Source organism: Stappia sp. MMSF_3263 (genome assembly GCF_030733745.1).
Taxonomy (GTDB): domain Bacteria; phylum Pseudomonadota; class Alphaproteobacteria; order Rhizobiales; family Stappiaceae; genus Stappia.
This window is the reverse complement of sequence record NZ_JASHIK010000027.1, coordinates 1-44,770: the sequence shown is the minus strand read 5'-3', so window position 1 is coordinate 44,770 and position 44,770 is coordinate 1. Positions and strand designations below refer to the sequence as shown.

58 protein-coding genes and 1 tRNA gene are annotated in these 44,770 nt (G+C 65.5%); 45 read left to right on the top strand and 14 right to left on the bottom strand.

Going from position 1 to position 44,770, the window contains the following annotated elements:
• From RBB46_RS21180 to RBB46_RS21030, 31 genes are all read left to right on the top strand, one after another.
• Positions 1-567, top strand: a 567-nt coding sequence (locus RBB46_RS21180; protein WP_306031041.1) for an EF-Tu/IF-2/RF-3 family GTPase, incomplete at its 5' end; no start/stop codon positions are given.
• Between the two features lie 53 nt (positions 568-620).
• On the top strand, positions 621-929 hold the full coding sequence (gene rpsJ, locus RBB46_RS21175) for a 30S ribosomal protein S10 (RefSeq protein WP_067216522.1): 309 nt from the start codon (positions 621-623) through the stop codon (positions 927-929).
• A 23-nt stretch (positions 930-952) separates the two neighbouring features.
• Complete coding sequence (rplC, locus tag RBB46_RS21170) at positions 953-1,663, top strand: 50S ribosomal protein L3 (RefSeq protein WP_306031040.1); 711 nt, start codon at positions 953-955, stop codon at positions 1,661-1,663.
• Complete coding sequence (rplD, locus tag RBB46_RS21165; protein WP_306031039.1) at positions 1,663-2,283, top strand: 50S ribosomal protein L4; 621 nt, start codon at positions 1,663-1,665, stop codon at positions 2,281-2,283. Before rplC ends, rplD begins: the two co-directional genes overlap by 1 nt.
• Positions 2,280-2,573, top strand: coding sequence for a 50S ribosomal protein L23 (locus RBB46_RS21160; RefSeq protein ID WP_306031038.1), 294 nt, complete (start codon positions 2,280-2,282; stop codon positions 2,571-2,573). The genes rplD and RBB46_RS21160 overlap by 4 nt, the downstream gene beginning before the upstream one ends.
• A 16-nt stretch (positions 2,574-2,589) precedes the next feature.
• Complete coding sequence (gene rplB / locus RBB46_RS21155) at positions 2,590-3,423, top strand: 50S ribosomal protein L2 (protein ID WP_306031037.1); 834 nt, start codon at positions 2,590-2,592, stop codon at positions 3,421-3,423.
• Positions 3,424-3,435: 12 nt separating this feature from the next.
• Entirely contained in the window at positions 3,436-3,714 is a 279-nt protein-coding gene (gene rpsS, locus RBB46_RS21150) for a 30S ribosomal protein S19 (protein WP_306031036.1), read from the top strand.
• A 2-nt stretch (positions 3,715-3,716) separates the two neighbouring features.
• Entirely contained in the window at positions 3,717-4,097 is a 381-nt protein-coding gene (gene rplV, locus RBB46_RS21145) for a 50S ribosomal protein L22 (protein WP_306031035.1), read from the top strand.
• Positions 4,097-4,813, top strand: a complete 717-nt coding sequence (rpsC, locus tag RBB46_RS21140; RefSeq protein WP_306031034.1) for a 30S ribosomal protein S3 — start codon at positions 4,097-4,099, stop codon at positions 4,811-4,813. The genes rplV and rpsC overlap by 1 nt, the downstream gene beginning before the upstream one ends.
• 45 nt (positions 4,814-4,858) lie before the next feature.
• Positions 4,859-5,272 carry a 50S ribosomal protein L16 gene (rplP, locus tag RBB46_RS21135; RefSeq protein WP_306031033.1) on the top strand — a complete coding sequence of 138 codons (414 nt, stop codon included), beginning with the start codon at positions 4,859-4,861 and terminating at the stop codon, positions 5,270-5,272.
• Positions 5,273-5,296: 24 nt separating this feature from the next.
• Positions 5,297-5,497, top strand: a complete 201-nt coding sequence (gene rpmC, locus RBB46_RS21130; RefSeq protein ID WP_306031032.1) for a 50S ribosomal protein L29 — start codon at positions 5,297-5,299, stop codon at positions 5,495-5,497.
• 10 nt (positions 5,498-5,507) lie between these two features.
• Positions 5,508-5,750 (top strand): 30S ribosomal protein S17, encoded by a 243-nt coding sequence (gene rpsQ, locus RBB46_RS21125; RefSeq protein ID WP_306031031.1) that lies wholly within the window; start codon positions 5,508-5,510, stop codon positions 5,748-5,750.
• A gap of 55 nt (positions 5,751-5,805) precedes the next feature.
• Positions 5,806-6,174: a 50S ribosomal protein L14 gene (rplN, locus tag RBB46_RS21120; RefSeq protein WP_067216497.1), complete on the top strand. Its 369-nt coding sequence runs from the start codon at positions 5,806-5,808 to the stop codon at positions 6,172-6,174.
• Complete coding sequence (gene rplX, locus RBB46_RS21115; RefSeq protein ID WP_306031030.1) at positions 6,174-6,491, top strand: 50S ribosomal protein L24; 318 nt, start codon at positions 6,174-6,176, stop codon at positions 6,489-6,491. The genes rplN and rplX overlap by 1 nt, the downstream gene beginning before the upstream one ends.
• On the top strand, positions 6,484-7,041 hold the full coding sequence (rplE, locus tag RBB46_RS21110) for a 50S ribosomal protein L5 (protein ID WP_306031029.1): 558 nt from the start codon (positions 6,484-6,486) through the stop codon (positions 7,039-7,041). The genes rplX and rplE overlap by 8 nt, the downstream gene beginning before the upstream one ends.
• 23 nt (positions 7,042-7,064) lie before the next feature.
• Complete coding sequence (rpsN, locus tag RBB46_RS21105) at positions 7,065-7,370, top strand: 30S ribosomal protein S14 (protein WP_306031028.1); 306 nt, start codon at positions 7,065-7,067, stop codon at positions 7,368-7,370.
• Between the two features lie 12 nt (positions 7,371-7,382).
• The gene (gene rpsH / locus RBB46_RS21100) at positions 7,383-7,781 is read left to right on the top strand and encodes a 30S ribosomal protein S8 (RefSeq protein ID WP_306031025.1); all 399 of its coding nucleotides are present in this window, start codon (positions 7,383-7,385) and stop codon (positions 7,779-7,781) included.
• Between the two features lie 43 nt (positions 7,782-7,824).
• A complete protein-coding gene (rplF, locus tag RBB46_RS21095; RefSeq protein ID WP_306031043.1) occupies positions 7,825-8,358 on the top strand; it encodes a 50S ribosomal protein L6 in 534 nt (177 codons plus the stop codon).
• Positions 8,359-8,369: 11 nt separating this feature from the next.
• Positions 8,370-8,732: a 50S ribosomal protein L18 gene (gene rplR, locus RBB46_RS21090; RefSeq protein WP_306031023.1), complete on the top strand. Its 363-nt coding sequence runs from the start codon at positions 8,370-8,372 to the stop codon at positions 8,730-8,732.
• A gap of 42 nt (positions 8,733-8,774) precedes the next feature.
• Entirely contained in the window at positions 8,775-9,347 is a 573-nt protein-coding gene (gene rpsE, locus RBB46_RS21085) for a 30S ribosomal protein S5 (protein ID WP_306031022.1), read from the top strand.
• A 42-nt stretch (positions 9,348-9,389) separates the two neighbouring features.
• Positions 9,390-9,581, top strand: coding sequence for a 50S ribosomal protein L30 (gene rpmD, locus RBB46_RS21080; RefSeq protein WP_306031021.1), 192 nt, complete (start codon positions 9,390-9,392; stop codon positions 9,579-9,581).
• Positions 9,582-9,600: 19 nt separating this feature from the next.
• Complete coding sequence (gene rplO, locus RBB46_RS21075) at positions 9,601-10,071, top strand: 50S ribosomal protein L15 (protein ID WP_306031020.1); 471 nt, start codon at positions 9,601-9,603, stop codon at positions 10,069-10,071.
• Positions 10,072-10,119: 48 nt separating this feature from the next.
• Positions 10,120-11,454: a preprotein translocase subunit SecY gene (gene secY, locus RBB46_RS21070; RefSeq protein ID WP_306031019.1), complete on the top strand. Its 1,335-nt coding sequence runs from the start codon at positions 10,120-10,122 to the stop codon at positions 11,452-11,454.
• A complete protein-coding gene (locus RBB46_RS21065) occupies positions 11,451-12,047 on the top strand; it encodes an adenylate kinase (RefSeq protein ID WP_306031018.1) in 597 nt (198 codons plus the stop codon). The genes secY and RBB46_RS21065 overlap by 4 nt, the downstream gene beginning before the upstream one ends.
• Before the next feature lie 156 nt (positions 12,048-12,203).
• Complete coding sequence (gene rpsM, locus RBB46_RS21060) at positions 12,204-12,572, top strand: 30S ribosomal protein S13 (protein ID WP_306031017.1); 369 nt, start codon at positions 12,204-12,206, stop codon at positions 12,570-12,572.
• Positions 12,573-12,642: 70 nt separating this feature from the next.
• Positions 12,643-13,032 (top strand): 30S ribosomal protein S11, encoded by a 390-nt coding sequence (gene rpsK, locus RBB46_RS21055; RefSeq protein ID WP_306031016.1) that lies wholly within the window; start codon positions 12,643-12,645, stop codon positions 13,030-13,032.
• A gap of 26 nt (positions 13,033-13,058) precedes the next feature.
• On the top strand, positions 13,059-14,135 hold the full coding sequence (locus RBB46_RS21050; RefSeq protein ID WP_306031015.1) for a DNA-directed RNA polymerase subunit alpha: 1,077 nt from the start codon (positions 13,059-13,061) through the stop codon (positions 14,133-14,135).
• Between the two features lie 72 nt (positions 14,136-14,207).
• Positions 14,208-14,633: a 50S ribosomal protein L17 gene (rplQ, locus tag RBB46_RS21045; RefSeq protein WP_306031014.1), complete on the top strand. Its 426-nt coding sequence runs from the start codon at positions 14,208-14,210 to the stop codon at positions 14,631-14,633.
• A 152-nt stretch (positions 14,634-14,785) separates the two neighbouring features.
• Positions 14,786-16,231 (top strand): DegQ family serine endoprotease, encoded by a 1,446-nt coding sequence (locus tag RBB46_RS21040; protein ID WP_306031013.1) that lies wholly within the window; start codon positions 14,786-14,788, stop codon positions 16,229-16,231.
• Between the two features lie 40 nt (positions 16,232-16,271).
• Entirely contained in the window at positions 16,272-17,579 is a 1,308-nt protein-coding gene (locus tag RBB46_RS21035) for a replication-associated recombination protein A (RefSeq protein WP_306031012.1), read from the top strand.
• Between the two features lie 123 nt (positions 17,580-17,702).
• The gene (locus RBB46_RS21030) at positions 17,703-20,207 is read left to right on the top strand and encodes a patatin-like protein (RefSeq protein ID WP_306031011.1); all 2,505 of its coding nucleotides are present in this window, start codon (positions 17,703-17,705) and stop codon (positions 20,205-20,207) included.
• Here the strand turns inward: RBB46_RS21030 and folB are convergent.
• The 3 genes from folB to lipB form a co-directional block, all read right to left on the bottom strand.
• Positions 20,173-20,550, bottom strand: a complete 378-nt coding sequence (folB, locus tag RBB46_RS21025; protein WP_306031010.1) for a dihydroneopterin aldolase — start codon at positions 20,548-20,550, stop codon at positions 20,173-20,175. The two genes, RBB46_RS21030 and folB, sit on opposite strands and share 35 nt — an antisense overlap.
• Positions 20,551-20,724: 174 nt before the next feature.
• Positions 20,725-21,189, bottom strand: a complete 465-nt coding sequence (locus RBB46_RS21020; RefSeq protein ID WP_306031009.1) for a hypothetical protein — start codon at positions 21,187-21,189, stop codon at positions 20,725-20,727.
• A 131-nt stretch (positions 21,190-21,320) separates the two neighbouring features.
• Complete coding sequence (lipB, locus tag RBB46_RS21015; RefSeq protein WP_306031008.1) at positions 21,321-22,031, bottom strand: lipoyl(octanoyl) transferase LipB; 711 nt, start codon at positions 22,029-22,031, stop codon at positions 21,321-21,323.
• Between the two features lie 126 nt (positions 22,032-22,157).
• Here lipB and RBB46_RS21010 point away from each other — a divergent pair, with 126 nt between their 5' ends.
• From RBB46_RS21010 to crcB, 5 genes are all read left to right on the top strand, one after another.
• Entirely contained in the window at positions 22,158-22,424 is a 267-nt protein-coding gene (locus tag RBB46_RS21010; RefSeq protein WP_306031007.1) for a FliM/FliN family flagellar motor switch protein, read from the top strand.
• Between the two features lie 144 nt (positions 22,425-22,568).
• Positions 22,569-22,655 (top strand) — tRNA-Leu (locus RBB46_RS21005).
• A 266-nt stretch (positions 22,656-22,921) separates the two neighbouring features.
• Positions 22,922-24,337: a magnesium transporter gene (gene mgtE, locus RBB46_RS21000; RefSeq protein ID WP_306031006.1), complete on the top strand. Its 1,416-nt coding sequence runs from the start codon at positions 22,922-22,924 to the stop codon at positions 24,335-24,337.
• 31 nt (positions 24,338-24,368) lie between these two features.
• Entirely contained in the window at positions 24,369-24,797 is a 429-nt protein-coding gene (locus RBB46_RS20995; protein ID WP_306031005.1) for a VOC family protein, read from the top strand.
• Positions 24,798-24,805: 8 nt separating this feature from the next.
• The gene (crcB, locus tag RBB46_RS20990; RefSeq protein ID WP_306031004.1) at positions 24,806-25,192 is read left to right on the top strand and encodes a fluoride efflux transporter CrcB; all 387 of its coding nucleotides are present in this window, start codon (positions 24,806-24,808) and stop codon (positions 25,190-25,192) included.
• Between the two features lie 6 nt (positions 25,193-25,198).
• Here the strand turns inward: crcB and RBB46_RS20985 are convergent, their stop codons facing one another.
• On the bottom strand, positions 25,199-25,597 hold the full coding sequence (locus tag RBB46_RS20985; RefSeq protein ID WP_306031003.1) for a RidA family protein: 399 nt from the start codon (positions 25,595-25,597) through the stop codon (positions 25,199-25,201).
• Positions 25,598-25,754: 157 nt separating this feature from the next.
• On the opposite strand from RBB46_RS20985, the gene RBB46_RS20980 reads away from it, so the two are divergent.
• From RBB46_RS20980 to RBB46_RS20965, 4 genes are all read left to right on the top strand, one after another.
• Positions 25,755-26,351 (top strand): TetR/AcrR family transcriptional regulator, encoded by a 597-nt coding sequence (locus RBB46_RS20980; RefSeq protein ID WP_306031002.1) that lies wholly within the window; start codon positions 25,755-25,757, stop codon positions 26,349-26,351.
• Between the two features lie 126 nt (positions 26,352-26,477).
• Positions 26,478-27,488, top strand: a complete 1,011-nt coding sequence (locus RBB46_RS20975; protein WP_306031001.1) for an RluA family pseudouridine synthase — start codon at positions 26,478-26,480, stop codon at positions 27,486-27,488.
• Positions 27,489-27,491: 3 nt separating this feature from the next.
• Positions 27,492-28,187 (top strand): HAD-IA family hydrolase, encoded by a 696-nt coding sequence (locus tag RBB46_RS20970; RefSeq protein ID WP_306031042.1) that lies wholly within the window; start codon positions 27,492-27,494, stop codon positions 28,185-28,187.
• Positions 28,187-29,203, top strand: coding sequence for an ATP12 family chaperone protein (locus RBB46_RS20965; RefSeq protein WP_306030999.1), 1,017 nt, complete (start codon positions 28,187-28,189; stop codon positions 29,201-29,203). Before RBB46_RS20970 ends, RBB46_RS20965 begins: the two co-directional genes overlap by 1 nt.
• 229 nt (positions 29,204-29,432) lie before the next feature.
• Here the strand turns inward: RBB46_RS20965 and RBB46_RS20960 are convergent, their stop codons facing one another.
• Positions 29,433-30,323 carry a hypothetical protein gene (locus RBB46_RS20960; protein ID WP_306030998.1) on the bottom strand — a complete coding sequence of 297 codons (891 nt, stop codon included), beginning with the start codon at positions 30,321-30,323 and terminating at the stop codon, positions 29,433-29,435.
• 205 nt (positions 30,324-30,528) lie between these two features.
• On the opposite strand from RBB46_RS20960, the gene RBB46_RS20955 reads away from it, so the two are divergent.
• On the top strand, positions 30,529-31,383 hold the full coding sequence (locus RBB46_RS20955; protein WP_306030997.1) for an endonuclease/exonuclease/phosphatase family protein: 855 nt from the start codon (positions 30,529-30,531) through the stop codon (positions 31,381-31,383).
• A 27-nt stretch (positions 31,384-31,410) separates the two neighbouring features.
• Here the strand turns inward: RBB46_RS20955 and RBB46_RS20950 are convergent, their stop codons facing one another.
• Positions 31,411-32,070, bottom strand: a complete 660-nt coding sequence (locus tag RBB46_RS20950; RefSeq protein ID WP_306030996.1) for a TetR/AcrR family transcriptional regulator — start codon at positions 32,068-32,070, stop codon at positions 31,411-31,413.
• A gap of 61 nt (positions 32,071-32,131) precedes the next feature.
• On the opposite strand from RBB46_RS20950, the gene RBB46_RS20945 reads away from it, so the two are divergent.
• The 3 genes from RBB46_RS20945 to RBB46_RS20935 are packed head-to-tail and all read left to right on the top strand — an operon-like array spanning position 32,132 to position 35,297.
• Entirely contained in the window at positions 32,132-33,433 is a 1,302-nt protein-coding gene (locus tag RBB46_RS20945) for an HlyD family efflux transporter periplasmic adaptor subunit (protein ID WP_306030995.1), read from the top strand.
• Entirely contained in the window at positions 33,430-34,605 is a 1,176-nt protein-coding gene (gene devC / locus RBB46_RS20940) for an ABC transporter permease DevC (protein ID WP_306030994.1), read from the top strand. Before RBB46_RS20945 ends, devC begins: the two co-directional genes overlap by 4 nt.
• Before the next feature lie 2 nt (positions 34,606-34,607).
• Complete coding sequence (locus RBB46_RS20935) at positions 34,608-35,297, top strand: ATP-binding cassette domain-containing protein (protein WP_306030993.1); 690 nt, start codon at positions 34,608-34,610, stop codon at positions 35,295-35,297.
• Between the two features lie 12 nt (positions 35,298-35,309).
• Here RBB46_RS20935 and RBB46_RS20930 read toward each other — a convergent pair whose 3' ends face one another.
• The 6 genes from RBB46_RS20930 to RBB46_RS20905 all read right to left on the bottom strand — a co-directional run bounded on the left by RBB46_RS20930 (position 35,310) and on the right by RBB46_RS20905 (position 42,489).
• Positions 35,310-36,041, bottom strand: a complete 732-nt coding sequence (locus tag RBB46_RS20930) for a proteasome-type protease (protein ID WP_306030992.1) — start codon at positions 36,039-36,041, stop codon at positions 35,310-35,312.
• 115 nt (positions 36,042-36,156) lie between these two features.
• On the bottom strand, positions 36,157-36,975 hold the full coding sequence (locus tag RBB46_RS20925; RefSeq protein WP_306030991.1) for a transglutaminase family protein: 819 nt from the start codon (positions 36,973-36,975) through the stop codon (positions 36,157-36,159).
• A 110-nt stretch (positions 36,976-37,085) separates the two neighbouring features.
• The gene (locus RBB46_RS20920; protein ID WP_306030990.1) at positions 37,086-38,033 is read right to left on the bottom strand and encodes an alpha-E domain-containing protein; all 948 of its coding nucleotides are present in this window, start codon (positions 38,031-38,033) and stop codon (positions 37,086-37,088) included.
• Between the two features lie 6 nt (positions 38,034-38,039).
• Positions 38,040-39,461: a circularly permuted type 2 ATP-grasp protein gene (locus RBB46_RS20915; protein ID WP_306030989.1), complete on the bottom strand. Its 1,422-nt coding sequence runs from the start codon at positions 39,459-39,461 to the stop codon at positions 38,040-38,042.
• Positions 39,462-39,869: 408 nt separating this feature from the next.
• Positions 39,870-41,660, bottom strand: a complete 1,791-nt coding sequence (locus tag RBB46_RS20910) for a methyl-accepting chemotaxis protein (protein ID WP_306030988.1) — start codon at positions 41,658-41,660, stop codon at positions 39,870-39,872.
• Between the two features lie 232 nt (positions 41,661-41,892).
• The gene (locus RBB46_RS20905; RefSeq protein ID WP_306030987.1) at positions 41,893-42,489 is read right to left on the bottom strand and encodes a hypothetical protein; all 597 of its coding nucleotides are present in this window, start codon (positions 42,487-42,489) and stop codon (positions 41,893-41,895) included.
• Positions 42,490-42,572: 83 nt separating this feature from the next.
• On the opposite strand from RBB46_RS20905, the gene RBB46_RS20900 reads away from it, so the two are divergent.
• A complete protein-coding gene (locus tag RBB46_RS20900; protein WP_306030986.1) occupies positions 42,573-43,304 on the top strand; it encodes a YafY family protein in 732 nt (243 codons plus the stop codon).
• Here RBB46_RS20900 and RBB46_RS20895 read toward each other — a convergent pair.
• The gene (locus RBB46_RS20895; RefSeq protein WP_306030985.1) at positions 43,282-43,650 is read right to left on the bottom strand and encodes a hypothetical protein; all 369 of its coding nucleotides are present in this window, start codon (positions 43,648-43,650) and stop codon (positions 43,282-43,284) included. The genes RBB46_RS20900 and RBB46_RS20895 overlap by 23 nt on opposite strands.
• Positions 43,651-43,781: 131 nt before the next feature.
• Positions 43,782-44,603, bottom strand: coding sequence for an aldo/keto reductase (locus RBB46_RS20890; RefSeq protein WP_306030984.1), 822 nt, complete (start codon positions 44,601-44,603; stop codon positions 43,782-43,784).
• Positions 44,604-44,770 lie beyond the last annotated feature (167 nt).

The following is a 44,770-nucleotide window of genomic DNA, read 5'->3' as shown; positions in this document are numbered from 1 at the left end:
GTGGACATGCCGTTCCTGATGCCGATCGAGGACGTTTTCTCGATCTCGGGTCGTGGCACGGTTGTCACGGGCCGCGTCGAGCGCGGCATCGTCAAGGTTGGCGAGGAAGTCGAGATCGTCGGCATCCGCGACACCAAGAAGACGACGGTGACGGGCGTCGAGATGTTCCGCAAGCTTCTGGACCAGGGCCAGGCTGGCGACAATATCGGCGCGCTGATCCGCGGCGTTGGCCGCGAGGACGTTGAGCGCGGTCAGGTTCTGTGCAAGCCGGGTTCGGTTACGCCGCACACGAACTTCAAGGCCGAGGCCTACATCCTGACGAAGGAAGAGGGTGGCCGTCACACGCCGTTCTTCACCAACTACCGCCCGCAGTTCTACTTCCGCACGACGGACGTGACGGGCGTGGTGAGCCTTCCCGAAGGCACGGAGATGGTGATGCCGGGCGACAACGTGTCGGTCGAGGTCGAGCTGATCGTGCCGATCGCCATGGAAGAGGGCCTGCGCTTCGCCATCCGTGAAGGCGGGCGTACCGTTGGCGCCGGCGTCGTCGCTTCGATCATCAAGTAATTGCGGAGATCAGGCGGGACACGAGCCCGCCTGACCCGCACGGGGATTGAGACATGAACGGTCAAAACATTCGGATCCGTCTCAAGGCGTTCGACCATCGCGTTCTCGATGCGTCGACCCGCGAGATCGTCAACACGGCGAAGCGGACCGGTGCACAAGTGCGCGGCCCCGTGCCGCTGCCCACGCGGATCGAGAAGTACACCGTGCTTCGTGGTCCGCATATCGACAAGAAAAGCCGTGATCAGTTCGAGATGCGCACGCATAAGCGCCTCCTCGACATCGTTGATCCGACGCCGCAGACCGTGGACGCGCTGATGAAGCTCGACCTCGCGGCCGGTGTCGACGTCGAGATCAAGCTGTAAGGCGCTCACAAGGGGACACGCCGATGCGTTCTGGAGTGATCGCACAGAAGGTGGGTATGACGCGCATCTATAATGATGCGGGAGAGCATGTGCCGGTGACGGTGCTGAAGCTCGAAAACTGTCAGGTTATCGCCCACCGGACGGAAGAGAAGAATGGCTATGTCGCGCTGCAGGTCGGCGCCGGTCTGGCCAAAGTCAAGAACACGCCGAAGGCAATGCGCGGCCACTTTGCGGTGGCCAGCGTCGAGCCGAAGCGCCGACTTGCCGAGTTCCGGGTCTCTTCGGAGAACCTGATCGAGGTGGGGGCCGAAATCACGGCCGACCATTTCGTCGAGGGACAGTTCGTGGATGTCACGGGCACCTCGATCGGTAAGGGCTTTGCGGGTGCCATGAAGCGGCACAATTTCGGTGGCATGCGCGCCTCTCACGGCGTGTCCATTACCCACCGTGCGCATGGCTCGACCGGCCAGTGCCAGGACCCCGGCAAGGTGTTCAAGGGCAAGAAGATGGCCGGCCAGATGGGCGCCGAGCAGGTAACGACCCAGAATCTGAAGATCGTGCGCACCGACGTGGAGCGCGGATTGATCATGATCCAGGGTGCGGTGCCGGGCTCCAAGGGCGGCTGGATCGTTATCCGCGACGCGGTGAAGAAGGCGCTGCCGGAAGGCGTGCCGATGCCGGGTGCGTACCGTTCGACGGACGCTGCCGTTGCGGTCGAGAAGGAGAGTGAGTGATGGAACTTGAGGTGAAGACCCTGGACGGGGCCGCCGCCGGTTCGATCACGGTGTCGGACGAGATCTTCGGTCTCGACCCGCGCACCGACCTGATCCACCGCGTCGTGCGCTGGCAGCTGGCGCGCCGCCAGGCTGGCACGCACAAGGCGCTGCAGCGTTCGGAAGTTTCCGGCTCGACGAAGAAGTTCGTCCGCCAGAAAGGCTCCGGCGGCGCGCGTCACGGCAACAAGAAGGCCCCGCAGTTCCGCGGCGGCGGCAAGGCTCACGGCCCGGTCGTGCGCAGCCACGCCCACGATCTGCCGAAGAAGGTCCGCGCTCTCGGCCTGCGTCATGCGCTTTCGGCGAAGTTCAAGGCCAACGGCCTGATCATCGTCGACGCGGCGAGCGCCGAGGAAGCGAAGACCAAGGCTCTTGCGGCCCGTTTCGCGAAGCTCGGGCTCAAGAACGCGCTCTTCGTGGATGGCAGCGATGTCGATGCGAACTTCCGCCTCGCCTCGCGCAACATCCCGGCGATCGACCTGCTGCCGATCGAGGGCATCAACGTCTATGACATCCTGCGTCGCGAGAAGCTGGTGCTGACCAAGGCGGCGGTGTCGGCTCTCGAGGAGCGGTTCAAATGAGCACGCTGAAGCACTATGACACGGTCGTTTCCCCGGTGATCACCGAGAAGGCGACTTTCGCTTCGGAGCAGAACAAGGTCGTTTTCAACGTCTCGTCGACGGCGACCAAGCCCGAGATCAAGGCGGCTGTCGAGGCCCTTTTCGGCGTCAAGGTCACCGCGGTGAACACGCTGGTCCGCAAGGGCAAGCAGAAGCGTTTCCGCGGCCGGCTCGGCCAGCAGTCCGACGTCAAAAAGGCGGTCGTGACCCTGCAGGACGGCCAGGCCATCGACGTGACCACCGGACTCTGAGGGCGGAGAAGGAAAAATGGCACTCAAGACCTTTAATCCGACGTCGCCCGGCCGTCGCCAGCTCGTGCTGGTCGACCGGTCCTCGCTCTACAAGGGCAAGCCGGTTAAGACGCTGACGGAAGGCCTGTCGAAGACGGGTGGCCGCAACAACACCGGCCGCACGACGGCACCGAACCGCGGTGGCGGCCACAAGCGCCGTTATCGTCTGGTCGACTTCAAGCGGACCCGTGCGGACATTTCCGCCACGGTCGAGCGGATCGAGTACGATCCCAACCGGACGGCCTTCATCGCCCTCATCAAGTATGAGGACGGCGAGCTCTCCTACATCCTGGCGCCGCAGCGCCTGGCCGTTGGCGACAAGGTCATTTCCGGCAAGCAGGCCGACATCAAGCCGGGCAATGCAATGCCGCTGGCTTCGATCCCGGTCGGCACGATCGTGCACAATATCGAGCTGAAGCCCGGCAAGGGCGGTCAGATCGCACGTTCGGCAGGCGCCTATGCGCAGATCGTCGGCCGTGACCAGGGTTACACCACCGTGCGCCTCCAGTCGGGCGAGCAGCGCCGTATCCTCGGCACCTGCATGGCCTCGATCGGCGCGGTGTCGAACCAGGACCACGGCAACATCAATCTCGGCAAGGCCGGCCGTTCGCGGTGGCTGGGTCGTACCCCGCATGTCCGCGGCGTCGCCATGAACCCGGTCGACCACCCGCATGGCGGTGGTGAAGGCCGGACCTCGGGCGGCCGTCACCCGGTCACCCCGTGGGGCAAGCCGACCAAGGGCAAGCGCACGCGTCGCAACAAGGCCACGGACAAGTTCATCGTCCGCAGCCGCCACGCGCGCAAGAAATAAGAGGGGCCTGGAATGGCACGTTCTGTTTGGAAGGGCCCGTTCGTCGACGGCTTTCTGCTTAAAAAGGCAGACAAGGTCCGCGCCTCGGGTCGTAACGAAGTCATCAAGATGTGGAGCCGCCGCTCGACGATCCTGCCGCAATTCGTGGGATTGACCTTCGGCGTCTACAACGGCCAGAAGCACGTTCCGGTTCTGGTGTCCGAGGACATGATCGGGCACAAGTTCGGCGAGTTCTCGCCGACCCGTACCTACTATGGCCACGGCGCCGACAAGAAGGCGAAGAGGAAGTAACGATGGGCAAGCCGAAGGGCGGGCGCGCGCTCGCCGACAACGAGGCGAAGGCGGTCGCCCGGATGCTGCGCGTTTCACCGCGCAAGCTGAACCTCGTCGCGGCGTCGATCCGCGGCAAGAAGGTTGAAAAGGCTCTCGCCGACCTGACCTTCTCTCGCAAGCGCATCTCCGACGACGTCAAGAAGGCGCTCATGTCGGCGATCGCAAATGCGGAGAACAACCACGATCTCGACGTCGACAGTCTGGTCGTCGCCGAGGCGCATGTGGGCAAGGCTTTCGTGATCAAGCGCTTCCAGGCGCGGGCCCGGGGTCGCGTCGGTCGGATCGAAAAGCCGTTTTCGAACCTGACCATCGTCGTCCGCGAAGTCGAGGAGACTGCCTGATGGGACATAAAGTAAATCCGATCGGCCTCCGCCTCGGGATCAACCGCACCTGGGATTCGCGCTGGTACGCGGACAAGGGCGAGTACGGCCAGCTGCTGCACGAGGATTTCCGCATTCGCGAGTATATCCTCAAGGCACTCAAGCAGGCCGCCGTGTCGAAGGTCGTTGTCGAGCGTCCGCACCGCAAGTGCCGCGTCACCGTCCACTCGGGTCGTCCGGGCGTGGTGATCGGCAAGAAGGGCGCCGACATCGAGAAGCTGCGCAAGGCGCTTGGTGAAATCACCTCGTCGGACGTGCACATCAACATCGTTGAAGTGCGCAAGCCCGAGGTCGACGCCCAGCTCGTTGCCGACAGCATCTCGCAGCAGCTCGAACGCCGCGTGGCGTTCCGCCGGGCCATGAAGCGCGCCGTCCAGTCGGCGATGCGCATGGGCGCCCAGGGCATCCGCATCAATTGCGGCGGCCGTCTGGGTGGTGCCGAGATCGCACGTACCGAATGGTACCGCGAGGGCCGGGTGCCGCTGCACACGCTGCGCGCCGACATCGACTACGGCGTGTCCACGGCGCACACCGCCTACGGCACCTGCGGTGTCAAGGTTTGGATCTTCAAGGGCGAGATCCTGGAGCACGATCCGATGGCGTCCGAGCGACGCGCGGTTGAAGGCGACGGATCGAACCAGGGCGGCGGACGCCGCGAGCGCGGCCGCGCAGCCTAACGGCGCCGGTCGGGTCTTGGACAGAAGCAAAGAGCGAGAGAAGAGATGCTGCAACCGAAGCGAACGAAGTTCCGCAAGCAGCACAAGGGCCGGATCCACGGCACCGCCAAGGGCGGTACGGATCTCAACTTCGGCGCCTTCGGCCTGAAGGCCGTCGAGCCGGAGCGGGTGACCGCGCGCCAGATCGAGGCGGCCCGTCGTGCCATGACCCGTCACATGAAGCGTGCGGGCCGTGTTTGGATCAGGATCTTCCCGGACGTGCCGGTGTCGTCGAAGCCGACCGAAGTGCGTATGGGTAAGGGTAAGGGTTCGCCGGACTACTGGGCCGCAAAGGTCAAGCCCGGGCGGATCATGTTCGAGATTGACGGCGTGTCGGAAGATACGGCGCGCGAAGCGATGCGGCTTGCCGCGGCAAAACTGCCGATCAAGTGCCGCTTCGTCCAGCGGATCGCCGACTAAGGCGCGACCAGGAGAACAGGTGCCATGAAGGCGACAGACGTTCGGGCAAAGACCACGGATGAGCTGGGTACGGAGCTCGAGAGCCTGAAGAAGGAGCAGTTCAACCTGCGCTTCCAGCGGGCGACGGGCCAGCTCGAGAACACGGCGCGTGTGCGCCAGGTGCGTCGCGACATCGCGCGCATTCAAACGATCATGCGCGAAAAGCGCGTGTCGACAAGCGCGTAAGGAGATCGAGATGCCGAAACGCGTTCTGCAGGGCGTCGTGGTCAGCGATGCCAATGACAAGACGGTGACGGTTCGTGTGGAGCGCCGCTTCACGCATCCGTTGTTCAAGAAGACCGTTCGGCGCTCGAAGAAGTATCGGGCGCATGACGAGACCAACGCGCACAAGGCCGGGGACACCGTCCTCATCCAGGAATGCGCGCCGGTCTCGAAGACCAAAACCTGGACCGTTGTCGAAGGGTCGACCGCGGACTGACGTGACTTCCGGCGTCCCGTGAGGGACGCGGTGATAAAATACAAGGCGGCCAGTCATGATTCAGATGCAAACAAACCTCGACGTGGCGGACAATTCCGGCGCCCGTCGTGTCATGTGCATCAAAGTGCTCGGCGGCTCGAAGCGGAAATATGCCAGCGTTGGCGACATCATCGTCGTCAGCGTCAAGGAGGCCAATCCGCGCGGCCGCGTGAAAAAGGGCGACGTGATGAAAGCGGTCGTCGTGCGTACGGCGAAGGATATCCGCCGGCCCGACGGCTCAGTGATCCGGTTCGACCGCAATGCGGCAGTGCTGGTCAACAACAACAAGGAACCGATCGGCACCCGTATCTTCGGCCCGGTTCCGCGTGAACTGCGTGCGAAGAACCACATGAAGGTGATTTCGCTCGCGCCGGAGGTGCTGTAATGGCCGCCAAGCTGAAGAAGGGCGACACCGTCGTCGTGCTCACTGGTCGTGACAAGGGCAAGACCGGCGAGATCGTTCAGATGTTCCCGAACGACAACAAGGCTCTCGTGCGGGGCGTGAACGTCGTTCGTCGCCACACCCGCCAGTCGGCCCAGTCCGAAGGCGGCATCATTTCGAAGGAACTGCCGGTTCAGCTTTCGAACCTGGCGATGGCCGATCCCAAGGACGGCAAGCCGACGCGCGTCGGGTTCCAGATCAAGGAAGACGGCACCAAGGTGCGCGTGGCCAAGCGTTCGGGGGATCTGATCGATGGCTGAGACGAAGACGCTTCCGCGTCTGAAGACGGAATATCTGGAAAAGATCCGTCCGATGATGCAGGAAAAGTACAACTACAAGAACCCGATGCAGATTCCCGCGCTTGAGAAGATCGTTCTCAACATGGGCGTTGGCGAAGCCGTGGCCGACAGCAAGAAGGCCAAGATCGCTGCAGAGGATCTGGCACAGATTGCCGGCCAGAAGCCGGTGATCACCAAGGCGCGCAAGTCGATCGCCACCTTCAAGGTGCGTGAAGAGATGCCGCTGGGTGCCAAGGTGACGCTGCGTGGCGAGCGCATGTACGAGTTCCTGGACCGCCTGATCACCATCGCGCTGCCGCGCGTTCGTGACTTCCGCGGCCTGAATGCCAAGAGCTTCGACGGGCGCGGCAACTTCGCAATGGGCATCAAGGAGCACATCGTGTTCCCGGAGATCAATTACGACAAGGTCGACCAGATCTGGGGCCTTGACGTGATCGTGTGCACGTCCGCGGACAATGATGACGAGGCGCGCGAGCTTCTGCGCGCGTTCAACTTCCCGTTCCGTAAGTAAACGGGAAAGAACGAGGACAGACGATGGCGAAGAAGAGCGCGATCGAGAAGAACAAGCGGCGCGAGCGGCTCGTTAAGAAATACGCCGAGAAGCGCGCGACGCTGAAGGCCGAGGCAAAGGACGAAAGTCTTTCGCTTGAGGAGCGCTACGCGGCGCGCCTCAAGCTTGCCAAGCTGCCGCGCAACTCTGCGGAGATCCGCGTGCGCAACCGGTGCGAAGTCACCGGTCGTCCGCGCGGTTATTACCGCAAGTTGAAGATGTCGCGCGTTGCGCTTCGCGAACTTGGCTCCAAGGGTCTCGTCCCGGGCCTCGTGAAGTCGAGCTGGTAAGGAGACGGTCTGATGGCGATTTCCGATCCCCTGGGCGATATGCTCACCCGGATCCGCAATGCCCAGATGCGGCGCAAGACCAAGGTCTCGACGCCGGCATCGAAGCTGCGCGAACATGTACTCGACGTCCTGGCCGCAGAAGGCTATATCCGCGGTTACTCGACCGTGGAATATGAGGGCGGCAAGGCCGAACTCGAGATCGAGTTGAAGTATTTTGACGGCGAGCCGGTTATCCGTTCCATCGAACGGGTGTCCAAGCCGGGTCGGCGGGTGTATTCCTCCGTGAAGAACATCCCGCGCGTCGCGAACGGCCTCGGCGTTTCGATCCTCTCCACGCCGCGTGGCGTGATGGCGGATCATGACGCCCGGGAAAACAATGTTGGTGGCGAGGTTCTCTGCCGCATCTTCTGATGCGGTGGGGCTTTCGCAACGTTTAACTGGACAGGTTGGTCATATGTCTCGAATTGGCAAGAAGCCAGTCCCCGTGCCTAGCGGGGTAACGGCAACGATCAACGGCCAGAACGTAGAGGTCAAGGGACCGAAGGGGCAGTTGTCCTTCGTGGTCAATGATCTGGTTCTGGTCGAAATGACGGATGACGGGATTTCGGTCAATCCGCGCGTCGACAGCAAGCCGGCGCGCGCGATGTGGGGCATGTCCCGCACGATGATCGAGAACCTGGTGACGGGCGTGAGCGCAGGCTTCGAGAAGAAGCTTGAGATCACCGGCGTCGGTTACCGCGCGCAGGTGCAGGGCAAGAACGTCCAGCTCGCGCTCGGCTTCTCTCATGACGTCGTTTATCCGATGCCCGAGGGCATCGACGTCGTCTGCCCGAAGCCGACGGAAATCGTCATCTCCGGCATCGACAAGCAGCGTGTCGGCCAGGTGGCCGCCGAACTGCGCGAGTACCGTCCGCCCGAGCCCTACAAGGGCAAAGGCATCCGCTATGCGGGCGAATTTATCGTCCGCAAGGAAGGCAAGAAGAAGTAACGGACCGGATCATGGCGAAGACAAACACAGGCTTCGAGCGCCGCCGCGACCGCGTCCGTCGTTCGATCAAAAAAGTTATGAACGGCCGTCCGCGTCTGTCGGTCTACCGTTCGTCCAAGCAGATCTATGCTCAGATCATCGACGACGCCCAGGGGCGCACCCTGGCTGCCGCATCGACGATCGAGAAGGATCTTCGTGCGTCGCTGAAGACGGGTGCCGACGTTTCGGCCGCCGCTGCGGTGGGCAAGATGCTCGCCGAGCGTGCCAAGGCTGCTGGCGTCACCCAGGTCGTGTTCGACCGCGGCGGCTACATGTACCACGGGCGCGTCAAGGCTCTGGCCGATGCCGCGCGCGAGGGCGGACTGGAATTCTGATCGTCGTTACAAGACGCTCACAGACAAACGGAAGCGAAAATTATGGCGAGACAGGATACACGGGAGCGCGGTGGCGATCGCGCGGAGCGTGACAGCGAGTTTGTCGACAAGCTCGTCCACATCAATCGCGTCGCCAAGGTCGTGAAGGGCGGACGCCGCTTCGGATTTGCCGCACTCGTCGTGGTCGGCGATCAGAAGGGCCGCGTCGGCTTCGGTCACGGCAAGGCGCGTGAAGTGCCGGAAGCGATCCGCAAGGCGACGGAAGCCGCCAAGCGCTCGATGATCCGCGTTGCCCTGCGCGAGGGCCGGACCCTGCATCATGACGTCAACGGACGTCACGGCGCCGGCAAGGTGATCCTGCGTGCGGCTCCGGCCGGTACCGGCATCATCGCGGGTGGCCCGATGCGTGCGGTGTTCGAGACGCTCGGCGTCCAGGACGTCGTGGCGAAGTCGCTCGGCTCCGCAAACCCCTACAACATGGTGCGCGCCACCTTCGAGGCCCTCAAGCAGGAAGACAGCCCGCGTTCGGTCGCGGCGCGTCGTGGTCTCAAGGTTTCGCAGATCCAGTCGCGTCGCCGCGACATTGACGATAGCGTGCCGGCCGCCGAGGCTTGAACCTGGCAGCTGCCGACCCCAGCTTGAGAAAGGCTTGGTTCCATGGCGAACGAAAAGACCGTTACGGTCGAGCAGGTGGGTAGCCCTCTTCGGCGCCCGAAGGACCAGCGGGCAACGCTCGTCGGTCTTGGTCTGAACAAGATGCACCGCCGCTCGACGCTGAAGGATACCCCGGAAGTGCGTGGCATGATCCGGAAGGTTCAGCACCTCGTGCGCGTCGTCGCAGACGCGTAAGGGTGCGGGGAGACAGACGATGAAACTGAATGAACTCCAGGACAACCCGGGTGCCACCAAGGACCGCATGCGCGTTGGTCGTGGTATCGGCTCGGGCAAGGGCAAGACCGGTGGCCGTGGCGTCAAGGGTCAGAAGTCCCGTTCGGGCGTCGCGATCAAGGGCTTCGAGGGCGGCCAGATGCCGCTGCATCGTCGCCTGCCGAAGCGCGGCTTCACGAACATCTTCGCGAAGTCCTTTACCGCCGTTTCGCTCGGCCGCGTGCAGATCGCAATCGATGCGGGCAAGCTCGACGGTTCGCAGACGGTGACGGCAGAGGCCCTCAAGGCCGCCGGCGTCATCCGCCGGGTCAAGGACGGTGTCCGCCTGCTCGCCGACGGCGAGCTGAAGGGCGCGGTCTCCTTCGAGATCGCCGGCGCCTCCAAGACCGCCGTCGCCGCGGTCGAGAAGGCCGGCGGCAAGGTCGCGATTATCGGAGCCCAGGCTGAATAAGCCTGGGTTTTCCAGTTTCTGATTGCTCACATTTGACCGGAGCCCGGAATGGCATCAGCTGCCGAACAGCTTGCGGCTAATCTGAATTTTTCAGCTTTCGCCAAAGCCGAGGAATTGAAGAAGCGTATCTGGTTCACACTGGGTGCGCTTCTTGTGTATCGGTTCGGCACCTACGTGCCGCTGCCGGGGATCAACCCCGAGGCCTTCGCCCAGGCCTTCGGCCAGGCGCAGCAGGGCATCGTCGGGCTGTTCAACATGTTCACCGGCGGTGCCGTGGAGCGTATGGCGATCCTGGCGCTCGGCATCATGCCGTATATCTCCGCGTCGATCATCATCCAGTTGCTGACCTCCGTCGTGCCCTCGCTCGAGCAGCTCAAGAAGGAGGGCGAGCAGGGCCGCAAGGTCATCAACCAGTACACCCGCTACGGTACGGTGGTGCTGGCGACCTTCCAGGCCTACGGCATTGCCGTGGGGCTGGAGAGCGCGACCAATGTCGTCGTCGACCCGGGCTGGTTCTTCCGTGCCAGCGCCGTGGTGACGCTCGTCGGCGGCACCATGTTCCTGATGTGGCTCGGCGAGCAGATCACCGCGCGGGGCATCGGCAACGGCATCTCGCTGATCATCTTCGCCGGCATCGTCGCCGGTCTTCCCTCGGCCATCGCCTCGACGCTCGAGCTCGGCCGCCAGGGCGCGCTGGCCACTCCGATCATCATCGGCATCATCGCCCTGTCGATCGTCGTGATCGCGCTGATCGTGTTCATGGAGCGGGCGCAGCGCCGGCTGCTGATCCAGTATCCCAAGCGCAATGTCGGCAACAAGATGTTCGAGGGCAACACCTCGTTCCTGCCGCTGAAGCTGAACACGGCCGGCGTCATTCCGCCGATCTTCGCCTCGTCGCTGCTGCTGGTTCCCGCAACGCTGTCGGGCCTTGGCTCGACCGGCGACGAGAACAGCATCCTGACGACGGTGACGGCGCTGCTCGGCCACGGCCAACCGCTCTACATGCTGCTCTATGCGGCGCTGATCGTGTTCTTTTGCTTCTTCTACACCGCGATCGTGTTCAATCCGTCGGACACCGCGGACAATCTGAAGAAGCACAACGGCTTCATTCCGGGCATCCGCCCGGGCGAGCGCACCGCGCAATATATCGATCATGTGCTGACCCGCATCACCTGCGTCGGCGCCATCTATATCGTTCTGGTCTGTCTATTACCCGAATTCCTCATTTCCGCGACCGGCGTTCCGTTCTACTTCGGAGGCACCTCTTTGCTGATCGTCGTCAGCGTGACCATGGATACGGTTTCCCAGATCCAGGGGCATCTGCTCGCGCATCAGTATGAAGGGCTTGTGAAGAAGTCGAAACTCAGGGGGAAGCGCAGATGAGGTTGATTTTTCTCGGTCCGCCGGGGGCCGGAAAAGGGACGCAGGCCGCACGCCTGGTCGAGAAGCACGGCATTCCCCAGCTCTCGACCGGCGACATGCTGCGGGCCGCCGTGGCCGCCGGAACGCCTGTCGGTCAGAAGGCGAAGGCGGTGATGGATGCCGGCGGTCTTGTCTCCGACGAGATCGTCATCGGTATCGTCGCCGACCGGATCGAGGAAGAGGACGCGCAGAAGGGGTTCATCCTCGACGGCTTCCCGCGCACCGTCGCCCAGGCCGAGGCATTGGACACGATGCTGGCGGGCAAGGGATTGAAACTGGATACCGTGCTGGAGCTGGAAGTCGACCAGTCGATCCTCGTCAACCGCATCATCAAGCGCGCGGCGGACGCCAAGGCCGCCGGACAGCCGGTGCGCAAGGACGATGATCCGGACGTCTTCAAGCAGCGGCTCGACGCCTACAATCGCGATACCGCGATCGTCGCTCCCTACTATCGCCAGCGCGGCCAGCTGGTCGCCATCGACGGGATGAAGTCGATCGACCAGGTCTCCGCCGAGATCGATTCCGCGCTTGACGCGGTTGCGGCAGCGGGCTAAGGCTCCCGCTCTGCAAAACAGATAGCATCCGGGCTGCGTGACACGCGCGGCGCGGATGTTTTTGCGCAAGTCATTCCCCGCAGGGGCCGGGCTCCACCGGACGCGGGGCTAACCCAGGCGCCGCCCATCAGGGCGGGCCAGAACATGGAGACGGCAGTGGCCCGTATCGCAGGCGTAAACATTCCGACAAACAAGCGCGTCGTCATCGCGCTTCAGTACATTCACGGCATCGGCCCGAAGTTCGCCCAGGAGATCATCTCCAAGGTCAACATCGCCCCGGAGCGCCGCGTCAACGAGCTTTCCGACGCCGAGGTCCTGGCGATGCGCGAGGCGATCGACCGCGACTATATCGTCGAGGGTGACCTGCGCCGCGAGACCGCAATGAACATCAAGCGTCTGATGGACCTTGGCTGCTATCGCGGCCTGCGCCATCGTCGCGGACTTCCGGTGCGCGGCCAGCGCACCCACACGAACGCCCGCACCCGCAAGGGTCCGGCGAAGCCGATTGCCGGCAAGAAGAAGTAATTCACTGGCAACTCGGCCCGGTGGAGCCGCCGACTTACGGCGGTGACGAGATCGACCAAAGGACAGACAAATGGCAAAAGACACCACGCGCGTCCGCCGCCGCGAGCGAAAGAATATTTCCTCCGGCGTGGCGCATGTGAACTCCACGTTCAACAACACCATGATCACCATCACCGACGCGCAGGGCAACACGATCTCTTGGTCGTCCGCCGGCGCGATGGGCTTCAAGGGCTCGCGCAAGTCGACCCCTTACGCCGCGCAGGTCGCGGCCGAGGACGCCGCCAAGAAGGCGGCCGACCACGGCATGCGCACCCTCGAGGTCGAGGTCCGCGGCCCCGGTTCGGGTCGTGAGTCCGCACTTCGCGCGCTGCAGGCGGCCGGGTTCATGGTGACCTCCATCCGCGATGTGACGCCGATCCCGCATAACGGTTGCCGTCCGCGCAAGCGCCGCCGCGTCTGAGGCCCAGTCGCACACCTTTCATTCCCATGGCACAGCATGGCCGGCCCCTGGTGGCCGGCGGGACAGCCGGAGGAAGAGATTTGAGCATTCACAAAAACTGGCAGGAACTGATCAAGCCGAACAAGCTTGAGGTGAAGCCGGGTCACGACGCACGGGTTCTGGGTTCGGTTGTCGCCGAACCGCTGGAGCGCGGCTTCGGCCTGACCCTCGGCAACGCCCTGCGCCGCATTCTCCTGTCCTCGCTTCAGGGCGCGGCGGTGACGGCGGTGCAGATCGACGGAGTGCTGCACGAGTTCTCGTCCATCCCGGGTGTGCGGGAAGATGTCACCGACATCGTCCTGAACATCAAGGAGATCGCCCTGCGCATGCAGGGAGAGGGCCCCAAGCGCATGGTCGTGCGCAAGCAGGGTCCGGGCGTGGTGACGGCCGGCGACATCCAGACGGTTGGCGACATCGAGGTGCTGAACCCCGATCTCGTGCTTTGCACCCTCGACGAGGGCGCGGAGATCCGCATGGAGTTCACGGTCAACACCGGCAAGGGCTATGTCGCAGCAGAGCGCAACCGTCCGGAAGACGCGCCGATCGGCCTGATCCCGGTGGACAGCCTCTACTCGCCTGTCAAGAAGGTCTCCTACAAGGTCGAGAACACCCGCGAGGGCCAGGTTCTCGACTATGACAAGCTGACACTGACCGTCGAGACCGACGGTTCGGTGACGCCTGAGGATTCGGTCGCGTTCGCCGCCCGCATCCTGCAGGACCAGCTTTCGATCTTCGTCAATTTCGAGGAGCCGCGCCGCGAAGTGAAGGAGGACACCGTCCCCGAACTCGCGTTCAACCCGGCGCTTCTGAAGAAGGTCGACGAGCTGGAGCTGTCGGTGCGTTCGGCCAACTGCCTGAAGAACGACAATATCGTGTATATTGGCGATCTCATTCAGAAGACCGAGGCGGAGATGCTGCGCACGCCGAATTTCGGCCGCAAGTCGCTCAACGAGATCAAGGAAGTTCTCGCCCAGATGGGTCTGCATCTCGGCATGGAAGTGGCCAACTGGCCGCCGGAGAACATCGACGAGCTCGCCAAGCGCTACGAAGATCATCAGTACTGATCGCGCGAAAGCGCGGTCTTCCAACGGGCAAGAGGCGGCATACATCCGCCGTCATAGAAAAAGGAGAGAGCCATGCGCCACGGCAATCGCGGCCGCAAGCTCAACCGGACATCCAGCCATCGCAAGGCGATGTTTGCCAACATGTCCGCTTCGCTGATTGAGCATGAGCAGATCGTGACGACGCTTCCCAAGGCCAAGGAACTGCGGCCGATCGTGGAGAAGCTCGTTTCGCTGGGCAAGCGTGGTGACCTGCACGCACGCCGTCAGGCGATCGCGCAGATCCGCGACGTCGCCCTCGTTCGCAAGCTGTTCGACACGCTGGCCGAGCGCTACAAGGGTCGCAACGGCGGCTACACCCGCGTCCTCAAGGCCGGGTTCCGCTATGGCGACAACGCGCCGCTCGCCGTGATCGAGTTCGTCGATCGCGACGTCAACGCCAAGGGCGCCGCCGACCGCGCGCGCAACGAGGCCGCCGAGAGCACCGAGGCTGCGGCGTAACGCCTGCTTCGCGATCGCTTTCACGATTTCAGGAAAGGCGGCCTCAGGGCCGCCTTTTTTGTTAGGTTTGGCTCAAGCGATATCGGCCGGCGGTGAGTCGGGCGGGCAGTGGTCCGTCCGGTCGGCGCCGGCGTTCGGGTGAGGGATCTGGGATGACCGCAAACGCTTTCGCGGGCCGCACGTTTCTGGCGATGGCCGCGCTCGCCTTTCTCGCAATCGCCTCCGGGCCCGCAACCGCGCAGGAGCGCACCGCGCCGCGCGATGCGAGCGAGCTGCAGCTGTCCTTCGCGCCGATCGTGCGCGCGGCGGCGCCGGCGGTGGTGAACGTCTATGCCAGCCGAACGGTTCAGAGCCGGCCGGTCTCTCCGTTCTTCGACGATCCGTTCTTCCGCCGCTTCTTCGGCGGTCCGGGAGGCGCTCCCGGACAGGGGCCGGGGCATTCGCGCGAGCGGGTGGAATCCTCGCTCGGCTCGGGCGTGATCGTCTCGGCGGACGGGATCATCGTCACCAACAACCACGTGATCGCCGAAGCGGATGCGGTGCGGGTGGCGCTGTCCGACCGGCGCGAGTTCGATGCCGAGATCGTGCTCAAGGACGAGCGTACGGATCTCGCCATCCTCAAGGTCCGCGACGCCAACGAGACCTTCCCCCATATCGAGTTCGCCGATTCGGACACGCTTCAGGTCGGCGACATCGTGCTGGCTATCGGCAATCCGTTCGGCGTCGGGCAGACGGTGACGCAGGGCATCGTTTCGGCGCTGGCGCGCACCCGGGTCGGGGTCACCGACTACCAGTTCTTCATCCAGACGGATGCGGCCATCAATCCGGGCAATTCCGGCGGCGCGCTGGTCGACATGAAGGGCCGGCTGGTGGGCATCAACACGGCGATCTTCTCGCGCTCTGGCGGATCCAACGGCATCGGCTTCGCCATTCCCTCCAACATGGTGCGCTTCGTCGTGCAGGCCTCGGAAGGGGGCGGCACCGTGCGCCGGCCCTGGCTTGGCGCCAGCATGCAGAGCGTCAGCGCGGAGATCGCGGAGGCACTGGGGCTCGACCGGCCGAGCGGCGTGCTCGTGACGGAAGTGGGCGAGGGCAGCCCTGCCGACCGCTCCGGGCTCAAGGTCGGCGACCTGATCACCCGGGTCGGCGATGCCGAGGTCGCGGACCCGGACAGCTTCGGCTACCGCTTCGCCACCCGGCCGATCGGTTCGACGACGACGCTCACGGTCCTGCGTCCGCGCGGGGAGACGACGCTGACCGTGGCGCTTGAACCGGCTCCGGAGACGGTGCCGCGCGACGAGCGCGTCATCGAGGGGTATTCGCCCTTTTCCGGCGCTAGCGTGATGAACCTCTCGCCGGCGGTGGCGGAGGAGCTGCGCCTCGACGGTTTCGAGGAGGGCGTGGTCGTCGCGGCGCTGGCTCAGGGCTCGACGGCTGCCCGGGTCGGCCTGCAGGCGGGCGACATCATCCAGAGCATCAACGGCCGGCCGGTCGACAGCACCCGCACCCTCGAGCGGCTGGCGAAGTCGGATCCGGGCGTCTGGCGTCTGGAAATCCGCCGGGGCGGGCGGGTTCTCAGGATCGCGCTTCGGGGCTGATCATGAACCAGCGAACCGGGGCCGGGGCGGGCCTTGCGACATGAGCGATCTTTTCCAGTCGGCCGGGCTTGGCGCGGATGCCAGGCGGCCGCTTGCCGACCGGCTGCGCCCCGCACGCCTTGGCGATGTTGTCGGGCAGGACCATCTCCTTGGCCCCGACGGCGTGCTCACCAGGATGCTGGAGACGGCGACGCTCGGCTCGCTCGTCTTCTGGGGCCCGCCGGGCACGGGCAAAACGACCGTGGCCCGGCTGTTGGCGGATGCGACGGACCTGCGGTTCGAACAGATCTCGGCGATCTTTTCCGGGGTCGCCGAGCTGAAGAAGGTGTTCGAGGCGGCCCGCGCCGCACGGCTTGTGGGGCGCAACACGCTGCTCTTCGTCGACGAGATCCACCGCTTCAACCGGGCCCAGCAGGACAGTTTCCTGCCGGTCATGGAAGACGGCACGGTGACACTGGTCGGGGCGACGACCGAGAACCCGAGCTTCGAGCTGAACGCCGCCCTCCTGTCGCGTGCGCACGTGCTCACCTTCCGCACCCTCGATGCGGCCGCGCTGGAGCGGCTGCTGGCACGGGCAGAGACGGAGGAAGGCAAGGCGCTGCCGCTTGACGAGGGCGCCCGGGCGGCGCTCCTGCGCATGGCCGACGGCGACGGGCGAGCCGCCTTGACGCTTGCCGAGGATGTCTGGCGTGCGGCGCGCAGCGAGGAGATCTTCGACGCCGAGCGGTTGCAGGCACTCGTCCAGCGGCGCGCGCCGGTCTACGACAAGTCGAGCGACGGCCACTACAACCTGATTTCGGCCCTGCACAAGTCGGTGCGCGGGTCCGATCCGGATGCGGCGCTCTACTGGTTCTGCCGCATGCTCGACGGCGGCGAGGATCCGCTGTTCCTAGCCCGCCGTCTCATCCGCATGGCGGTGGAGGATATCGGCCTTGCCGATCCGCAGGCGCTCGTCCAGGCCAATGCGGCCCGCGATGCCTACCAGATGCTCGGCACACCGGAAGGCGAGTTGGCGCTGGCCCAGGCGGTGGTCTATCTCGCCACCGCGCCGAAATCGAACGGCGTCTACACCGCCTACAAGGCGGCGGTGCGCGCGGCAAAGGCCAACGGGTCGCTGCTGCCGCCCAGGCACATTCTCAACGCGCCGACGAAGCTGATGAAGTCGGAAGGTTACGGCGAAGGCTACGCCTATGACCATGACGCGCCGGACGGCTTTTCGGGCCAGGACTATTTCCCCGAGAGCATGGGCCGTACCCGCTTCTACGACCCGCCGGAGCGCGGCTTCGAGCGCGAGATCCGCAAGCGACTGGACTACTGGGAACGGCTGCGCAAGGAGCGCGGCGGCTGAACCGATCCTCCGTCGCGGACAGCAGGAAGCGTTACGGATTTGCGTTCATGCGTGATCGCCGCGCCCATTGCGGAACAGCGCGAATAAGCGGAGCATGACGGTCGGGGGAGTACCGGATCGGCCATGAAACAGATCGAGTTGCGCCTTGCGCTGGTTCTTTACGGCGGCGTTTCGCTGGCCGTCTACATGCACGGCATCACGCGCGAGTTTCTCAATCTCGTGCGCGCCTCGCGGCGGCTGGAGGCGCGCGAGGGCAGGGGACGAGGCAGCAGCTCGAACGCGGCCGGCAACGATGCCGGGGGGCGTTCAGGGGCGCCTGCGGGGGGCAGTGCGGCGGCCTATGAACGCTTCCTGCAGCTCTTCGCGCCGGCACTCGACCTGCGCGTCGTTGTCGATGTGATCTCCGGTGCCTCGGCCGGCGGTGTCAACGGGGTCATGCTGGCGCGCGCCCTTGCCCACAACCTGCCGCTCGACCGTCATCGCAATCTCTGGCTGGAAAATGCCGATGTCACCCGGCTTGCCAACGAGCCGGTGGGCCTGACCCGCTATCTCAAGGGGTCGATCGCGCCGGTGCTCGACCGGCTTGTGGGAATGACGCTCAAGTCCGAGCTGACCGATCCGGAAACCCGGATGAAGCTGCGCCAGTTCATGCAGGCACGCTGGTTCACGCCCCCTTTCTCAGGCGAGCGGTATGTGGGCTGGATGCTCGATGCGGCCCATGCCATGCGCGAGGATGCCGAACCCGGCGCCGAGCAGACGCTGATCCCGCAAGGCCAGTCGCTGGATCTCTTCGTGACGATGACGGATTTCCATGGCGCGCGGCGGCGTTTCGCCATCGATGACCCGGTCGAGGTGGAGGAGACGGAGCATCGGCTGATTCTGCGTTATTCCGCTTCCTGCCGGGGCAATGGCGATCTTGTCTCCGACTTTGCCGATACGCGCATTCCCGATCTCGTCTTTTCGGCCCGGGCGACCTCCGCCTTTCCCGGTGCGTTTCCGCCCATGACGGTGGCTGAAATGGACCGGGTTCTGGCGCAGCGAGGCGAGAGCTGGCCGCTGAGGGGCATCTTCCTGCACCGGGCCTTCGGCCAGCGTGGCGGGGATGCCGCCGCGCGGGTGCTGGTCGACGGCAGCGTGGTGATGAACAAGCCGTTCCAGCCCCTGATCGAGGCGATCGCCGGCCGGCCGGCGGCGCGCGAGGTGGTGCGCAAGATCGTCTATGTGGACCCGATGCCGGACGATCCGGCGGAACCCGCGCCCCCGGAGGCGAAGGAGGAGGGCGACGCGGGCGCGTTGCCCGGCTTCTTCCGGGTGATCCTTGCCTCGCTTGCCCATATCCCGCGCAACGAGCCGATCGGCGATGCGCTGGAGCAGGTGGAGGAGTACAATCGCGACGTTCGCCAGGTGGCCGATGTGATCGCCGCGGCCGAGCCAGTCGTCGAGGGCGAGGTTCGGGCGATCCTGCGTGCCGATGGCGACCGGCCGATGACGGTGGGCGAACTGACCCGCTGCCGGGTGATGGCGAACGAGCGCGCCCATGCCTCGGCCGGCTATGCCTATCATGGCTACCAGCGGCTGAAACTGTCTGGCGTGATGTCGCGGGTGGCCGAGCTGCTCGCGGCGCTGAGCGCGGCGCGGGCGGGCACCGATGGCGGCACCGGCACCTCGGCCCGCGAGTGTGCCGTGCGGTTGGAGGCATGGCTTTCCCATCACCACGCCGGCGGCGAGGTCGGTGGCACGAACGGACCGACGCCGGAGCCGATCATACGCTTCCTGCGGGGCCTCGATGTCGACTACCGCATCCGCCGGCTGCGCTTCGTCATTCGCCGGCTGAACCGGCTCTACCGCATGGCGACACCCGAGATGGAGCTGAACCCGGAGGAGATGGACGAGCTGAAAAGCACGCTCTACGAGCAGATCGATCATCTGGGACAGCGCTGGTCGGTCAGCTTCTATGGCGGGGAAACGGCGGCGGCCGCGGCCCGGCTCGCGGCCAGCGCGCCGGGCGACCGGGAAACGGTGGGGGAAGTGCTCGACGGCCTCTCTGCGCGGATGGGCCTGGCCGAGCTCGATTGCCTCAACGATGATGTCTTCTCGGTGATGGCGTTCAACTACCTGCCGGAACCGCTACGCATGTCGCTGACGGCGGCCTATATCGGTTTCGCCTTCTACGACCTGGTGACCCTGCCGGTGCTCCGCCGGCTGGCCGCTTCGGAGTATAACGAGATCCGCATCGACCGGATCAGCCCCGCAGACGGGCACGCGCTCCGGCCGGAGGGCGTGAAGCTCAAGGGCAGCAACCTCAATGCGTTCGGAGCCTTCTTCAACCGCCGCTGGCGTGAGCACGATTACCTTTGGGGGCGGCTTGCCGCGGCCGACCGGCTGATGACGATGGCAACCCGGGTGGGCGAGACCATTGCGCCGCTCGCCCCGGATGTGCTGCGCGCGGCGCGGCGCGACGTGTTTCTCGCCATCCTGGAGGAGGAGCGTCCCGAACTCGTCGCCGACCCCGATCTGGTTCCAGGGCTCGTCGCCGAGGTCGAGCGGGTGCTCGGGGAGCCGGCCGAGGCAGGGGCGGGCGTGCCGGACGCGCTTACGGGGTTTCGTCCCGGGACCGCGTCCGGTTGATCTCGACACTGACATGCCCGGCTGCGATCGGCAGCGGCGCGCCCGGCTTGTGCACCTTGACGGCGATCCTCTCGATGCGCGGATCCAGTTCGAAGACGGCCTCGGCGATGGCGCCGGCCAACCGCTCGATCAGGTGGAAGCGGGACCGGGTCACCACGGCCTCCACCGCTCGTGTCAGGCTGGCGTAGCACAGTGTCTGGGCATAGACGTCGCTGCGCGAGGCCGGGCCGAGATCGAGCCAGCAGCTCAGGTCCACGACGAAGCGCTGGCCGAGGCGCGCCTCCTCGTCATGCACCCCGTGAAAGGCATAGAAGGACAGGTCTTGAAGATGGATCGCGTCCATGGGCAGCTCTTTTTCGTGAGCGCGCGGCCGGAGCGGGAGGTCCGGGCCGGAAGGCCATGCGATGCCTGCGCAGGCAGTGCATGTCGCTCGTGCCGAACAGGACCTAGCAGCGCGGGGGCCGGCCGGCAATGCAAAGAGACGGCACCGGCTTGCTTTGCAGCGTCATGGCGCCCCTCAGCCGGGGCTGCAGATGTCCGCGCCCATCAGAGCTGCGGCGCCGCGCATGCTGAAACCCGAATAGCGGCCGTCGTCGAGTTGGATCTGCAGGAAGGAGCCGCCGCGCAGCTTGTTCCAGAGCCAGGTCATCTGGTCCTTGCAGAAGCGGCAATCGCCGCGAATATAGCCGAGCTTGTCGCTGCGCAGCTTGATCATCGAGCGGTCGACGACGATCCGCACCAGCTGGTTCGGGGGTGGCGGCTTGCCGTTGATGACGACCTCGACCACCGGCAGGGCCGTGTGCGGACACCAGATGGCGAAGGTCGACCCGTTCATTGAGCGTGTCGCGTAACGTGGCACGCCCGACACTTCGGAGCGCTTCCACTGACCGATGAGCGCGGCCATGTCGTCCGCGCGGGCCGGTGGCGCCGTCAGCAGGACCAGTGCGGCTGCAAGCAAACCCGCACATGCGGCCCCCGCCATCCATGTGGATTTCGAATCGATTGCTCCAGCCCTCCGTTCCCCAAATAATGAAACGGCGGGATTGGTAAAAATACAAGGTGATATGCCTGCGTAACCGCAAAAACTTCCGCTGCGTAAGCCTTTGGTTGCTCTCAGGGCGCTTCCACGGATCGCGTCGGGCCGAAACGTTCCTCGAAACAGCGCTTCAGAACGATGTCGACATCGTCGAGGGTCACGGGAAGCCCGAGGTCGACAAGGCTGGTCACCCCGTGCTGCGTGACGCCGCAGGGCACGATGCCGGTGAAGTGGTCGAGCGCCGGATCGACGTTGAGTGCCATGCCGTGGAAGCTCACCCATTTGCGCATGCGGATGCCGATCGCCGCGATCTTGTCCTCGCGCTCCCGGCCGAGCTCCGGCCGGCGCACCCAGACGCCAACCCGGTCCTCGCGCCGCTCGCCGCGCACGTGGTGTTGCCAAAGGGCCGCGATCAGCCAGTCCTCGAGCGCGGCGACGAAGGCGCGGACGTCCTGTCGTCGGCGTTTCAGGTCGAGCATCGCGTAGACCACGCGCTGTCCGGGGCCGTGATAGGTGTACTGGCCGCCGCGCCCGGTCCTGTGAACGGGGAAGCGGTCGGGGGATATCAGGTCCTCGTCGCGGGCACTGGTGCCGGCGGTGTAGAGAGGCGGGTGCTCAAGCAGCCAGACGCGCTCGCCAAGCGTGCCGTCGGCGATGCCGGTGACGCGCCTTTCCATTTCGGCCAGGGCGACCTCGTAGGGCACCGGCCTGTCGCTGATGGCCCATTCGACGGCGGGGGAGCCGGGCCGTGGAAGAAAGCTGCCCGCAAGATCCGCGCGGTCTGTCATTTTGCAAGTCCGTTAGCGGTTTGTTAACCAACGCCAGCCAGTGTCGGTTTGACGGGGCGGCCCTCGACCGCGCCCGTATAGAATGAACGTGCTGGCATTGCCATCCTTCATCGGTCCGGTGGTTATATGGGTATCTTCGATAATATCTCCATCGACATCTCGGTGGTGCTCGGTTCCGCCGAGATGCCGATCCATCAGCTGTTGCGCATGGGCCGCGGCGCGGTGATCGAGCTGATGTCGCGCGAGGACGACGATGTCCAGATTCTCGCCAACAACATCCCCATCGCCCGAGGACAGGTCGTGCTGCAGGGTGAGCGCGTCGGCGTGTCGGTGACGGAGGTGCTGGTGCGCCCGCCCGAGGCCCGTCCGGTGCGGGTAACCGGCCCGGTCTGAGGGGCGGAGGCGGGGTGGGCCCGCGCGCTTTCACACTATCTTGCAACCCTTGTGCATATCCTCGCGCAAACCGCTTGCGCGGCAAAAGTCGATTTGCTAGACGAGGGCTCCGCAGCGCGATGGAGCGCTTCGCGGAATGGCTATGCGGTCGTGGCGGAATTGGTAGACGCGCAGCGTTGAGGTCGCTGTGGGGTAAAACCCGTGGAAGTTCGAGTCTTCTCGACCGCACCAAAAAAGGAACCCGGGCAATGCCCGGGTTTTTTTGTATCCGGAGCCCGCGCCGTACCCGTTTTTCCGGGTTGAAAACAACTCCTCGGTTTTAGTCGTCTCCGCCTGAATTTTGCCCTGAGAAGGCGAAAAAACCATCTTCGGCAGGGCGGCACGCGATGCAGGGTCATGCTAAGAGTGGGCAGGGGTCGAGCCGCCGCCATCCGTGACGCCAGCGGATCGCGAACAGCAGGCCGTCGCGCAAACCGGGTACCGAGGGGAGGGCTGAGTTGGCCGAAGCCGAAAACGTCGACACTGCCGACATCCCGGTGGAAATCCCGACGGTGCGCGACGAGGACGGTCGCGTCAGCGAGGATTTTCTCGCCCTTGTCGAGGCCGGTGTCGAGGCGGAGAACGCACCCGCGCTGATCGGGCTTGTCGGCGATCTGCACGAGGCGGATGTCGCCGACCTGATCGAGTCGCTGCCGGAGGCGTCGCGCGTGCCGCTGGTGCGGCTGCTTGGCGACGAGTTCGATTATGCGACGCTGACCGAGCTGGACGAGGCCGTCCGTCTGCGGATCCTCGAGGAACTGCCCTCCGACACGCTGGCGGAAGGCATTGGCGAACTCGATTCCGATGATGCGGTCTACATCCTTGAGGATCTGGACGCCGAGGACCAGGCGGCGATCCTCGACCAGCTGCCCTATTCCGACCGCGTCCAGCTGCAGCGCTCGCTCGACTACCCGGAAGAATCCGCCGGCCGTCTGATGCAGACGGACTTCATCGCTGTGCCGCCGTTCTGGAGCGTCGGCCAGACCATCGACTACATGCGCGAATCCAAGGACCTGCCGGACACGTTCCACGAGATATTCGCGGTCGATCCCGGCTTCCGCCTGACCGGCTCGGTGCCGCTCGACAAGATCCTCAGGACCAAGCGCGCCACCAAGATCTCGGCGATCATGACCGAGGACCCGCCGACCTTCAAGGCGACCGACGACCGGGAGGAAGTGGCGCGCAGCTTCGAACGCTACAACCTTGTCTCCGCTCCCGCGGTCGACGATGCCGGGCGTCTCGTCGGCATGCTGATGATCGACGACATCGTCGACGTCATCCAGGAAGAGGCGGAGGAGGACCTGCGCGGCCTCGCCGGTCTCGGCGACGAGGAAATCTCCGATGCCGTGCTCGTCACCGCGCGCTCGCGCTTCAACTGGTTGTTCGTCAATCTGGGCACGGCCATCCTCGCCTCCGTCGTCATCTCGCTGTTCGAGGGCACGATCGAGGCGATGGTGGCGCTCGCCGTGCTGATGCCGATCGTCGCCTCGATGGGCGGCAATGCGGGCACCCAGACCATGACGGTTGCGGTGCGGGCGCTGGCGACGCAGGAGTTGGACGGGCGCAACATGTGGCGGGTGTTGCGGCGCGAGGTGCTGGTCAGCCTGCTCAACGGGGTTGCGCTGGCCACGATCATCGGCGTTGCCGCCGCGCTCTGGTTCGCAAGCATCGGGCTCGGTGTTGTCATCGGGGTCGCCATCGTCATCAACCTCCTGTTCGCGGGTCTGTCCGGCTTGCTGATCCCCGTCGTTCTGGAAAAAATCAACGTCGACCCGGCGATTGCCTCCTCGGTCTTCGTCACCACGGTGACGGACGTGGTCGGCTTCTTCGCCTTCCTGTGGATCGCGGCCCTGTGGTTCGGCCTGCCACTTTGAGCCGGGTTGCCTTAAGCTTTGGGAGACACTCATGCCTGTTGCTCCGCCGCTCGGCGGCATTCTCGAAACCTCGGTCTATGTGGAGGATCTCGAGCGCGCGCACGGGTTCTATTCCGGCGTCGTCGGGCTGAAGCGGATGGTCGCCGGCGAACGGCTGTTCGCCTATGACGCCGGCCCGGGGGAGACGTTGCTCGTCTTCGCCCGTGGCCTGACAGCGCAGGATGTCGAGACCGAGGGCGGCACGGTTCCGGGTCATCACAGCGAGGGGCCGAGCCATTTCGCCTTCCGCATCGCGGCCGACCAGCTGGACCCCTGGCGGGCGCATCTTGCCGCCTGCGGCATTGCCCTTCGCAGCGAGGTCGTCTGGCCGGCCGGTGGCCGCAGCCTTTATGTCGATGATCCGGACGGCAACGTGGTGGAATTCGCCGCGCCGCCGCTCTGGCCCAATTTCACGGAGTGAGCCCGCCGATGATCAATCTGCTTCTCGTGGCGCTGGGCGGGGGGCTTGGCGCCGCCGGGCGGCATCTGGTCAATCTCGCCGCGCTCCGGAGCTTCGGTCCCGGCTTTCCCGCCGGCACGCTTGCCGTCAACGTCCTCGGCTCGCTGTTGATGGGCTTGTTGGTCGGCTGGCTGGCGGCGCGCGCCGGCGGGTCGGGCAATGCGCTGCGGCTCTTCCTGGCCACCGGCTTTCTCGGCGGCTTCACCACCTTCTCCGCCTTTTCGCTCGACGTTGCGCTCCTGTGGGAGCGCGGCGCGCTGGGCGTCGCCGCGCTCTATGCCGGCGTTTCCGTGACGGCCTCGATCCTGGCGCTTTTCGCCGGCCTTGCCGCCATGCGCGTGATCGCGGCCGGGTGAGGCCTGCTATCCATTTGCCGGAATGCGGGCGATGACCTTGATCTCGAAGTCGAAGCCGGCCAGCCAGGTGACGCCGACCGCCGTCCAGTTGGGATAGGGCGCCTTCGGGAAAATCTCGTTCTTCACCTGCATGATCGTGCCGAACTGGGTCTCCGGGTCGGTGTGGAACGTCGTCACGTCGACAAGGTCGTCGAAGCTGCAGCCGGCTGCCGCGAGTGTTGCCTCGAGATTGGCGAAGGCGCGGCGGACCTGGCCGGCGAAATCAGGCTCGGGCGATCCGTCCTCGCGGCTTCCGACCTGGCCGGAGACGAAGAGAAGATCGCCGGTGCGGATCGCGGCGGAATAGCCGTGCTGCTCGTACAGGGCATGGCGGCTTTGGGGAAAAACGGCTTCGGGGCGGGTCATGTCCCGGGTCCTTTCGTGCGGTGGGCGGCTTGCAGCGTCCCGCATCGGCGGGGCTTCACGAGCCGTCTTCAGATTTGATATACGTGGCGTATGTAATATCCATATACGGTGCGTATGTCAATTTCATATACGCAGCGTATGCGAAACGGGGTGTGCCATGGCTGCAAAGAGCCGCAAGGAGACGATGCAGGAGAACCGCGCGAAGCTGATCGCGGCGGCGCGCCGGGCCTTCGCCGAGCAGGGCTTTGCCGCTGCCTCGATGGACGAACTCACCGCCGATGCCGGCCTGACGCGCGGCGCGCTCTATCACAATTTCGGCGACAAGAAGGGCCTGCTTGCTGCCGTCGTTGCGGAAGTGGACGGCGAGATGGCGGCCGGTGCCAGGGCACGCGGAGCCGCGACGGGCGAGGGCTGGGACGGGTTGATGGCGGAAGGGGCGGCCTATATCGAGATGGCGCTCGATCCGGAAGTGCAGCGCATCGTGCTGCTCGACGGCCCGGCCTTTCTCGGCGACCCCTCGCAATGGCCGAGCCAGAACGCCTGCCTGCAGGCAACCCGGCAGGCGGTGGCGCGGCTGATCGCGGAAGGGGTGATGAGACCCGTCGATGTCGACGCGGCCGCGCGGCTCCTGAGCGGCGCGGCGCTCAACGCGGCATTGTGGGTGGCGGCGAGCGAGGACCCGCGTTCCGCTCTCCCAAGGGCGGTCGAAGCGTTTCAGGCGATGGCCGAGGGGCTGCGTGCGGAGCGGGCGTGAGCCCGTCTGGCCGGTTCCGCCGCGCGCCGCGCTTGCCCTTGAGGCCCGCGCGGATTAGGTAGGGCGCGAGATGCGCCGGGCCGGGAGGCAAGGGCCTGCGCGCGCGCCCCAGGTACAAGGACAGCCATGGCCGGCATCGAACAGAAGACCGTCACCTCCGACGAGGCCGGCATGCGGCTCGACCGCTGGTTCAAGACCCATTTTCCCGGGCTGGGCCACGGGCACTTGCAGAAACTGCTGCGCACCGGGCAGGTGCGTGTCGACGGCAAGCGGGCGGAAACCTCGACCCGCGTCGTCGACGGCCAGGTCGTGCGCATTCCGCCGCTGACGGTCGACGCGCATGTCACGGCGAAGGACAACGCCAACGCCAAGCCCAAGCCGCGCAAGCTTGTCGCCGGCGATCGCGAGGCCGTAGAGGCGATGATCCTCTACGAGGATCGCGAGGTGATGGTGCTGAACAAGTCCGCCGGTCTCGCCGTGCAGGGCGGTTCCGGCCTGACCCGTCATCTCGACGGCATGCTCGAGGCGTTCCGCGACCAGAAGGGCGAGAAGCCGCGCCTTGTGCACCGGCTCGACCGCGAGACCTCCGGCATCCTGCTGCTTGCCAAGACCCGCAAGGCGGCCTCGGAAATGGCCAAGTCCTTCCGCGCCCGCCAGACCCGCAAGATCTACTGGGCGCTCGTCGCCCATGTGCCCAAGCCCCGGCAGGGGCGCATCTCCACCTATCTCGCCCGCGACGAGGGCGAGGAGCGCATGCGTGTCGCCAGGCACGGCGAGGACGACGCCCAGCATTCCGTCTCGCTCTATTCGGTGGTGGAGAACGCCGGGCCGAAGGTCTCGTGGGTGTCGCTCCGGCCGATCACCGGGCGAACCCACCAGCTGCGCGCTCACATGGCCTATATCCATCACCCGATCGTCGGCGACCCGAAATATTTCAACGTCGAGAACTGGGAGTTTCCCGGCGGGCTCCAGAACAAGCTGCATCTGCATGCCCGGCGCATCGTCATTCCGCACCCTTCGGGACGCGGCGTGATCGACGTTTCCGCGCCGCTGCCGGCCCATATGCAGCAGAGCTGGAACCTGCTCGGTTTCGATGCCCGCCAGTACGACCCCGACATCAACGACCCGGAGGAGTAGGCCCTGTACCTGGTCATCTTCGATTGCGACGGAACCCTGGTCGACAGCCAGGAGACCATCCTGCACGGGCTCGGCGTCGGCTTTGCCGCTGTCGGCCTGCCGGCTCCCGAACGTGCCACGGCGCTCTCCATCGTCGGGTTGTCGCTCGAGGTGGCCTTCGCGCAGCTGACGGCGCGCGAACATCACCACTTGGTGCCGGCGATGGCCGATGCCTACCGGGAGGCCAAGGTTGCCCGCCGGCTTGCCGGTCTCGACCACGACCCGCTCTATCCCGGCGCGCTTGCCGCGCTTGACGCGTTGTCGGCGCGCGAGGACGTTCTCCTCGGCGTTGCCACCGGCAAGGCGATGCGCGGCGTACTCCACATGCAGGAGGCGCACGGGCTGGAAGGGCGCTTTGTAACCATCCAGACCGCCGACAAGGCGCCGTCCAAGCCGCATCCGGGCATGATCCTGCAGGCGATGGAAGAGACCGGCGCTGACCCGGCGCGCACCGTCATGATCGGCGACACCGGTTTCGACATGGAGATGGCGCGTGCCGCCGGGGTTGCCGGCATCGGCGTCACCTGGGGCTATCACCCGCGCGAGCGGCTGGCACAGGCTGCGCCCGCGCGGATCATCGACGGGTTCGACATGCTCCTGCCGGCGCTGGGCGAGACGCTTGGCTGGCGTGAGGCGGTTGCGGGACGGGAGGCGGTCTGATGCGCGATCTGTTGAGCGAGCTGGAGGCGGGCGGTCCGGTCGATCCGGTCGAGCGGACGCGGGCCCTGTCGCGGCGTGCGTTGCCCAAGCGCTTCTACAAGGACGTGACGCTTGGCGCGCAGGAGGGTGGCCATGCCGTCCTTCTCGACGGACGCCCGGTGAAGACGGCGAGGCGCAAGCCGCTGGTGCTCGCCGAGGTGGAGCTGGCGGAGATCGTCGCGCAGGAATGGCGGGTCCAGGGCACGGAGATCGACCCGCAGACCATGCCGCTGACCCGCATCGCCAATGTGGCGATCGATGCGGTTCCGGCGCGCGCCGACGAGGTTGCCGGCGATGTCGCTGCCTATGCCGGCAACGACCTCGTCGTCTACCGGGCGGAAAGCCCGCAGGAACTGGTGGAACTCCAGGAGGCCCATTGGGGTCCGGTGATCGCCTGGGCCGAGGCACGCTATGGCGGGCGCTTCCTCCTGGCCGAGGGGATCATGCCGGTCACCCAGGACGCAGGCCTGATCGCGCGTATCCGCGAATCCCTGCGGCCGCTCCCGGCGCTGCGCCTGACGGGGCTGCATGTCGCCATGACGCTGGCCGGTTCGGCGCTGATCGGACTGGCGCTTGCCGATGGCCGGCTTACGCCGGACGAGGCATGGGCAGCCGCTTTCGTCGACGAGGACTGGAACATCCGCCTGTGGGGCACCGATCCGGAAGCCACGCGCGTCAGGGAGTTGCGGCGGGCCGTCTTGCCTTGCGGGACGCGGTTTCCGCGCCACGAACGCTCAGGTGAGCTGGCTGACGATGGTCCACACGGTGCTGGCGGTTCCGTCGTCCGAGCCGGTCGTTGCCACGGCAGTGGCGACATAGTTTCCGGTCTGTACCTGATCCTGCGAGGCTGCCGTGCAGGGGCAGGCGCCGAAATTGTTCGATGCGGTGAAGGCATAGTTGAGCGTCAGCGCATAGCTGCCGTTGGCGGTCGTGACGGTCACGTAGCCGGAGCAGTTGCCGTCGGTGCCGTCGCTTGAAAAGGCGTATCCCGAGGAATTGGACTGATCGGGAATGTCGGTGCCCTTGTCGAGGTCGTGCAGGTTGCCGACGACGCCGTCCGAGGCGGTGACGGTGAAGTCGGTGCCGGAATTATTGATGATCTTGACGAGGCTGGAATCGCAACAGCTCATGGATGTAGTCCTTGCTGGAGGAAATGGAGCAGCGACCGGGTGAGCCGCAGGGCGGGGTCGGCCCTGCGGCGGTCCTTCACCACATGCTGACCGGGGTCTCGCGCTCGACGAGCGCCGGGCGGACCTCGGCGGAAAGCAGGCTGGAGATATTGTAGGACTTGACGATGATCGGGTTCAGCCCGCTGACGATCGAGGCCAGCGGCTGGTAGCTCGGCGAGAACACGGTGATCACGTCCGTCATCTGCCAGCGCAGCACCACCATGTCGTCGGCGCCGGAATTGGTCACCGTGTCGGACACGTAGGAGGTGGTCTGCTCGTTGACGGAGACCTGCTGGAAAGTGGTCGATTCGGCGTTGAGGCTGGCGGAGATGCCGGCCGAGATCGGTCCCCAGCCGGCATGGGCGTCGACGCCGACGGAGGCCCCGACCGTGTCTTCGGTCGAGGAGGTCGTCTGGCGGCCGGAGACGATCGTGTAGCTCACGGTCCGGCTCTCGCCGACGCTCAGGCTGTAGCTGTCGCCCTGCAGGTTCCAGTACTGCTCGCGGGTGATGTAGTTGTCGGAGCTCGCATTCGCCGGCGTGACGGTGGAGATCGCGACCATCACCAGAGGCGAGTTGACCGGGACCAGGACATCGGAGGTCGGCTGGGGGATCGAGCCGATGTCGTTCGGCTCGGTCAGGACGGAGTTGTCGACCGTGTAGCTGGTCTCGCTCGTCGTCAGCGCATAGGCGCTGATGAAGCTGCCGCTCAGCGCCGAGGAGATCACCAGATAGTCGCCGTCCGTTCCGCCCACGGAGGCGTTTGAGCTCGGCTCGATATGGCCGAGAAGCACGCGGATGCCCGAGGGGGTCGTGTTGTAGAGCGCGATCCTCACGGGCAGCTTGTTGTAGACCTGGATGGTCACGGTCGTGTCCGTTTCGGTCGCATAGAGACGACCGGTCAGTGCCCTTGCGTAGAGATCGTTCATGAGGATTGCACCTTGTGGATGTGACGAGCCGAAACGCTATCAAGGGGTGCGGTGCCGTTCAATATCAAAAACTGCAGAAACCAATCTTGCAATTCAGGGGTGCGGGTGTTTTCCTCGGCGGATCGCGCGAGCGGCGCTCGCGACCCGGTGCCGCCGCCGGAGTTCCGTCGCCGGTCGCTTCCTGTTCCTTTCGGAGGGATCGTGCATGCGGGGCCGGGATTACCTGACCGTCGGTTTCTGGAACATCGAAAAGCACAACGCGCTCCCGGCAGAAGGGCAGGCGGCGTTCGAGAGCCAGATGCTGCGTCGCAGCAGCTTCGTCATGCGCTGGATAGAGAGATGGTTCGCCTCCTCGCGTTTCGACATTCTCATCCTTGCCGAGGTCGCTCAGCGGCGTGACGGGGGCGACAGGTTCGCCCGCGCCCTGGCAAACCGTCTAAGCCGCCGGATCGGTCTTCTGCAATTCGATATGCAGGGCGCCTTCCACTGGTCGGAAGGCAATGGCGGCCGGGTCAGCCCGTGCAATTTCGCGGTTATCTGGAACAACAGCATCCCGCAACTGGCCGGGCTTGGCTCCCGGGTCCGGTTCTTTTGGGAGCCGGACTGGGTGCGGCCGATGATCATCCTGCAGGGTCAGACGCTGGCTGTCGGCGGCCTTCATGCCAAGGCGGCGCGGCGGGATCTTGCACAGCAGGAGATCCTCGGGGCGTGCTACTTTCTTGACGAGCTGCCGACGCGAGCAGTGCTGATCGGCGACATGAACATCCCCTACAGTGAATTTCCCGAGGGCGCCGCGCGTGAGCTGGCGAACCGCTACTGGGAGAGGAGACCGCCCGGCCTCGAGGCCACGCACAAGTCCCGTGGCGGCCGCTACCGGGAGGCGGTTCTCGATTACATCTGGCACGATGAGGGCACGGTCCTTTGCAGACCCGACCCGCCCGACGCGGACTACAACGGTTGGGAGGAGAACGACCACGCGCCGATCCAGTACGATGTCGTCTGGAACGTCGATGGTTATGACAAGGCCGACGAGATGGACTGGGACGAGCAGATGGCCTGACGCGGTCGTCTTCGCCGCCGGGCTGTCTCACTCCACTGCGGGGCCGGGTCCTTTCGCCAGGAGACCATGCAGCACCAGGTCGACATGGGCGGCGAGGAAACGTTCCGTCTCGACCGGGTCGAAACGGTCGAAGGTCATCTTCCAGACGATGGTCATCACCGCCGGCGCGACGATCACCATCGGCAGGTCGGTGAGCGCGCTTTCGCGGACTTCACCGCGCCGCACGCCGCGTGCCACCAGCGCCGAGATCATCTCGCGGCCGCGGGCGATGACGCAGCGGTGATAGAGTTCGGCGATTGCAGGAAAGCGGCCTCCTTCTGTGATGATGATGCGCATCATCACATGCAGACCTCCTTCGAACAGCGCCGCATAGATGCGTGGCAACATGGCGCGCACGAGATCTTCCGTTGAGCCGGGGAAGGCATCGACCATTCCCGTGACGTCGTCGAAGAACGGCGTCAGGCGCGAGGAGAGCGCCGCCTCGAACAGGTCTTCCTTGCTGGCGAAATAGCGATAGATCGTGCCCTTGGCGATGCCGGCACGCCTGGCCACGTCCTCCAGCCGCGTCGCCGCGAAGCCGTTCTCGGCGAATTCCGCCAGCCCCGCATCGATGATCTCGCCCGGACGGGCCTCCTTGCGCCGCCGTCTGCGCGGCGGTGTTGGCGGAGCGGTATCGCTTTCCGTCATCGTCCTTGCATGTCCCTGCGTCGCCTGTTAATGACTTTCGAGTCATTAACAGGATCGTGTCATGTCATCAATCCCCAGGCCCGAACCCGCGCCCGCCGCGGCGGTGGCGAAATCGGACGAACCCGCCGCACCGGTATCGACCGGGGAGACGGCCGCCCTGCCGCTCAGGGTCGTCCGGCGCGAGTCGCCCGGCGCGGCTGCGGCCCGCGGCCGACTATGGACGATCCGCGCCGGCCTGCGTAGCCTTGCGCTCGGCCTTGTCCTTCTTGCCGTGGGCGTGACCGCCGGTGTCCTGCTTCAGGAACGCGGCCTCGTGCCCTGGCCGATGAGTGATTTCCGCCCGGCGGCACAGTCCGCTCCGGCCGGAACCGGTGCCGTGGCCGATGATGCCGGGCCGGAGGCCGTCTACGGGCTCGGCCGACTGCTGCCGGACGGGTTTGTCGTCACCGTGGCGCCGCCGTTCGGTGCGGGCGATGCCCGCATGGCGAAGCTGATGGTGGCGGAAGGCGACCGTGTCGCGGAAGGTGATCTTCTTGCGGAACTCGACAACCGGCCGCAGCTCGAGGGGGCGGTTCTCTCCGCCGAGGCAGCCGTCCGCCAGCGTGAGGCGGAACTGGTGCAGCGGCGGGTGTCGGTGGCTGCCAGCCTTTCCGAATCCCGGGCAGCCCTCGACCGCGCGCTGGTCGCCGCTGCCACTGCGCAGCGCGAATTCGCGCGCGCCGAGGAACTGCTGGCGCGCGGCCACGTCACCCGTGCCACTCATGACGAGCGGGCGGCGGAACGCGACGCGGCCCGGCGGGCGGTGGAAAGCGCCCGCGCCACGCTCTCGCGCTATGCGGCCGAGGATCCGGACGAGCAGGCGGATATTGCCGTTGCGCGCAGCAACCTGGATGCTGCCCGGGCAACACTTGCGGTGACGCGCGGCGATCTTGCGAAATCCGTCGTGCGGGCACCGATGGACGGCGTCGTCCTCGACATCCATGTGCGCCCCGGCGAGCGGCCGGGCACGGACGGCGTTCTCGACATGGGCGAGGTCGACCGGATGGTCGCCGAGATCGAGGTCTACCAGTCGCGGATTGGCGCGGTGGAGATCGGGAACCAGGTGGAAATCACCTCGGAAGCGTTCACAGGCACGATCCCCGGCCGGGTTGAACGGATCGGCTGGGATGTCGGCCGGCAGACGGCAACGGGCGCCGATCCCGCCGCGCGCACCGATGCGCGCGTGGTGAAGGTCCATGTGGCGATCGACCCGCAAGCCGTTTCCCGCGTGCGCCGGCTGACCAACCTGCAGGTCACCGCAAGGATCGAAACGGGCGGCGAAACGGGTGGCGACGCGCCGGATGAGGGGAGCGGGACGCGATGACCGCGCTTCTGACCCGGCTGTTGGGTCGCCTGCCGATCGGCTGGCTGCAACTCGTCCACAACAAGGGGAGGCTGGCGGCGGCGCTGTCCGGCGTTGCCTTTGCCAATGTGCTGATCTTCATGCAGCTCGGCTTTCTCGGCGCCCTGATCGAGAGCATCCGTCTGCCCTATACGATCCTCAACGCCGACATTCTCATCTCGGCCTCGGACGCCAACACCCTGTTCGACGGGTCGCCGCTGCCGCGCAACCGCCTCTACCAGGCGCTCGCCGTTGAAGGCGTCGCCTCGGCGACAAGCTTCTATTACGGCCGGATCGACTGGAAGCAGCCGGACGGCACGATCCGTGTCATGGACGTGTTCGGGGTCGATCCGCAGGGCGCTGCCTTCGACGAGCCGGCGCTGGCACGGGCGAGCGAGACCCTTATGCTGCCGGACGTGGCCCTGATCGACCGCAAGACGCGCAACGCGCCGCCCGGCCTGTTCGAGGCCATCGAGGCGGGCGAACCCTACCGTTTCGAGACGAAGGGGCGCGAGCTGACCGTCACCGGCACCTTCTCCGTCGGCGGCGGATTTTCCGCCGATGGCTATCTCATCGTCTCCGACCAGACCTTCCTGCGCCTGTTTCCGGCGCGGCTTCCCGGTGCGCCGAACTATGTTCTGGTGCGGCTGGCGCCCGAGGCCGCAAGCGCGGCCGTCATCGCGGACCTGCGGGCGCGTCTTCCGGCTTCCGACAGCGCGGTGTGGACGATCGGGGAGGCGGCAACCCGCGACCAGCGCTTCCAGACGACACAAAAGCCGGTCGGCGTCGTTTTCGGCTTTGGCGTCGTCATCGGCGTGCTGGTCGGTGTGATCATCGTCTACCAGGTGCTATCCACCGACGTTGCCGACCACATCCGTGAATATGCAACCTTCAAGGCGATGGGCTATCCGCAGCGCTTCTTCCTTGGCATCGTCTTCGAGGAGGCCTTCGTCCTGGCGCTGTTCGGCTTCGTTCCCGGTGTCCTTCTGGCGCTCGGTCTCTATGCGGTGGTCGCTGCCGGCACCGGCCTGCCGATCTTCATGCCGGCCACCCGCCCGGTCTTCGTCTTCCTCGGCACGCTCGCGATGTGCGCGGTGTCGGGGGCCGTTGCCACCCGCCGCCTGGCGCGTGCCAATCCGGCCGAGCTGTTCTGACCATGCAGGAGGATCCCGACACTGCCATTCGCGTTGCCGGTCTCGATCACTGGTTCGGTGAAGGGGAGGCGCGCAAGCAGGTGCTCTTCGATATCGACCTGGAAATCCGCCGCGGCCAGCTCGTTGTCCTGATGGGGGCGTCCGGCTCGGGAAAGACCACCTTGCTGACGCTGATCGGCTGCCTGCGCCGGGTGGAGGCGGGCTCGGTCGACCTGCTCGGGCATGAGCTCAACGGCGCGTCGGAAGCCGAACTCGTCCAGTGCCGGCGCGATCTGGGCTTCATCTTCCAGGCACACAACCTGCATGAGAGCCTTACCGCGCTGCAGAACGTGCGCATGGGGCTGGAGGTGCATGGCGCGCGGGTTTCCGGCGACTGGCGCGAGGCGGCACGTCATGTGCTGGGTCTCGTCGGCCTCTCGGAGCGGGTCGATTACCTGCCCGGCAACCTGTCGGGCGGGCAGAAGCAGCGCGTCGCCGTCGCCCGGGCGCTCGTCGGCAATCCGCCGGTGGTGCTTGCCGACGAGCCGACGGCAGCGCTCGACAAGGAAAGCGGCTTTGCGGTTGTGGAGATGCTGCGCCGGCTCGGCCGCGAGCGTGGCACGACGACGCTGATGGTCACCCATGACAACCGCATCCTCGATCTTGCCGACCGCATCGTGCGGATGGAGGACGGGCGCATCGTCGAGGGGTGACGGCGGCCGCGTTCAGATCTCGAAGTCGGGGATCTCGGCGACCGCGTCGCGCAGCTTTTCCGACCACATCCGCGACAGGTCCGCGAAATAGGCATCGTCCTCGCCGATCCGGGTCTGCCGGTGGGCGGAGAAACTGTCCGTGTTGTAGAGCAGCATGTCGATGGGCATGCCGACGGAAAGGTTCGAGCGCAGGGTCGAGTTGAACGACAGCAGCACCAGCTTGGCCGCCTGGCCGAGGCGCATGTCCGCCTGGGTCACCCGGTCGAGGATCGGTTTGCCGTACTTGTGTTCGCCGATCTGCAGGAAGGGCGTGTCGGCGGATGCCTCGATGAAATTGCCGGCGGAATAGATCTGGAACAGGCGCGGTGCCTCGCCCTTGATCTGGCCTCCAAGCAGCATGGTGACGCTGAAATTCTCGGAATTGGCCGCAAGCGCGTCGCCGTCGATGGCCCGCACGTCGCGCACGGCGCTGCCGACGATGCGGGCGGCCTGGAACATCGTCTCGACGCTGTGCAGCGTCGCGCGGCCGGGCTCGTCGCCGTGCAGCCGTTCCGTCAGCAGGCTGACGACCGACTGGGTGACGGCAAGGTTGCCGGCCGACATCAGGCACAGCACCCTCTCGCCGGGCTTTTCCCAGACATGCAGCTTCTTGAAGGTGGCGACATTGTCGAAGCCGGCATTTGTGCGCGTGTCCGCGGCCATCACGAGGCCGCGGTCGAGCTTCAGACCGACGCAATAGGTCATGACCAGTCAGTCTCCGAACGGGGAGGACGCAATCCTGTCCGGCGTGCCTTGGCGATTCGCGCAAGTGCCGGACCCGTGTGATTTGACAGGTTCGCTTGCCTGCGGGCAATGCCTGTCATTGCTGACTTTGCTGCGATTCCCGGGAAACCGCCACCTCGACATCCATGTTTTCGCCGGACCCGCCTATGCGAATGCCGCGGATCGGCGCGGCGGAGCGGGAATCGAGCCCGCTGGTCAGGCGGATGTAGCGGTCGGTCGGGCAAACGCCGTTGGACACGTCGAAGCCGACCCAGCCGAGTGTCGGCAGCAGCACCTCCGCCCAGGCGTGGTGCGCTTCGGAATCCTGTGCATCCTCCAGCAGCATGTAGCCGGAGACATAGCGGGCGGGGATGCCGATCGAGCGGGCGGCGGCGATGAAGATATGGGCGTGATCCTGGCACACCCCTTCGCCGGTGTTGATCGCGTCGACGGCCGACGTATGGACCTCCGTCACGCCGGTGCGGTAGGCGACCTTTTCGCGGATCGCCTGCATCAGGTCGTGAAAGCCGGAAACGGCCTCGTCATCGGCGCGCTCGGCCAGGGCACCCAACCGGCGGATTGCCGGATTGGCCTTTGTCAGCGGTGTGAAGCGGAGAAAAACGGCATCGGGCGGGCCGGGCGTTGCGCCGACGATGCCGGCGCGGTCCTCGGTTTCCACCACACCCTCGACGGTAACGCTCAGCTCGCTCACCGGATCGCGATGGCTGACCACATCGACCTTGTTGCCGAAGGCGTCCTTGTAATGCGCCGAGGTCTCGTAGCCCGGCACGTCGATCCGCCAGGACAGGATCTTCTGTCCCGCGCTTGCCGGCGGCGTCAGGCGGAGCTGCTGGACCATGTGGGCAAGCGGATGGTCGTAGCTGTAGCGCGTGACATGCTTGATGTTCAGGCGCATTGCGCGTGAGTCTCCCTCGGTCTTGGCGTCCGGCTTCGCCCGGCGGGCGTCCGGCTTCTCGCTGGCGCGTTCCTCCGTGGCGGGGAACGCTGTGTGGCGGCCCGGCGGCCTCAGGCAAAGTGGTAGTCGGCGGCGAGCTGCGCGCCAAGCGCGTTGTTGCGGGCGATCATGTCGGACAGGAACTCGTGCAGCCCGCTGACGAAGATCTGGTGCATGGTGCCGGCCTCCAGCAGGTCATGCGTGCCTTGCGCCATGTCGCAGCTCATCGGCCTTTCGCCGTAACGCAAGGTCAGTTCGCTCAGGCTCTCGTTGATCCAGTCGTAGCAGTAGGCGAGCGAGCGCGGCATTTCCTTCCGCAGGATCAGGAACTCGGCGACGTTGAAGGGGCGCACCTGCGCGTCACGATAGGCATGGCGATAGCTGCGATGCGCCGAAACCGAGCGCAGGATTGTCGACCACTGGTAGCGGTCGAGATCGCCACCGACGACCTCGTTGTCGGGCAGCAGGATCCAGTATTTCACGTCGAGAATGCGCGCCGTGTTGTCGGCACGCTCGATGAAGCAGCCGAATTGCGAGAAGTGATAGCCCTCGTCGCGCATCAAGGTGCCGAGCATGGCGCCGCGAAACAGCATCGAACGCTGCTTGATCCAGGAAAGGAAGCCCGGCAGCTTGTCGTCGGTCATGTGCTGCGGGCGCACCTCCATGAACTCGATATAGGTCGTGTTCAGGCTTTCCCACATCTCCCCGGTAATGGCGGTCCTGACCGAACGGGCGTTGTTGCGCGCCGCCTCGATGCAGGAGCGCACCGAGGAGGGATTGTCGGCGTCGAACAGCATGTGCGAGACGACGGCACGTTTGGTCAGCTCGTCATACTTGTCGAAGAAGGCGGTATCGCAGCCGGCGCTGGTCAGCGTCGAGCGCCAGTCGTCGGCCGTGTCCTGGCCAAGGCGCGGGGTCATGGCGATGCGATAGCCGACCTCGAGCAGGCGGGCCATGTTCTCTGCGCGCTCGTTGTAGCGCGACGTCCAGAATAGCGAAGCGGCGGTGCGGCCGAGCATGTCGTGTCAGTCCTCCAGAACCCAGGTGTCCTTGGTGCCGCCACCCTGGCTGGAATTGACCACCAGGGAGCCTTTCTTCAGTGCCACGCGGGTCAGTCCGCCAGGGGTGATGCGCACCTTGTCGCCGACCAGCACATAGGGCCTGAGGTCGACATGGCGCGGGGCAAGCCCCGAGGCGACATGGGTGGGGCAGGCCGAGAGCGACAGGGTCGGCTGGGCGATGTAGTTGGTGGGGTTGGCCTTCAGGCGCTTGGAGAATTCGGAGATCTCGCGCTTGGAGGCGGTCGGGCCGATCAGCATGCCGTAGCCGCCCGAACCGTGCACCTCCTTGACCACCAGTTCCGGCAGCTTGTCGAGTACATAGGCCAGATCGTCCTCGCGCGAGCAGTTCCAGGTCGGCACGTTCTTCAGGATCGGCTTCTGGCCGGTGTAGAACTCGATGATATCCGGGACATAGGCATAGATCGCCTTGTCGTCGGCAATGCCGGTGCCCGGCGCGTTGCAGATCGTGACGTTGCCCGAGCGATAGGCGTCGAACAGGCCCGGCACGCCGAGCATGCTGTCGGGGCGGAAGGTGAGGGGGTCGAGGAAGGCATCGTCGATGCGCCGGTAGATCACGTGCACCTGCTGCGGCGAGCGGGTGGTGCGCATCCACACCTTGCCGTCCTCGACATAGAGATCGCGCGCCTCGCACAGTTCCACGCCCATGCTGTCGGCCAGGAACGCGTGCTCGAAATAGGCGGAGTTGAAGATGCCGGGCGTCAGCACGCAGATGGTCGGGTCGCCCTCGCAGTTCTTCGGGGCAACGCTCTCCAGCGTTTCGTGCAGCAGGTCGGGATATTGGTCGATCGGCGCCACCCGGTTCTGCTGGAAGAGCTCGGGGAACATCCGCATCATCGTTTCCCGGTTCTCCAGCATGTAGGAGACGCCGGAGGGCGTGCGGGTGTTGTCCTCCAGCACGTAGAAGTCGTTCTCGCCGACCCGCACAAGGTCAGTGCCTATAATATGGGCATAGACCCGGCGCGCCGGGGCGAAGCCGATCATCTCGGGCAGGAACGCCTCGTTCTGGACGATCAGGTCGGCGGGAATGCGGCCGGCCCGGATGATCTCCTGGCGGTGGTAGATGTCATGCAGGAAAGCGTTGAGCGCGCGCACCCGCTGGTCGATGCCGGCGGACAGGCGGCGCCATTCGGCGGCCGAGATGACCCGCGGGACGATGTCGAAGGGGATCAGGCGCTCGGTCGCCGCCGACGTGCCGTAGACGGCGAAGGTGATGCCCAGCCTGCGAAAGATCGTCTCCGCCTCGCGGGACTTCTTGCGCATCTCCGCCGGCGACATCTTGCCGAACCACTCGGCAAGGCGGCGGTAGGGCGCGCGCGGATTGCCCTCGGCGGTCAGCATCTCGTTGAAAAATTCGTTCTCCCCCATGCTGCCTCGATCCCCTCGTCGTTGCTCTTGTTGTGTTCTGCCGCTTTTCAAGCCGCTTGAACCGGTTCCGCAGCGTCGTGCGCCTGCCGGAGCGGTTGAACCGGGACGGTGACGCGGTTGTCACCGTGCCGTTCGTCCGCATGGGTCATGTTTGCAAGTGCGGGTGCCCCCTCCAAGTCCGAAATTGCGCCAGTACCTGTCCAGGTTTTCACCTCGCGCGGGGAGCCTGAACAGCTTGATCTTTCCGACCTGAGCTTAACGGGTTGGCGGTCCGCGTCAAATGTGGCGAATGGCGAGGGCTGCCGGACGTGTCGGGGAGGATGTCCCGCCGGAAGCCTTGCTCGGAACGAAAAAGGGGCGGCTTCGCGAAGGAAGCCGCCCCTGTTTTCTGGATCGTGACCGGCCGGCTCAGGCTGCCTTGCCGGCGGCCTCCGAGACGAAGCCGTCGATTGCGGTCTGCAGCTGTTCCGCCCGCTCGTTCAGCGTCTTGGACTCCTCCTGCAACTGGTCGGCAAGATGGCTGTTGTCCTGGGTCATCTCGCCGACCTTGTTGACGGACAGGGTCAGGGTTTCGGTGTTGTTGGTCGACACCTGCGCCGCCTGGGCGATCTCTCCCGTCGCTTCCTCCTGCTGGCGGACCGAATAGGCCAGGTCGTCGATGAAGCCCTGGATCTCGAGCATGATGCCGTTGATCGAGTTGATCGAGGTGACCGAGCTGGAGGTGGAGGTCTGGATGGCCTCGATCTGGCTGCGGATGTCCTCGGTGGCGCGCGCCGTCTGGTTGGCGAGCGTCTTGACCTCGGCGGCGACGACGGCGAAGCCCTTGCCGGACTCTCCGGCCCGCGCCGCCTCGATGGTGGCGTTGAGGGCCAGAAGGTTGGTCTGCTCGGCGATGTCCTGAATGAGCCCGATGACCGTGCCGATGCTGTCCGCCATCTTGTCGAGACGGTTCATGTTCTCGCTCGCCTGCGACGAGACGCTTGTCGCGGATTCGATCCGCGTCTTCACGTCCGTGATGCGGGACGAGATCTCGGCCAGTGACGAGGTCAGTTCCGTTGTCGCCGATGCCACGGTCTGCGCGGCCGAGCCGGCTTCCGTCGTTGCCGCCAGCGAGCTGCGGGACTCCGTGTCGGTTGCCTGCGCCGACTGCTTCAGCGAGCTGGACATGCCCTGCAGGTCGTGTACCGAGACCGTGAGGTCCTTGAAGATCGAGGAAACGCGTTCCTGGAAGCTGCGGGCGATCCGGTTGCGTTCCTCGGCCAGGCGCTGCTTCATCGCCGCCGCTTCCTCGGACTGGCGTTCCTCCATCTGCCGCTTGTCGATCAGCGACTGGCGGAAGGATTCCAGGGACACCGCCATCTCGCCGATCTCGTCCTTGCGGCCGAGTGCGCGGATGCTGGTGTCGATCTCGCCACCGGCCACCGCCGTCATTTCATCGCCGAGCCGGGTCATGGAGCGCAGCACCCTGAGGTAGACGACGGCAATGATGCCGGCGAGCGTCAGAAGCGTCGCCAGCACGCTGGCGAGCAATGTTGCCTGGGCAGTGTTCCGGGAAGCCTCGGCGTCCTGGACCGCGCCTTGCGTGCGCGCCTCCATGAGCTGGTAGAACCTGTCGACCGGCTTCATGATCTCGGCCTTGAGCGTGTGATACTGGCTGCTGTGCAGCATTTTTATCGGCCTGAGAGGATCGTTGCCGGTGATCGGCTTGCCGTTCTTGTCGAGGCCCTTGATATAGTTCATGGCCTCGACCTCGAGCGCGACGAGGCCATCGGAGTTGTTCTTTGCCTCGTTCAGAAGCTCGAACTCCGCATCGGTGAATCCGAGATCCCGCATCTGGTCGAGAAGCGCCGCCGCGGCGCCGTCGGGGCGCGGCTTGGCGTCGCCGGCCGCGACGAAATCCCAATAGATGCGATGATAGTCTTGCGGCTTGGGTTTCTTGCCGTCGCGGATGGCGAGAATGTCGTTATACTGCTGCTCGTAGATCGGATCTCCCGTCGCCACATAGGTGCGCGCAAGTCGTGTCAGATCGTCCGAACCCTGGCGCAGTTCATCTGCAAGAAGGTAGGAGTTATACTTGCGTTCGATGGCCGCGGTGACCCGGTCCGTCGCGACTTGTGTCTCGTTCAGCGCATAGATGAGGGCGGCCGACGTTGCTATCGCCGCGCATCCCCCGGCCATAATGTAAGTAATGATACGCATACTGCCTCCGGTAGACCTGACAACTATGCGGATGATCGCTGCGCGGATTAAATAATTCCTGAATCCATTTGCGTAACTTTTGATGATCACCAAGTTGAAATATGCATCTATTGGTTGATTTTGAATTCTTCCGAATATTTTTCTTCATCTGAAGCAAGGGCTTGCAGCTCTCCCGTGCTTTGTGGAACCGGGCGCGGCGTGTGGCGGCGGCCCGCCGCGCCCGGCATTTTTTCTAAATCAGCTGACCGAATTCGATTCCCGCTGGTTCGATCAGGGCCAGAAACGCCGCGCAGTCGGGATCGCCCTGCCAGCTGTCGCAGATTCGAATCGCGCTTTCCTGGCTGTCCGCGAAGGCGAGATCGAGGAAGCTGCCGTCCTGAAGCCGGACAAGGCGTTGTCCGCGCCAGCCGGGCAGGCGGCAGAGGTGACGCGCGACCATGCGCTCATGCGCCTTGCGCATGGCGTCTTCGCTCACTCCCGGTTTGAGGTGGAAACGGCCTATCTCCATCCCCTCGGCCGCGGCCATCGCGACCGGAGGGCGGGTTTCAGCGGAAAAATGCGCCATGCCGTCGAGGCGACTGATACTCTCCCGGAAGCCGGCGAAATCCGGAGACTCCCCGACAACGGCCGCCGCGTTGCGAGCGTCCTCGAGACTGGCCCAGGTGACGATATCGACGCGCTCTGTCCTGTCATGCGCTCCGCTGAGCGGCAGCCATCCGACAAATCCGGCAAGGTTTCCGGCGCGGTCGCGGGCGGCGCGCCGCTGGACGTCTGCTGTTTCGGGGTTGTGGACGCGGTAGGTGACGACTTCCATGCATGGACCGTTCATGTGGTGCTCCTTGGTTGCAGGAGCGGCCATCTAGCCCGTCCATGCTGACACCTCCTGTCAGGGGTGTGGTCTAGGATCGGGCCATGAAGGTCTTCCGGCTTTTTGCCCTTCTCGATCACTTGCGCAGCGCTGTATTGCCGGTTTCCGCCGAGGTGCTGGCGCGCGCGCTTGACGTCTCGCCGCGCACGATCTATCGCGACATGGCGACGCTGCAGGCGATGGGTGCGCCGGTGCGCGGCGAGGCCGGGCTCGGCTACCAGCTCGAGCGTGGATATTTCCTGCCGCCGCTGCGCTTCGATGCGGACGAGCTGGAGGCCGTCATGCTTGGCTTGCGTCTGGTCGCGGCGCGTGGCGACAGCTCGCTGCGGGCGGCTGCCGAACGGGCGTCGGGCAAGATCGGGGCAACCGCCGCCGGCGATGCCGGCAACCTGTTCCAGCATCTGCCGCTGCGTGCGGTCTCAAGGCGCAAGGCGGGAGAGGAGATCGCCAACAGGTGGCTGCCGCTGTTTCGCGGCGCCGTCCGGGAGCGGCGTCTTGTCCGCTTCGGCTATTTGGACCTGGAAGGGCGGGGGAGCGTCCGCCAGGTCCGCCCGCTCGGCCTGACGTTGTTCGACGAGGTCTGGCTGCTCACGGCCTGGTGCGAGCACCGGGGCGGGTTTCGCAATTTCCGCCTCGACCGGATCGAGGAAGCGGTAGAGACGGGCGGCCGCTTTCGCCATGAAAGCGGCCGGCGGTTTCAGGACTATCTGGCGAGCCTGCGCGAGCTGGTCCCTGAGGCCGGCGTTCCGGGGATCAGTCGCGCTCGAAGGGACTGAACAGCGGCGTCTCGCAGATGTAGCCGACAAGACAGCGCGGAGCGTCGCGCGTTTGCTGGACTTCCGGGCGCACCACCTCCCAGTGGTCGCAGAAGCGCGGGCCGGCGACGAAGCGCTGATAGGTGTGGCGGCCGGTGGTCATCACGATAGCGCCGTGCCGCGCCACCAGTGATTGCGCCTGGGCGCAGCTCATCCGGCGCAGATCCGGGCGCTGGGCCTCGGTCGGCTTTGGCAAGCCGGCGACGAGGGCAAGGCCGGCAAGGGCCACGGCGATCGGCCGGAGGCCGGCACGGTGTCCCCGGGAACTGTCAGTGCGGTCGCGCTTGTGCTTCATCATGGCCTGCATGATCGGATCTCCTGGCTGCCGTCCTGCCGCTTCGGATGCCGCAGGAGGCGAAGAGTGCCGGACCTTCGCGGCAAGGTGATGGCGGAACTGGCCGGCCGCCGCCATCACCCCGGGTCGGGTTGTTCCCGGTTTCAGTCCCAGTCGGGGGCGAAGTCCGGGTCGATGCCGCGCCCGTCCGGGCGGGCAAGGCCGCTGATCGCGGCCATTTCATCGTCGGTCAGCTCGAAATCGAAGATCGCCGCGTTCTCGGCAAGCCGGCCGGGGTTCGCCGTCTTCGGGATCGCGGCGACATTGTCCTGCTGCACCAGCCAGCGCAGGGCGACCTGTACTTCGCTCTTGCCGTGGCGCTTGCCGATGTCGCGCAGCACCTGGGGTTCGGTGACGCGGCCCTTGGCGATCGGCGAATAGGCGGTGAGCGCCATGCCGGCATTCTCGAGCGCTCCGCGCACCGTCTCCTGCGACAGGAACGGGTGGTACTCGACCTGGTTGACGGCGAGCCGTCCGCCGGCGAGATCCTGGGCCTCGCGCACCATGCCGGCGGTGAAGTTGGAGACGCCGATCGCCCGGGTCCAGCCGCGTTCGCGCAGCTCCACCAGCGCCTCGACCTGCTCCTTCAGCGGAACGCGCGGGTTGGGCCAGTGGATCAGGAACAGGTCGAGATGGTCGAGCCCGAGCCGGTCGAGGCTGTGCTCGCACGACTTCAGCATCTTTTCGGGAGCGAGGCTGTCGTGCCAGACCTTGGTGGTCAGGAAATAGCTGTCGCGGGGCTGGCCGGCGGCGCGCAGGCCGGCGCCGACATCCTTTTCGTTGTCATACATGGCCGCCGTGTCGACATGGGTCCAGCCGCTCTCGAGGGCGGCGCGCACCACGTCGCGGCAGATCTCGCCGGAGAGCGGCCACGTGCCAAGTCCGAGGGCCGGCATCTCGATACCGCCGACGATCAGGTGTTTCATGGGGAGATCCTTCCCTTTGAGGTGATTGGGGGAGCCGCGGGGCGGCGCAAGAAAAAGGCCCGTCCGGCGCCGGCGCCCGCCTTGAGGGGGGAGCGGGCGCCGGCCGGGCCGGTCTTCAGGTCTGTCCGGGTCCCGTCAGAGCACCTTGTCGCTCATGCGGCGGGTGC

Bases quoted from the DNA above. Each gene is read 5' to 3' on its own strand.
- rpsJ (WP_067216522.1), top strand. From the start codon at position 621: ATGAACGGTCAAAACATTCGGATCCGTCTCAAGGCGTTCGACCATCGC.
- rplC (WP_306031040.1), top strand. From the start codon at position 953: ATGCGTTCTGGAGTGATCGCACAGAAGGTGGGTATGACGCGCATCTAT.
- rplD (WP_306031039.1), top strand. From the start codon at position 1,663: ATGGAACTTGAGGTGAAGACCCTGGACGGGGCCGCCGCCGGTTCGATC.
- RBB46_RS21160 (WP_306031038.1), top strand. From the start codon at position 2,280: ATGAGCACGCTGAAGCACTATGACACGGTCGTTTCCCCGGTGATCACC.
- rplB (WP_306031037.1), top strand. From the start codon at position 2,590: ATGGCACTCAAGACCTTTAATCCGACGTCGCCCGGCCGTCGCCAGCTC.
- rpsS (WP_306031036.1), top strand. From the start codon at position 3,436: ATGGCACGTTCTGTTTGGAAGGGCCCGTTCGTCGACGGCTTTCTGCTT.
- rplV (WP_306031035.1), top strand. From the start codon at position 3,717: ATGGGCAAGCCGAAGGGCGGGCGCGCGCTCGCCGACAACGAGGCGAAG.
- rpsC (WP_306031034.1), top strand. From the start codon at position 4,097: ATGGGACATAAAGTAAATCCGATCGGCCTCCGCCTCGGGATCAACCGC.
- rplP (WP_306031033.1), top strand. From the start codon at position 4,859: ATGCTGCAACCGAAGCGAACGAAGTTCCGCAAGCAGCACAAGGGCCGG.
- rpmC (WP_306031032.1), top strand. From the start codon at position 5,297: ATGAAGGCGACAGACGTTCGGGCAAAGACCACGGATGAGCTGGGTACG.
- rpsQ (WP_306031031.1), top strand. From the start codon at position 5,508: ATGCCGAAACGCGTTCTGCAGGGCGTCGTGGTCAGCGATGCCAATGAC.
- rplN (WP_067216497.1), top strand. From the start codon at position 5,806: ATGATTCAGATGCAAACAAACCTCGACGTGGCGGACAATTCCGGCGCC.
- rplX (WP_306031030.1), top strand. From the start codon at position 6,174: ATGGCCGCCAAGCTGAAGAAGGGCGACACCGTCGTCGTGCTCACTGGT.
- rplE (WP_306031029.1), top strand. From the start codon at position 6,484: ATGGCTGAGACGAAGACGCTTCCGCGTCTGAAGACGGAATATCTGGAA.
- rpsN (WP_306031028.1), top strand. From the start codon at position 7,065: ATGGCGAAGAAGAGCGCGATCGAGAAGAACAAGCGGCGCGAGCGGCTC.
- rpsH (WP_306031025.1), top strand. From the start codon at position 7,383: ATGGCGATTTCCGATCCCCTGGGCGATATGCTCACCCGGATCCGCAAT.
- rplF (WP_306031043.1), top strand. From the start codon at position 7,825: ATGTCTCGAATTGGCAAGAAGCCAGTCCCCGTGCCTAGCGGGGTAACG.
- rplR (WP_306031023.1), top strand. From the start codon at position 8,370: ATGGCGAAGACAAACACAGGCTTCGAGCGCCGCCGCGACCGCGTCCGT.
- rpsE (WP_306031022.1), top strand. From the start codon at position 8,775: ATGGCGAGACAGGATACACGGGAGCGCGGTGGCGATCGCGCGGAGCGT.
- rpmD (WP_306031021.1), top strand. From the start codon at position 9,390: ATGGCGAACGAAAAGACCGTTACGGTCGAGCAGGTGGGTAGCCCTCTT.
- rplO (WP_306031020.1), top strand. From the start codon at position 9,601: ATGAAACTGAATGAACTCCAGGACAACCCGGGTGCCACCAAGGACCGC.
- secY (WP_306031019.1), top strand. From the start codon at position 10,120: ATGGCATCAGCTGCCGAACAGCTTGCGGCTAATCTGAATTTTTCAGCT.
- RBB46_RS21065 (WP_306031018.1), top strand. From the start codon at position 11,451: ATGAGGTTGATTTTTCTCGGTCCGCCGGGGGCCGGAAAAGGGACGCAG.
- rpsK (WP_306031016.1), top strand. From the start codon at position 12,643: ATGGCAAAAGACACCACGCGCGTCCGCCGCCGCGAGCGAAAGAATATT.
- RBB46_RS21050 (WP_306031015.1), top strand. From the start codon at position 13,059: ATGGCACAGCATGGCCGGCCCCTGGTGGCCGGCGGGACAGCCGGAGGA.
- rplQ (WP_306031014.1), top strand. From the start codon at position 14,208: ATGCGCCACGGCAATCGCGGCCGCAAGCTCAACCGGACATCCAGCCAT.
- RBB46_RS21040 (WP_306031013.1), top strand. From the start codon at position 14,786: ATGACCGCAAACGCTTTCGCGGGCCGCACGTTTCTGGCGATGGCCGCG.
- RBB46_RS21035 (WP_306031012.1), top strand. From the start codon at position 16,272: ATGAGCGATCTTTTCCAGTCGGCCGGGCTTGGCGCGGATGCCAGGCGG.
- RBB46_RS21030 (WP_306031011.1), top strand. From the start codon at position 17,703: ATGAAACAGATCGAGTTGCGCCTTGCGCTGGTTCTTTACGGCGGCGTT.
- folB (WP_306031010.1), bottom strand. From the start codon at position 20,550: ATGGACGCGATCCATCTTCAAGACCTGTCCTTCTATGCCTTTCACGGG.
- RBB46_RS21020 (WP_306031009.1), bottom strand. From the start codon at position 21,189: ATGGCGGGGGCCGCATGTGCGGGTTTGCTTGCAGCCGCACTGGTCCTG.
- lipB (WP_306031008.1), bottom strand. From the start codon at position 22,031: ATGACAGACCGCGCGGATCTTGCGGGCAGCTTTCTTCCACGGCCCGGC.
- RBB46_RS21010 (WP_306031007.1), top strand. From the start codon at position 22,158: ATGGGTATCTTCGATAATATCTCCATCGACATCTCGGTGGTGCTCGGT.
- RBB46_RS20995 (WP_306031005.1), top strand. From the start codon at position 24,369: ATGCCTGTTGCTCCGCCGCTCGGCGGCATTCTCGAAACCTCGGTCTAT.
- crcB (WP_306031004.1), top strand. From the start codon at position 24,806: ATGATCAATCTGCTTCTCGTGGCGCTGGGCGGGGGGCTTGGCGCCGCC.
- RBB46_RS20985 (WP_306031003.1), bottom strand. From the start codon at position 25,597: ATGACCCGCCCCGAAGCCGTTTTTCCCCAAAGCCGCCATGCCCTGTAC.
- RBB46_RS20980 (WP_306031002.1), top strand. From the start codon at position 25,755: ATGGCTGCAAAGAGCCGCAAGGAGACGATGCAGGAGAACCGCGCGAAG.
- RBB46_RS20975 (WP_306031001.1), top strand. From the start codon at position 26,478: ATGGCCGGCATCGAACAGAAGACCGTCACCTCCGACGAGGCCGGCATG.
- RBB46_RS20965 (WP_306030999.1), top strand. From the start codon at position 28,187: ATGCGCGATCTGTTGAGCGAGCTGGAGGCGGGCGGTCCGGTCGATCCG.
- RBB46_RS20960 (WP_306030998.1), bottom strand. From the start codon at position 30,323: ATGAACGATCTCTACGCAAGGGCACTGACCGGTCGTCTCTATGCGACC.
- RBB46_RS20955 (WP_306030997.1), top strand. From the start codon at position 30,529: ATGCGGGGCCGGGATTACCTGACCGTCGGTTTCTGGAACATCGAAAAG.
- RBB46_RS20950 (WP_306030996.1), bottom strand. From the start codon at position 32,070: ATGACGGAAAGCGATACCGCTCCGCCAACACCGCCGCGCAGACGGCGG.
- RBB46_RS20945 (WP_306030995.1), top strand. From the start codon at position 32,132: ATGTCATCAATCCCCAGGCCCGAACCCGCGCCCGCCGCGGCGGTGGCG.
- devC (WP_306030994.1), top strand. From the start codon at position 33,430: ATGACCGCGCTTCTGACCCGGCTGTTGGGTCGCCTGCCGATCGGCTGG.
- RBB46_RS20935 (WP_306030993.1), top strand. From the start codon at position 34,608: ATGCAGGAGGATCCCGACACTGCCATTCGCGTTGCCGGTCTCGATCAC.
- RBB46_RS20930 (WP_306030992.1), bottom strand. From the start codon at position 36,041: ATGACCTATTGCGTCGGTCTGAAGCTCGACCGCGGCCTCGTGATGGCC.
- RBB46_RS20925 (WP_306030991.1), bottom strand. From the start codon at position 36,975: ATGCGCCTGAACATCAAGCATGTCACGCGCTACAGCTACGACCATCCG.
- RBB46_RS20920 (WP_306030990.1), bottom strand. From the start codon at position 38,033: ATGCTCGGCCGCACCGCCGCTTCGCTATTCTGGACGTCGCGCTACAAC.
- RBB46_RS20915 (WP_306030989.1), bottom strand. From the start codon at position 39,461: ATGGGGGAGAACGAATTTTTCAACGAGATGCTGACCGCCGAGGGCAAT.
- RBB46_RS20910 (WP_306030988.1), bottom strand. From the start codon at position 41,660: ATGCGTATCATTACTTACATTATGGCCGGGGGATGCGCGGCGATAGCA.
- RBB46_RS20905 (WP_306030987.1), bottom strand. From the start codon at position 42,489: ATGAACGGTCCATGCATGGAAGTCGTCACCTACCGCGTCCACAACCCC.
- RBB46_RS20900 (WP_306030986.1), top strand. From the start codon at position 42,573: ATGAAGGTCTTCCGGCTTTTTGCCCTTCTCGATCACTTGCGCAGCGCT.
- RBB46_RS20895 (WP_306030985.1), bottom strand. From the start codon at position 43,650: ATGCAGGCCATGATGAAGCACAAGCGCGACCGCACTGACAGTTCCCGG.
- RBB46_RS20890 (WP_306030984.1), bottom strand. From the start codon at position 44,603: ATGAAACACCTGATCGTCGGCGGTATCGAGATGCCGGCCCTCGGACTT.